The sequence below is a fragment of the Cupriavidus sp. 09_S30 genome (genome assembly GCF_056930435.1).
In genome coordinates this window covers 3,004,157-3,061,294 of sequence record NZ_JBXOWI010000002.1, presented here as the reverse complement: position 1 = coordinate 3,061,294, position 57,138 = coordinate 3,004,157, and the positions used below count along the sequence as shown (strand labels likewise).

Here is a 57,138-nt window from a genome sequence, read left to right as displayed (position 1 = left end):
ATCTCGCCACCGCATGGCTTCCAGTTTGGATTGCCGGTGGCGTTCCGGCTTGACCTGGATCAGCGAATCCTGCGATGTCCAGGGACGGCGAGGTCGCAGCGCCACAGCGCAGATGCATCGATGGGTGGCTCGCCGCGGCCTCGGGAGCGGCGGCGCGGCCACCTCGTGCACCGCGGCAGCATCTGCCGGCCCGGCGAACTTGATCCTGGCCAATCCGGGGCGTTGCAGGTCGACTAGGCTCAAGGCGTAGGGCGGGCCGCGTCGGCCCGCGCTACCCGACTGGGCGGGGGCTCCATCATCTGCCTTCCATCGAGGAGAGCCACATGCGCGCATCCACGTTGGCATTGAGCCTGTCTTGCGCCGCGGCCCTCTGGGGGGCCGCCGATGGTCCACTGCTTGCGCAGGAAGTGAGCGCCGCGCCGCCGGTCCAGCACCAGCATGGGATTGCGTATGTGTCGGGCGGCGTCGGCCGCGACGAAGCCGTCGCAATCCGGCGCATGGCGCCGCGGTTCAATGTGCGCATGCACTTTCTCGACAGCGCAGGCGGCGGCGCTCTCTCCGATGTCTCGGTGACGGTCTTCGACGCCCGGCGGCAGATCATCCTGCTGGCGCTGAGCGAGGGGCCTTTCCTGTACATAACGCTCGCGCCCGGCAGCTACCGCACCGTCATCCGGTATGGCACGGCACTCGAATGCCGCAGCATCCGCGTGCAGGCTGGCGGCCACCGGGTCCACCTGCTCGTGCGTTTCCCGGCGGAGTTCGAGGAGGGGGAATTGCTGGCCGGTCCACTGGAAGTCGGTGCGGTCTGCGGGCACGCGCCCGCATGCTGTGGCGGTACCCATCGATGAGGAGCACCCCATGTATCGAAAGATCCTTCTCGCGGTCGATGGCGGCCACGCCTCCCGCCTGGCCACCATCGAGGTGGCTGCGCTGGCCAAGGCCATGGACGCGGCGGTAGAGGTGGTCTATGTGGTCGATGACCGTGAACCGCTGTTCGAAGTCGCGTACCTCGACCGCAACGAACTTTTGCGCTGCATGGCCGAGCTCGGCCGGGGTGCCTTGCGCGCTGCCGGCGATGTGCTGGCGGCGGCCGGTGTCTCCTGCACCTTGGTCCTCGCCGACAAGTGCGTGAAGCCAGGGCGGATCGCGGAAACGATCGTGGCCAAGGCCGAGGGCTGGGACGCAGACCTGATCGCAATGGGTACGCACGGGCACCATGGCATGCAGCGGGTGCTGATGGGCAGCGTCGCCAGCAGCGTGCTGATGCAGTGGGATGGTCCCGTGCTGCTCACGCGCAGCGGCGTCGACGATTGAGATGGCGCCGTGGTGCGGCCGGCATCCCGAGCGCAAGCGCACACAACTTGCTGTGACGACGCTGTTGAATCCTTGCGGGGCGATGGCGCCGCGCTTCCCTCAGTGCACTTGCTGCGAACGCTCGGCAACGCGGCCGACTCCCTGCGTCCGCCATGCGACGGGCGGCACCCCGAACTGAGCGGAGAACCAGCGCGTGAATGCGCTCGGCGAGCCGTAGCCGAGCAGTTCGGATACGCGCAGCAGCGAATAGCGCGGATTCTCGACATAGCGCCTGGCCAGTTCGCGGCGCACTTCATTGAGGATGCCGGTGAAGCTCTCGCCGGCATCGTCGAGCTGGCGCTGCATGGTGCGCAAGCTCAGCCCCAGTCCCTGGGCCACCGCTTCACAGGTGGCACGGCCCATCGGCAGCATCAGGTAGATGGCACTGCGCACTTCGTGGCTGATCGAGCGCTCGCCGGCTACCGGCAAGGCATCGATGAAGCGCTGCGCATAGCGCGCCATGGCCGGGTCTGCGGCAGGATTGGGAGAGTCCAGGTCGGCCGCCAGGCAGACGATGCCGTTGAACTCGCTGTCGAACTCCAGCGGGCACGCGAAGATGCGCTTGTGAACACGCAGGTCTGGCGGCGCCGCGTGCGCGAAGTTGACGCTGAGCGGATGCCAGCGCGCGCCAAGCAGCGCGTGGCACATGCGGAAGACCACGCCGATGGCCAGTTCGGTCGCCTGGCGCGATGGCACATCCGAGACGAGTTCCTGCCGGATGATGACCACCTTGCCGGCGTCCTCGAGCAGCAGCGCGACCGAATCGTTGACCAGGTGGCGATAGCGGATGGTGGTGGCCAGCGCCGCACGCAGCGTGGGCTGCTGGCTGATCAGCAGGCTCATCACGCCGAAGTCGGACAACTGCCGCGACTCGGCCATGCGCAGACCGAAGGTAGGGCACCCGCTGGCCTGCGCCGCCGCTTCGAGCAGGGCGATCACCGCGCTGGCGGGTATGCGCTGGTCGGGATCCTGCAGCATGGTGCGGTTCAGTTTCACCTGGCGCAGCAGCGCCTGCGGGTTCATGCCGAGGTCGTGCCCGATCTCGAAGAAATTGGTCAGTGCTGCTGCACGTATCAGCGGTTCCACGCGGATCCTGTCTCCATTTTTCTTGTCTTGTTCCGGGTGCCGTTCTGTGCGGCGCCATTGCAGCGCGATCATAGACCGCCGTGGCATGAAATGCAAAGTGGGCGGAGCAGATTGCAAAGCGGCGGACCGCGGCAATGCCTACATTTACTGTATCGACGGCGCTGCCAGCGTCGGCAATAAACAAGGAGACAATTCATGGCAAAAGTAATCCGCATGTACGAGACCGGCGGACCGGAAGTGCTGCGCGTCGAGGAGGTTGAGGTCGGCGAGCCTGGCCCTGGGCAGGTGCGCATCCGCCACGTGGCGGTCGGCCTGAACTACGCCGACACCTATTTCCGCAACGGCACCTATCCGGTGCCGCTCCCCTGCGGCATGGGCGTGGAAGCGGCAGGGGTCGTGCAGGCGATTGGCCCGGACGTGAGCAACGTGGCCGTCGGCGATCGCGTGACGTACACGGGCTTCATCAATACGCTGGGCGCCTACAGCACCGAGCGCCTGGTGCCCGCCGCGCCGCTGATCCGCCTGCCGGAAGCGATCAGTTTCGAGACGGCTGCCGCCATGACCATGCGTGGCCTGACCTCGGCATATCTGATGCGTCGCATCCATGCCTTCAAGGCCGGCGACGCCGTTCTGCTGCATGCCGCCGCCGGTGGTGTGGGGCTGATCGTTTCGCAGTGGGCCAAGCTGCTTGGCCTCACCGTGATCGGTACCGTCTCGACCGAGGCCAAGGCGGAAGTGGCGCGCGCCCACGGCTGCGATCATGTGATCAACTACAGCCATGAAGACGTGGCCAAGCGCGTGCGCGAACTGACCGAAGGCGTTGGCGTGTCGGTGGTGTTCGACAGCGTCGGCAAGAGCACCTTCATGTCGTCGTTGGACTCGCTCAAGCGCCGCGGTACCATGGTCTGCGTGGGCACGGCATCGGGCCCGATCCCGCCGTTCGATCCCGTACTGCTGGCCATGAAGGGCTCGCTGTTCCTGACCCGCCCCGCGCTGGCCGACTACATTGCCGACCCGGCCGAGAAGGCGGAACTGGCGGGCGAGATCTTCGATCATGTCGGCGCGGGCCGGATCCGCATCGAGATCAACCAGCACTACGCGCTGGAAGACGCTGTGCAGGCCCATCGGGACCTGGAATCGCGCAAGACGACGGGCTCTTCGATCTTCGTCATCTGAAGAGGAGACAGGCCATGCAAGTCCGACAACTTAACTGCGCCCTGGGCGCCGAACTGATCGGCGTCAACCTCGCAGACGCGGTCCACGACAACAATCTGTTTGCCGAAATCCGCGCACTGCTGCTGCAGCACCGCGTGCTGTTCCTGCGTGACCAGACGTTCAGCCGTGCTGAACACGTGGCCTTCGCCCGCCGCTTCGGCGAGCTGGAGGACCATCCCGTCGCCGGCAGCGATCCTGAGAACCCCGGCCTGGTGCGCATCTACAAGTCCCCCGACCAGCCCAACGACCGTTACGAGAACGCCTGGCACTCCGACGCCACCTGGCGCGAAGCGCCGCAGTTCGGCGCCGTGCTGCGCTGCGTGGAGTGCCCGCCCGTCGGCGGCGACACCATGTGGGCGAACATGGTGCTGGCCTACGAGAAGCTGCCCGAGTACATCAAGGCGCAGATCGCAGATCTGCGCGCACGCCACAGCATCGAGGCCAGCTTCGGCGCGGCGATGCCGATCGAGAAGCGCCTGGCGCTCAAGGCCCGGTATCCCGACGCGGAACATCCGGTGGTGCGCACGCACCCGGAAACCGGGGAGAAGATCCTGTACGTGAACGGCTTTACGACGCACTTCACGAACTATCATACGGCCGAGCGCGTGCGCTTCGGCCAGGACGCCAACCCGGGCGCCGCTGACCTGCTGCGCTATCTGATCAGCCAGGCCTATATCCCCGAGTACCAGGTGCGCTGGCAGTGGCAGCCCAACAGCGTGGCGATCTGGGACAACAGTGCCACCCAGCACTACGCGGTGATGGACTATGCGCCGTGCCATCGCAAGATGGAGCGCGCGGGCATCATCGGCACCAAGCCTTTCTGACGGGAGCGATTGCGCATGCAGCCGAACCTCATCCAGCCCACCCCCTCCGCCTACGCCTATCCGCTGCTGGTCAAGCAGCTGCTGGTCAATGCACTGAGTCTCTATGGAGACCAGACGATCAGCTACCGCGACCAGATGCGCTATACCTTCCGCGACTTCCGGCAGCGGATCGGGCGCCTCGCCTCGGCACTGAAGGCGCAGGGCGTACGCCCGGGCGACACCGTGGCCGTGATGGACTGGGACAGCCATCGCTACCTGGAGTGCTACTTCGGTGTCCCGATGATGGGCGCGACCCTGTTCACGGTCAACGTGCGCCTGTCGCCCCAGCAGATCCTTTACACGCTGAATGACTCCGGCGCACAGACCGTGCTGGTCCATCCGGATTTCCTTCCGGTGCTGGAGCAGATCCGCCACGAGCTGCGCGGCGAGCACCGCTTCGTGCTGCTCGCCGACGGGCAGGCGGCGCCCCAGACGTCGCTGCCGCTGGCAGGCGAGTACGAGGCACTGCTGGGCAAGGCGTCGCCCGACTTCGAGTTCCCCGACTTCGACGAGAACACCAAGGCGGCGACCTTCTACACCACGGGTACGACCGGGGACCCCAAGGGCGTCTGCTACAGCCACCGCGACATTGTGCTGCACGCGCTTGCTTCGGCCACCAGCCTGTGCTCGCCGCGAGAAGGCCAGCGCCTGCATCGCGAGGATGTGTACATGCCCATCACGCCGATGTTCCACGTGCTGGCCTGGGGCATCCCGTATATCGCCGTCATGCTGGGGCTGCGCACCGTGCTGCCCGGCCGCTATGCGCCGGACATGCTGCTCAAGCTGCGCAAAACGGAGCGGGTCAGTTTCTCGCATTGCGTGCCGACCATCCTGCAGATGATGCTGGATGCCTCGCAGGACGGCAGCGTCGATCTCTCCGGGTGGAAGATCATCATCGGCGGCTCGGCCCTGCCCCCCGCCCTGTGCGAGGCCGCGCTGGCGCGTGGCATCGATGTGTTCGCCGGTTATGGCATGTCGGAGACCGGGCCGATCGTATCGCTCGCGCAGCTGCCGCCCGGCTACACGGCGCCTGACCGCGCGGAAGAAGTGCGCCTGCGCTGCTCCACCGGACGGCCGGTGACGATGGTGGACTACCGCCTCGTGGACGAGGACATGCGGGACGTGCCGCGCGACGGCAGCAGCCGTGGCGAGATCGTGCTGCGCGCGCCGTTCCTGACGCGCGCCTACTTCGGCAAGCCGGAGGCGTCGGAAACCCTGTGGTCCGGTGGCTACCTGCACACGCAGGACATCGCCGTGATGGGGCAGGACGGCTTCGTGCGCATCGTGGACCGGCTCAAGGACGTGATCAAGACCGGCGGCGAATGGGTGTCTTCGATCGAGGTCGAACACCTCGTCTCGCAGGTTCCTGGTGTCAAGGAGTGCGCGGTGATTGGCGTGCCCGATGCCAAGTGGGGCGAGCGCCCGATGGCGTTCGTCGTGCGCGTGCCCGGCACGCAGGTCGATGCCAGCCAGATCCGCGAGCGCTTGCTGGCGCATGTGGAGTCCCAGCGCATCAGCAAGTACGCGGTGCCGGAAGTCGACCGGATCCTCTTCGTGGACGAGATCCCGAAGACGAGCGTGGGCAAGATCAACAAGAAGAAGCTGCGCGAAGACGCGGCCTGAGGCACAAAGGGAATTGCGGCGCCAGTCCTGCGGGACTGGCGCCGTTTTTTTTGTGGTTCAACGAGGGATTCCGGGGAAGGCGGCGCGGATTTTCTGCTGCTGGTTTGCCAGGCACCTTCGCGGACTGGGTGCGGCATCGCACGCCGACGCATTGTGTTCGGCCAGCTAGCTGGCCGAACACCCGTCACCCGATGCGAAGTGAGGCGTGGCGTCTTTACCCTGCCGTATGCGGCGCCTCGCGGGCTGGCGAAAAGAGCGGAAAAGAGGGCCCCCTGTCTGAGGATCGCCTTAAGGCGATCCGAGTTGGGGCCCGGCCGCTCTTTTCGCCAGCCCGCGAGGGGGTGTTAAGCCGCATCCGGCGCGCCTTCTTTGCCTACTTTCTTGGCAAGACAAGAAAGTAGGTCGGCTCCCCGCAGGGGAGTCGAAACAGGCTTTTGGCTTGAACAACTCCGTACGCTAGCGAAAGTACGCAGCTCATGCCACCGTCCGCCAAAAGAAAAAGGCGCCCGCAGGCGCCCCGCCGGGCGGCGGGCTCTCTAATTCCCTGCGGACGGTACTCAGGTTCAGGGCTGGATGTGGAAGGCCTTGACGATGCCGGCATTGCGCTCGAAATCGGCGCGCACGGACTGGCCCAGCTGCGACATGGACTGCGCGGGAATGGGCTCGTAGCCCAGCGATTCCATGCGCTCGCGCACCCGCGGCGTGGCGGCCGCCTTGTAGCTCGCGGCCTCGATCTTGCGGGCCAGGTCTTCCGGCAGCCTGGCGGAGGCGATCACGCCCACCCAGTTGCTGAAGTCCACTTCCGGATATCCCAGCTCGGCAAACGTCGGCACCTGCGGCAACAGCGGCGAACGCGCGGGCGACGCCACCGCGTAGGCCTGCAGCTTGCCGGCGCGGATCAACGGCAGCGAGGTCACCATGCCGTCGTACATCAGGGCGATCTGCCCGCCCATGACCTGGGCCAGCGCGGGGCTCGATCCCGCGAAGGGAACGTGCGGCAGGTCCAGTCCTGCCTTCTGGTTCATGATCATGCCCGCGTAGTGCGAGGCGGTGCCGGCGCTGTAGGAAGCGAAGCCAAGCTTGCCGGGGTTCGCCTTCACATAGGCGATCAGGCTCTTGAAGTCCTTGGCGGGCAAGGTCGGCGCGCCGACCAGTAGCAGGCGCGACCTGGCCACGGCGGCGATCGGCCGTACGTCCTTGAGCGGGTCGAATGGGGTCTTGAGTACGTGCGGCACCTCGGTCAGCACGTTGCTGGCGGTGATCGCGATGGTCTGCCCGTCGGGCGGTGCCGCCAGCATGGCGCTGATGGCAATGCTGCCGCCCGCGCCGGGCTTGTTGTCCACCACCACCGGCTGGCCGAGGTCAGCGGTCAACTGGTCAGCCAGCAGGCGGGCGATGACGTCCATGGTGCCGCCGGCCGGCGCCGGCACCAGCACCCTGACGGGCTTGCTGGTCCACGCCATGGCGGCGGGCATGGCCAGCGTCAGTGTGACGGCGGCGGCGATGGCCGCGCTGCGGACCGGCTTGCGAGTGTGGCGGTGTGGCATCTTTGTCTCCGTTGTTTGCATTCTTTTCGTTGTGTGTTATCAGCGGGAAGAAACCAGGGGGAACGGCGCATGCGTCCCCGCCGCCCTGGCATGCAGCGGGGCGAGATGCAGCGTGGCCGCCAGTGGCCACGGACGTCCGGCGGCCGATTAAATGGGGGTGTGCCTGCGCGCCTCAGGCGCAGGACAGCGCGACGCTCTGGCCGGTGGTAGCCGCCAGCGCGCGCCGCATGGCGCCAAGCAGCGCGTCAGCCGGGCGTGCGCCGGATACGTTGTGCGTGCCGTTGAAGACAAAATGCGGCACACCCAGCCCAGGGCGATGGGGGGGCGCGTATGGGTCGTCCAGGGGCGGCAGCCAGTCGAGGTCTGCGCTCACCGGTGTTCCGGCCGGACCCGGCGTGCGGATGCCGCAGGCCTCTGCGGCCTGGCGCAGCACGGCGGGATCGCCGATGTTCTGCCCCTGCATGAAGTAGCGCGAGAACAGGTCATCGATCAATGCCGAAGCGGCCGCTTGGCCGTGCGTCAGCGCCGCGAATCGGACCAGGCGGTGCGCCAGCACCGTGTTGGGCATCACCTCGATGCGCTCCAGTGCCAGCGTGACGCCCGCTTCGCGCGCGGCATCGCGCACCTGGGCTTGCCGCGCCGCCACTGCTTCCGGGCTGCCGAGGCGGGCCAGGTAGAACGCGCGGAAGGACAGGCCCTCAACCGGCAGGGTCGGCATCAGAGGGTACGAATGCCATGCAACGGTGACAGGCACGTTCGGCTGTTCCAGCGCCCAGCGGGCCAGCGCGGTTTCGAGGTGGCGCTTGCCGATCAGGCACCAGGGGCAGATCAGGTCGAAGTAGGCGTCGACCGACAGGGAGGAAGAAATGGTCATGGCGGCGTCACGCGAAAGCGTGCCGTGCTTGTGGTGGCGTGTGTACAGGACGGCTAGGAGCCGAGTAGAGGGCCTGGATCAGCCCATCCGGGCAGGCGCGCGCCGCGCCGGGCGCCGGGCCTCGATCGAAGTCATGACCTGTGCGCGCTCCGCTTGGCTCATCCGGTCCCAGCGGCCAATCTCCAGCGTGGTCCTGCCGCATCCCTGGCAGTACTTGTTGGCCTGGTCCATGCGGCAGATATTGATGCAGGGATTGCCGATGGGCTCGGCGGGGGAGCAGGCGGCGGGACCGCCAGCTGAAACGGCGGCAGATGGGGCAGCGGCACCGGCAACGGCAACTGGATCGGCAACAGGATCGGAAATGGAATCGGTCTGGCTCATGGGGTCCATCCTGCGCGAGTGGCGCAGCGTCGGTCGTCCGGACGGCCCGGCCGGTTCCGTGGGGGAACGCGGCCGGGGGAGGCTGAGGTTCAGCCGTGGGTCAGGCGGCGCGCAGCGGCAGGTTTTTCTGGCCAGCCTTGCGGTTGGGCGCCATGCCGTTGGCCGCGAGCGTTTCCTCGGCGCTGTCGTACCAGGTGTCAATGCGATAGATCTCGCGGGCTTCCTTGCCCGAGGCGATCTCGCGGCCCAGTTCGCGCGCCACGCGCACGCACTGCTCGATCTGCTGCACCGAGGTCATGCGGTTGCCGTGCTGGTCGATGATGGTGTCCTCGATGCCGCAGCGCGGATGCAGGCCCATGGACATCGCCATCATGTTGAACGGCAGCACGTTCTTCAGCAGCGACTCGGCGGTGACGGTGCAGCCGTCCGGGGCGCGGTGCACGAAGTTGAAGAAGTTGAACGGGTTGGGGCCGTCGAAGCCGCCGCCGATGCCGATCCAGGTCAGGTTCAGCGGACCCTTGTACAGGCCCTTGCGTACCAGGCGATCGAGCGTTTCGAGCGCGTGGATGCCGGTGAGCTGGAAGTGCGGCTGGATGCGGGACGCCTGCAGGCGGCGCAGGTGCTCTTCGAGCCAGGCCGGGCCGGCGGGCACGGTCATCTCGCTGTAGGCGGCCTGGTAGGCCGGATTCTCGAGCGACGTACCCTTCAGGTATTCGGGGTACAGCAGCTCCATGATGTTCATCTGCGTGGTGTTGATGGCCACGGTCACCTGGTCGGGCTTCGGCGTCAGGTCGGCCAGCATGTGGCGCGTATCGTCCGACAGCCACTTGGCGGCCTCGCCCTCGTCTTCCGGCGCGAAGGAGATCGAGCCGCCGACCTGGATGATCATGTCGGGCACCGCGGCGCGCACGCCGGCGATCAGCTCATTGAACTTGGACAGGCGCTTGGAGCCCTTGCCGTCCAGTTCGCGCACATGCAGGTGCAGCACCGTGGCGCCGGCGTTGTAGCAGTCCACAGCCTTCTGCACCTGTTCTTCCATGGTCACCGGAATGTCTTCCGGGAAATCCTGCGGCATCCACTCCGGCCCGTACGGGGCGACGGTGATAACGACCTTGTCCTGGTTCTCGGGATGGAGGGAATCGTCGAGGAATTGCATGGCTGTGCTCCTGAGTAATGTTGGCTGCCGTAGCGCCATCGGCGCTGCGGCTCCTTGTATTGGGGTAACCGCGTTTCGGTTTCACAAGTATCGTTGAACGGCCAGCGGAAATTTGACGTTTCGGGACGATCAATTTACATTCAGGGACACTCAGGGAAAACACGATGTCCTACTATCTGCGCAGCGCCAGCCTCACCAATTACGTTGAAGTTGCGCGTGCCTTGGGCCTGGATCCGTACCAGCAATTGCGTGCGGCGAAGATCAGCCGCAACGTGCTGCTGGACCCGGACATACGGATTCCGGCAGCGCTGGTCGGCCGTCTGCTGGACGCCTCGGCCGCGGCGGCAAAGGCGGACGATTTCGGCCTGCGGATGGCCGAGTTGCGCCAGTTCTCGAACCTTGGCCCGCTTGCCTTCGTGGTGCAGGAGCAGCCCACGCTGCTGCGGGCGCTGGAGTCGATGGTCCGCCACATGGACCTGCAGAACGAGTCGCTGACGATGAGAGTCGAGCAGGCCGAAGACGTGGTCATGATCCGCTTGCAGGTGCTGAGCGACCAGCCCGGCGTGCTGCGCCAGGCCACCGATCTCGCGGTTGGTGTCATGTATCGCATCCTGAGCCTGTTCCTGGGGTCGGCCTGGCGGCCGCGCAGCATCAGCTTCACCCATGCGGCGCCTGCCAGCACCGCCACCTTCCTGCGTGTGTTCGGCATGCCGGCGCTGTTCAACCAGGAATTCGACGGCATCGTGTGCAAGCTCTCGGACCTCGAGGCGCCCCTGCCCTCGTACGATCCGGTCATGGCGCAGCAGGTCAAGCGCTACCTCGGCACGCTGCTGGCGCAGTCGAATACCACCATGCACGACAAGGTGCGCAAGCTGGTCTACGTGCTGCTGCCCTCCGGACTTTGTTCCGTCGAGCGCGTGGCGCAGCACCTCGGCGTCGACCGGCGCACGGTGCACCGTCGCCTCGCTCAGGAAGACATCACCTACTCGGGAATTGTCAACGAGGCCCGCACCGGCCTGGTGGCGCATTACATCGAGAACCGGGAGCGGCCGCTCTCCGAAGTAGCGACCTTGCTGGGCTTCGCCTCCCTGAGCGCTTTTTCGCGCTGGTTCGGCAGCGAGTTCGGCTGCAGCGTTTCCAAGTGGCGCACGCGTGTAGCCCCGGCGCCGGGTGAGGAGCCGGGTGAAGAACGATAGCCGGCGCAAATGCGGCGCAAGCCGCGCGGCGCGTGAACGTAAAAATCGGTAAAAAGCGGCCGCGGCGGGAGGTCCCGCGGCGGCCGCAAAGCGAGCATCTTCTCGCCGGGACGCGGGCCGCGCGCCGGACCGTCGCCCGGCGCGCAGCCCGCCCGCTTCGTCAGAACTTGTGGCGCAGGCCCACGGCAACACCCACCATCGAGCTCTGCCCATTGGCGAGCGCGTAGCTGTTGCCCAGCGACAGGCTGTTGGCAAAGGTCGTGGCGAGCGATTCGAGCATCAGGCCGGAGTTCTTGGCATAGGCGGTCGTCAGATAGACATCGGTCCGCTTCGAGAAGGCATAGTTGGCGACAAAGCCGATCTGCCAGGGGTTGGGCAGCTGCGTGTTGCCGAACAGGTTCTTCAAGTCGTCATAGGCGTACTCGAGCGTGAGTCCGATCGCGGGCGTCACCTGGTAGTTGGCGCCGATCCAGTAGAAGTCGTCGCGCTGGATCAGACCGCCGGTGGCGTTCTTGGTCTGGCCCCAGCGGTAGCCGCCCATGATCTTGGCCACGCCGTACGTATAGCTCGCGGCGACGACGGCCTTCTTGGCGGTGCCGCTGCCCGTGCCGATGGTCGGGTTCCACTGGTCGTAGCCGATGGTGGCGCCGATCGGGCCTGCCCCGTAGACGACGGCAGTACCGTAGGCGGTGTCGCGCCGGAACGCGCCCGGGACCTCGCCGTTGCCGCCGATCGGGATCGACACGCCGGCGGTCGCGGGCAGGGCAAGGCCTACGCCGAACGACCAGTGGGCCAGGGCCGTGAACGGGCCGAACTGCCCGGTGTACTTCGCGGTGTTGTCTTCGCGGAAGTTCGCGCCGGTCTGCAGCACGATGGGTTCGTACTGGGTGGCATAGGCCGTGGGCGAGAAGTTGGCGAGGGCCTCGAACATCGAGGTGTACTGGCGGCCGAACGTGACCTGGCCATAGGTTGCGGACTGCAAGCCGACGTAAGCCTGGCGGCCGAACAGGCGCCCGCTTTGCTGCGAGGTGCCGGTGTCCAGGTTGAAGCCGCTTTCCAGCACGAACACGCCCTTCAGTCCGTTGCCGAGGTCTTCGTTGCCGCGCAAGCCCCAGCGCGAGCCGGACAGGCCGCCCGAGTTCATGCGCCAGGCGGTGTTGGGCGGTCCCGGGTTGAACCCGTTGGAACCCACGGGCACGGCGCCCACGTGGTTGACATACTCCAGGTTGATGTCAGCCACGCCGTACAGCGTGACGCTCGACTGCGCCATGGCTATCGCCGGGCTGAGCAGCAGGGATGATGCTAGGGCGGCTCGCTTCAGGTTCATCTTTTCTCCTCCTTCTTCTTCGGTGGGGATCCTGCGCCGGACGCGCCCGGCGTCAGTTCCCATAGTTTGCCGTGTGCTTGGTTTTGTCTAGCGGTGCATTTCCGTGTGGTATTCCTGAGACAAATGCTCAGTTATTCCTGAGACAACAGCTCAGTCAGCAGTTCGGTGGCGCGCGGCCAGGGCCCGAAGCCCGCCGCGGGATTGAGGTGCCCCACTTCGCCCAGGTCGACGAGGCGGCTGCCCCATGCGGCGGCCATGTCACTTGCGCGCTCGTAGGTGGCCAGCGGGTCGTTGCGGCTGGCCGCGACCATGCTCGGGAAGGGCAGCGGCGCGAGCGGAATGGGCAGCCAGCCGTTTGCTTCGATGGCGGCCTTTTGCGGATATGGCGGCGGCATCGCTTGGTCGAAATCCGGCGGCGTGACCAGCAGGGCGGCGCGGATCGGGCGACTGTGCCGGGCAGCCCATTGCACAGTGATCATCACGCCGGCGCTGTGGGCCACCAGCACCACCGGACCGGTGATGTCCGCGAGCGCCGCGTCCAGCGCGGCGACTCGCGCCTCGCAGCTCAGCTTGTCGTGTTCGAGCGGCGCTACTGACCTCGCGTTCGGCAGCTGCGCCTCCAGCAAGGTCTGCCAATGCTCGGGCACGTGGTCACGCAGACCGGGTACCAGCAGGATCGTCGTATCGGGATCGATCGTCATGGATGGATGCTTCTCCGTTGTGGTTAGGGTCAGTCCTGTCGGGCGGCGCATGCCTTGCGCCGGCCTTCCAGGCGAGTCAGGTCGGCGGTGTAGTACTTGCGTCCCAGCGCGAAGACCAGGGCGGCGCCAAGCCCCGCCAGAGAAATCAGCTGCAGCGTAGCCATCAGGCCGATGTGGTCGGACAGGAGGCCGGTGACAAAGGGGCCGGGCGCCAGGCCGAGCAGGTTGTTGGCGAGCGTGAGCGTGGCAAAGGCAGTGCCGTGAATGCGCGGCTCCGTCAGGTTGGCCACCATGGCGCTGGCGGGACCTGCCGTGCCGCCGACCAGCAGCATGCCGGCGCCGATCAGCACGAGCTGGGTCACGCCGGGCGGCAGGCGGAAGGCCGTGGCCAGCAGGATGCAGCAGAGCGTGCTGTAGGCGATGGAAACCAGCCATTTGCGCGCCGGCGCGCGCCGGGCCAGCCAGTCGGTCAGTGCGCCGCAGACGATCATGCCGGCACCGCCCGCCAGCACGAAGCCGGCCGCCGTCAGGCCGGCGCGATCCGTGGCCATGCCGTAGTAGCGGGACAGGAAGCTGGGCATCCAGGCGAGCAGGGCGCTCATCACCAGCAGTTGCAGCGCGCTGCCGACATAGGCGCACAGGATCGAAGGTGCCGAGAACAGCGCCGACAGCAGCGGCCGGAAGGCCAGGTGCTGGCGCGGGGTGTCGCCGATGTCATCCTCGCCGAGGGCGCGGCGTTGCGCCTGGACGCGCGATTCGGTGATGCAGAGGCGGAAGATGCCGACCAGCACCAGGCCGAACAGTGCCATGCCTGCGAATGCCCAGCGCCAGCCGAAGTGGGAAGACAGCACGCCGCCGAGCGCCATGCCCAGCACCGAGCCGAATGCCCCGCCGGCAATAAACGCTGCGCTCAGGCTCGCTCGCAGGTGGCGCGGGAACACCGACAGCACCAGGGCGATGCCCACGCTGCCATAGGCCGCCTCGCCCACGCCCACGCACAGCCGCGCAATGAACATCTCGCCATAGCTGTTGGCCATCGCACAGCCGAGCGTGGCGATGCTCCAGAGCGCCGCCATCAAGCACAGGCTGCGCACCCGGCCCCAGCGGTCACACAGGATGGACAAGGGAAAGGTCAGGACGCCCACCATCAGCGCAACCACGCCGCCGAGCGCGCCGAGCTGCGTATCGCTGAGGGCCCATTCGGCCTTCAACAGCGGGAAGACAACGTTGAGCACCTGCCGGGACATATAGTCCGATAGCAGCAGGCCGAAGCTCAGCGCGAAGACCAGCCACGGATACCAGCGTGAGCGTGTGGTCCTGACGGGACTGGCCACCATAGGGGCGTGGGTCGAATGTTGTCCAAGCATGAATGCACCTGATCGAAGACTTTGACCTGTCTCCCGGTGGCAAGACCGGGAGAGCCGGCGCTTTTGTGCAGGCGATACTTGCCGATGCACGTTTGCGATTGCACGCAGTATCTAAGATCGGGTGAAGCCGGTTTGACTATCGGGGACAAGTTTTTTGCATAACGCGACACTCCGGGAAAACGTGGAGAGGCATGTTTTGCGCCCGCGCCAAGGGAAAAGCACTGGCATCCGCTTGCGCAAGTCGCTCGCGACACATGCGCCGGCGAACGGCTGAAGTGGGCGGGATTCCACCTCCCTCACCAGCGAAATCCGCGCCGAACCAGGCGTGGCGGTGCAATGCCTTGGGGATCTCCGCCGCCCCATGTCGCACGTCGCGGCGCTGCCCGGCTTGTTGAAGCTTAGTGCACTTCCCGTGCCGGTTCGCCACGCGCTTCGCCTGCCGCCGCGCCGCCGCGGTGAAGCGGAAAGGGATAGCGGCCGGCGCGTCTCCCACTTCACACTGGTCCGTGCCCCTAGGGTAAACTCCTGGTCGTGAAAACGATGCCGTGGCGGGTCGTGCCGCGCTGCGCGCGCAGGCGACCGTCCGCCGTTCTCCTGGCGCGAACGATGCTGGCGCGCGGCAGCGGCCGGCTTCGCGCACGAACACACGCCATCGCTACCTTGTCTCGCCTACAGGACCACAGGACTACAGGAGTTCCCATGCACGTGCGACGCGTACTGACGACGGCGGCAGTCTGCCTCTTGCCGCTGACGCTGGCCCAGCCAGCCTTTGCCTACTTCGATAACTTCATCAACCACACGGTGGTCGGCTCGATGAACCAGGCCGAGTCCGCCTCGTTCTCCAAGGCTGTGCGCCAGGTGCTGGTCGACGGTGAGGACGGTACTCCGCTGCCCTGGACCGCTGCCGCCCGCAAGGGCCGCGAGGCCATCGAGGGCAGCATCACGCCGCTGACCAGCAAGACCGACCAGGGCCAGTCATGCCGGCAGCTCAAGGCCGAGCTGACGCGCGGCAGCAGTCACGACGAGTGGGTCGGCTGGTTCTGCAAGCAGGCGGATGGCCGCTGGAAATCGCGCAAGGTGAGCGCGGACTGACGCGTACACTGTCTTAGCGCGGGCACGCGGGCCGGGTGTGATAGCGCTCGGCGCCGGACAGGGCTTCTCGCCGCCTCGCTGCCCGGCTTTCTGCACGCGCTGCCGGCAACTTCGCCTTGCGCGTGCGCGGCCTGATGACCGTGTCTCTGCTCCGGCTTCAATCGCTGTTCCGACTGTAAGGCCGCATCCATGAAGACCGCCATCGCCATCCGCCACATCCATTTCGAAGACCTCGGCACGCTGGAACCCATGCTGCGTGCGCGTGGCTATGCGGTGCGGTATCTCGATGCCGCGACCGACGACCTGAGCGCGCTGGACGCTGGCGCGCCCGACCTGCTGGTCGTGCTGGGCGGCCCCATCGGCGCCTTCGACGAGCATCGCTACCCCTTCCTGGCCGGAGAACTGGCCGTGGTCCGCCAGCGCCTGGCAAGCGGGCGCCCCATTCTCGGCATCTGCCTCGGCGCGCAGCTGATTGCCCGCGCACTGGGAGCGGCGGTGACGCCGCTCGGCGTCAAGGAGATCGGCTTCGCGCCGCTCGACCTGACGACGGCGGGCCGGGCCTCGGCGCTGGCGGGCCTGCACGACACCCCCGTGCTGCACTGGCACGGCGACCAGTTCGCCATGCCGGACGGCGCGCAGCGCCTGGCAGGCACCGGCGTCTGCGCCAACCAGGCGTTCAGCGCCGGTGCGGGGGTACTGGGTTTGCAGTTCCACCTGGAGGCGGACACGCGCTCGATCGAGCGCTGGCTGCTTGGCCATGCCTGTGAACTGGAACAGGCCGGCATCGACCCGTGCGGGCTGCGCGCCCAGGCGCAGCAATACCAGGCGAGGCTGGCGGCGGCCTCCGAGCGTGTCTTCGCCGCCTGGCTCGACGGCATCGCCGCGCCGGGCGAGGGCAAGCCGTCCTGACGCCCCGCGCAGGCGGATGAACCCAGGCCCATGTCTCTGATACGCCATTCCCGCTGGCGCAATAATTGGGTGCGGTACTGTGCGCCTCCGTACGTGCCCTACCCTCCGGATTTGACCAAGCGCAACTTATGAGCGCCGATGCGGAGCAGAATGGTATGCATCAGGGGGCGTTCCAGGGGACCGAGATGAGCGCATTGACACAAAGCGAGCTCGAGCACTTTGCGAGCCTGCTGGATCTTGCCGAGCAGCGGGCGCGCACGCAGCTTGCGACCACCGTCGCCGCGCCGCCGTCGCGCGAGCCGAGCGATCAGGTCGACCAGGCCGACCGCGACGCCGACGTGCGCATGGGCGAGGCCGTGGAAAGGCATGCGCGCATGGAACTGGCCGACATCGCCGCGGCGCGCAGGCGTATCGCGGAGCAGTCTTATGGCATCTGTGTGGACTGCGGCGAGGATATTCCGCAGCCTCGCCTGCTCGCCTATCCGGCGGCCAAGCGCTGCATGTCCTGCCAGCGTCTGCACGACGCTCGGCGGGTGTCGCCTGGGGGCAGGCGCTGACGGGGCCGGGAGCGGTGCAGGCGCCTGTGCCGAAGCGGTCCTGCGGCACTGCGGTTGTGACGGGGTAGGGAGCGGGAATTCCGACGATCATGGCGGCGCACGCCAAGCCAGGCCTGGGCTTTGCGCGGCATGCGGCGGGCGCCGCGACCGCCGTGCGCACATCGGCTAGCGGATCGCATCCTGCCCTTCGGCCGCAGTCCGCAGCGACCGAAGAGCAGGCATTGCCAGGCTCAGAAGCTGATGCGCATGCCGCCGTTGACGCCGACATCGTTCTTGCCGTGGCGGACCTCGCCGTTCAGGCCCAGGTAGGCATAGGCCTGCTTGCCGAGCCGCAGCGTGCCGGTGAAGTTGACCTGCCCGAACACGCGTCCCACCTGCGGCGACACGATGCTCATGCCGATGCCGGTCAGGCTGGCCTGCACGGTCGGCTGCACCAGATTGCCGTTGTCGCGCCCGATGCCGGCGCTGACCTGGTAGGTCAGCGTGTCGGACAGCGGGTTGCGGTTGGCCGAGCGGGCCGACAGGCCGAGCGTGACACGGTTGCCGGTGGCGGCATACTGGTCGAGGCTCAGCGCCGCCGGCGAGGCGGAACCTTCGTCGACCGCGCCGCGCGCGCTCTTTTGCCACAGGAAGCGGGCGAACGGCTCGAGCGTTGCCGTGCCCACTGCCAGCGGCGTGCGCAGGCCGACGCCCACCTGGGTGCTGTGGCCGCTCGCGTCGGTCTTCAGCGCCCCGGCGGACAGGCCGGTCGGGTCGCCGCGCTGGGTGGTCCAGTTGTTGGAGCCGAAGCCTGCGATGCCGTCCATCACCACCGGGCCCAGCGTGGTCTGCCCATAGGCAAAGCCCATGTATTCCGCGATCGAACCCGAACCGGCGGCCGCGCCGACATTGGTATTGCTGTAGGAGAAGCCCAGGCCCATCCACGTCGACTCGCCGCGCAGCATGTCCGCGCCGAGCACGAACTGGCTGCGGTTGGTGGTGAACTGCGAGGCGCTGCCATCGCTGTCCCAGCGGCCGTGGTCGGCGCCGATGTCCACCCACAGCGCTTGCCTGCGCGGCAGCTCGCCAGTGGCGCCCGGTGCCGCGATAGCACTCGCGTCCCCCAACTGGCGGATCACCGTGTTGGTCAGGCGCAAGCCGGCCTGCGGTGCGGCCGCAGCCATGGCACCGTGGACTTCGCCCGCCAACGACTGCACGAAGCCGGGCAGCGATGCCGCGTTCTGGCTGGCAGCCACATAGAGCAGCTTGTCCTGTACAGCGGTCGCGCCGCCGGCCTGGTCGGTTGCCAGGATGCGGTCGAGCACGCCTGCGGCGGTGCGGGTGTTCTGGTTGCCGCTGGCAAGCCACTGCGTGTACGACGTGGGCAGGACCTTCAGGTCGATGCTGTTGCTGCCAAAGACGTTGTAGAACACCGAGAAGCGCGTGCCGTTGGCCATGCCGTCGGGTTGGGCCAGCGCGGCGAAGCGCCCGGAGATGCCACCGTCGGCCGTGACGATGCGGTAGGTGTCGCCCAGCGCCGGCGTGAACGCCGCGCTGCCGTAGCCCGCCTCGGTGGGCGTGAAGAGGTTGGCCAGTCGTGGCGTCAGCGTGGTGTTGCCGGCGATGTTGAACTGCGCGCCGTTGGTCACGTGCAGGTAGGAGTAGTAGCCGGGTGTGCCGATCGGCGTGCTGGCACCTGCCTGCAAGGTACCGGAGATGTCCTCGCGGTAGGTACTGCCGGACAGCATGTTGACGTTGGACGTGACGGTCAGGTAGCCGGGCGAGTTGCCGGGCGACAAGGTGCCCTGCACATTGAGCGTACCGTTGATCGTGCCCGCGCCGCCGAGCACGGCGCCGGACGTCACCAAGATATCGCCGTTGATCGTGCCATTGGCAAGCAGCGTGCCTTGCTGCACGCAGGTGCCCTTGGACAGCGTGGCATTGCCGGTCATGTTCAGCGTGCCCTGGCCGTTCTTGACGAAGCATCCGCTGCCTGCCGACGCCGTGCCGATGGTGCCCGACATCGTTGTCGTGGTACCGGCCGCGGTGTCGACGCTGGTGCCGCCGCCAAGCGCGATGGTCTGTCCGGTCAGGATGTTGACCGTGGTGTTGATGGTGCCGCCATTGACGATCACCTGGCCCCAGCCCAGGCCCCACGCATTGGTCACCTCGACCAGGCCGCCGTTGATGGTCATGCCGCCGGTCCATCCCGTGTTCGGCGTGTGCGCCGGGCCGGCGTTGTCACCGGCCAGGATCAGCGTGCCGGAGCCGGCCTTGGTCAGCATGCCGCTGCCGGAAATGCTGCCGCCCAGCGTCAGCGTGGTGCTGCCATTGGTGTTGAAGGTACCGCCGCCGCTGCCTAGCAGCACATTGCGGCTGGTGGCGAAGCTGGCCGTGTTCTGCAACGTGCCGCCGTTCAGGGTCAGCCCTCCGGTGCCCAGGTTGGCGTCCGCCGACACCTTGATCACCGCGCCGCTGCTGGCCAGCGTGCCGCCGGAATAGGTGTTGTTGCCCGCCAGCGTCTGCGTGCCACCGGTGACGGCCAGCGCACCCGTGCCGGCGATGGTGCCGGCGAAGGTGCCGTTGGCGTTGGCCAGGGTCAGGGTGTTGGCGTTCAGGTTCACCAGGCCGGAGTTGCCGCCCGAGAGTTGCGCCAGCGTCTGGTTGGCGCCGAGGGCCAGGGTGCCATTGCTGGTCACCGCGCTGGCACTGCCCAGGCCGCCGCTGGCATCGTTCAGCGTAGCGCCGCTTGCAACGGCGACGGTGCCGCTCTGCAGCGAGCCGGTCAGGTTCAGCGTGGCGCCGTTGCCGACGGTGGTGGCACCGGTGTAGGTATTGGCGCCCGACAGCGTCTCGGCGCCGCCGTTGACGGTGAGGCCGCCCGCGCCAGCGATGGAGCCGGCGAAAGTGCCGTTGGCGTTGGTCAGCGTCAGGGTGTTGGCGTTCAGGTTCACCAGGCCGGAGCTGCCGCCCGAGAGTTGCGCCAGCGTCTGGTTGGCGCCCAGGGCCAGGGTGCCATTGCTGGTCACCGCGCTGGCGCTGCTCAGGCCGCCGCTGGCATCGTTCAGCGTAGCGCCGCTGGCGACGGCGACGCTGCCGCTCTGCAGCGAGCCGGTCAGGTTCAGCGTGGCGCCGTTGCCGACGGTGGTGGCACCGGCATAGGTATTGGCGCCCGACAAGGTCTCGGTGCCGCCGTTGACGGTGAGGCCGCCCGCGCCGGCGATGACACCGCTGAAGGTGTCGCCCGCATTGGTCAGCGTCAGGTCCTTGCCTCCGAGGGTGACGTTGCCGTTGCCGGCGAGCGACTGGATCGAGGCGCCACTGGTGGTGCCCGCAATGTCGAAGGTACCGAGGGCGATCAGTTTCTGCGAAGCGGCGATGCTGCCGTTGCCGGCCAGGGCGAGCGTGGCACCGGTATCGATGCCCGTGAGGCCGGTGTACGTATTGCTGCCGCTCAGCGTCTCGGTACCGCCGTAGACGGCGACGTTACCGGCGCCGCTGATGGCGCCGGCAAAGGTGTCGCCGGCATTGGTCAGCGACAGGGTCTGGCTGCCGAGCGTGACGCTGCCCGTGCCCGCCAGCGACTGCACCCGTGCGTTGTTGCCCGAGGCGGAAATGTCGAAGATGCCGTTATCCGTCACCTTGCTGGACGCGGCAATGCTGCCGTTGCCGGTCAGAGCCAGCGTGGCGCCATTGTCGACTGTGGTCGCACCGGCGTACGTGTTAGCGCCCGACAGGGTCTCGGTACCACCGTTGACGTTGACGCCGCCGGCACCGGCAATGCCGCCGGCGAAGGTGTCATTGGCGTTGGTCAGCGTCAGGTCCTTGGTACCCAGCGCGACATTGCCACTGCCGGCGAGCGACTGGATCGAGGCGCCATTGGTGGTGCCGGCGACGTCGAAGGTACCGTTGTCGGTCACCTTGCTGGAGGCGGCGATGCTGCCGCTGCCGGTCAGCGCCAGCGTGGCGCCATTGCCGACGGTGGTGGCGCCGGTGTATGTGTTAGCGCCCGACAGGGTCTCGGTCCCGCCGTTGACGGTGACGCCACCTGCGCCGGCGATGGTGCCGGCGAAGGTGTCATTGGCGTTGGTCAGCGTCAGGTCCTTGCCGCCCAGCGTGACACTGCCGTTGCCGGCCAGCGACTGGATCGATGCGCCATTGGTGGTGCCCGAAATGTCGAGAGTGCCGTTGTCGGTCACCTTGCTGGAGGCGGCGATGCTGCCGTTGCCGGTCAGAGCCAGCGTGGCGCCATTGCCGACGGTGGTCGCACCGCTGTACGTGTTGGTACCCGACAGGGTCTCGGTACCGCTGTTGACGTTGACACCGCCCGCGCCGGCGATGACACCGGCGAAGGTGTCATTGGCATTGCTCAGCGTCAGGTCCTTGGTACCCAGTGCGACATTGCCACTGCCAGCGAGCGACTGGATCGATGCGCCATTGGTGGTGCCCGAAATGTCGAGAGTGCCGTTGTCGGTCACCTTGCTGGAAGCGGCGATGCTGCCGTTGCCGGTCAGCGCCAGCGTGCCCTCGTTGCCGACGGTGGTGGCGCCGGTGTAGGTGTTGTTGCCACTCAGCGTCTCGGTGCCGCTGTTGACGTTGACACCGCCCGCGCCGGCGATGACACCGGCGAAGGTGTCATTGGCGTTGGTCAGCGTCAGGTCTTTGCCGCCAAGGGCGACATTGCCATTGCCAGCCAGCGACTGGATCGAGGCGCCGGCGTTGGTGCCGGAGATATCGAGGGTGCCATTGTCGGTGACCTTGCTGGAGGCGGCGATGCTGCCGTTGCCAGTCAGCGCCAGCGTGCCCTCGCTGCCGACGGTGGTGGCACCGGTGTAGGTGTTGTTGCCGCTCAGCGTCTCGGTGCCGCCATTGATGGCCACGCCGCCCGCACCGGCAATGACACCGCTGAAGGTGTCGCCCGCATTGGTCAGCGTCAGGTCTTTGCCGCCCAGCGTGACATTGCCATTGCCAGCGAGCGACTGGATCGACGCCCCGGCGTTGGTGCCAGAGATATCGAAGGTACCGTTGTCGGTGACCTTGCTGGAGGCGGCGATGCTGCCACTGCCAGCCAGCGCCAGCGTGCCCTCACTGCCGATGGTGGTCGCGCCGGTATAGGTGTTGACACCCGACAGCGTCTCGGTGCCGCCGTTGATGGTGACGCGGCCGGCACCGGCAATGACGCCGGCGAAGGTGTCATCGGCATTGCTCAGCGTCAGGTCTTTGCCGCCTAGGGCGACATTGCCATTGCCAGCCAGCGACTGGATCGAGGCCCCGGCGTTGGTGCCAGAGATATCGAAGGTGCCGTTGTCGGTCACCTTGCTGGAGGCGGCGATGCTGCCACTGCCAGCCAGCGCCAGCGTGCCCTCACTGCCAATGGTGGTCGCACCGGTGTAGGTATTGTTGCCGCTCAGCGTCTCAGTGCCGCCATTGACGTTGACGTTACCTGCGCCGGCGATGACACCGCTGAAGGTGTCGTTGGCGTTGGTCAGCGTCAGGTCTTTGCCGCCCAGCGTGACATTGCCATTGCCAGCCAGCGACTGGATCGAGGCCCCGGCGTTGGTGCCAGAGATATCGAAGGTGCCGTTGTCGGTCACCTTGCTGGAGGCGGCGATGCTGCCACTGCCAGCCAGCGCCAGCGTGCCCTCACTGCCGATGGTGGTCGCACCGGTGTAGGTATTGTTGCCGCTCAGCGTCTCGGTGCCGCCGTTGACGTTGACACCGCCCGAACCGGCAATGACACCGGCGAAGGTGTCACCCGCATTGGTCAGCGTCAGGTCCTTGCTGCCCAGCGTGACATTGCCGTTGCCGGCCAGCGACTGGATCGAGGCGCCAGTGTTGGTGCCGGAGATATCGAAGGTGCCGTTGTCGGTGACCTTGCTGGAGGCGGCGATGCTGCCGTTGCCGCTCAGCGCCAGAGTACCCTCACTGCCAATGGTGGTCGCACCGGTATAGGTGTTGACACCCGACAGCGTCTCGGTGCCGCCGTTGACGTTGACACCGCCCGAACCGGCGATGACACCGGCGAAGGTGTCATTGGCATTGGTCAGCGTCAGGTCCTTGCTGCCCAGCGTGACATTGCCGTTGCCGGCCAGCGACTGGATCGAGGCGCCAGTGTTGGTGCCGGAGATATCGAAGGTGCCGTTGTCGGTCACTTTGCCGGAACTAGCGACGCTGCCGTTGCCGGTCAGTGCCAGCGTGGCGCCGTTGTCGACGGTGGTGGCGCCCGTGTAAGTGTTGGTGCCGCTCAGGGAAAGCGTGCCGCCGGAGCCCGAGTTGGCGATGGTCATCGCGCCCGGCGTGGAGGCGGCGGCATCGGTGATCGGCGTCGAGATCGTCGCGCTGCCGCCGGCAAGATCGATGGTGCCGTTATTGCCGGTGATCGAGAAGTTGTAATTGCCGCCGAGGGGCGTTCCGTCCAGCACGAGGGTGCCGCCGTCGAACACAGGCTGCAGCGTCGCCGGGTTGGAGGCCAGGCCGCTGGCGTTCATGCCAGGCGCATTGATGTTGGTGGCCGTGGTGCCGCCGCCTTCGGAGGGCTGGCCGATCGGTCCCGGCGCGGTCGTCCCCACGTCGGTCACGAAGATATTGGTCAACTGCTGGAAGCCCGGGTCGTCCTGGTAGCCGAACGTCAGCGTGTTGAGGGCGGATGCCTGGATATAGAAGAAGTAGTTGGTGAACGACATCGCGGGGCCATTGTTCATGTTGAACAGATAGCTCCCGTTGAACGACACCTGGAAGATGTTGGGGGTCGCTCCATCGCTCTGGAACGCGTAGCTGATCTTCAGGTAGTCGCCCGCCGTGGCCGCGAAGGTCTGGGACAGGTAGCCCAGGGAACCCACCGGGCCGATGTTCGCATAGCAGGCGTAGGCCGTCGATCCGCCGCAGGAAACACTCGTGTATCCCGTGTTGCCGGAGATCGCCCATCCATTGAAGTTGCCGGTCGAGAAGTCGCCGTTGGTGATCAGGTTGGCATCGGCGAAGGCCAGGGCCGGGGCTAGCAACAGGCCCAGCGCCGCTGCCGCCGAGGCCTTCAGGGCGACGGTGCCTCCCGGCCGTTGCCGCTGGCCGCTCGTGCCGCGGATCGAGACGTCTCCACCCGCGCTCTTTCCCTCCGAGCGCGCGCATTCCGACACCGCAACACGCATCTTGAGCGCCTTATTCCAAATAAGGCGATAAATCTTGTTCATGCTAACCCCGAATTGATTATTTTTTTAAAGATGACGCCGGGATCTTCCCGTTTAATCCCTAATTAATTTTTTTAAAAGCGATACCCGCGATCTTCCCGTCAATGGAATATCGTTTTGCAAATCAAGAGATATAGGTTGGGTTGCCCTCTCGCGCTTCTTGTCCGCCGCCGGCCAAACGAATGGCGCGACAGATCGGGGAGGGCTTCGCTTCCCGTCGTTCGAGTCGGCTTCTTGGTTCTTATGTGGATATCGCTTTTGCCCACCCATGGGCGCCAGCAGCTTCCAGACCTGGAATTCCCCTTATTCCGGCTGTGCGAATAACCGGCCTGAACGGCGGTGTCAGCCGCATCACCGACTCGATTTCCCGCTTAAATGTGCGCGACAGTCATCTTTTTGTCGGCAATGGATAAATATGAAATGCGTAGCATTTTTATCACATTGAAAAAGGCGGGGAATTCTGTTTGGCCCCCTCGCATGAGGGGATGCGGGCATGGGCCAAAAAATGGGGGGCAAGCGGGGCGACTGGTGGCCGTTCGGGGGCCACCAGTCCGGGATGGGGGGGCTTCACCCGGATCGCGGGCAGGGTGGCGGGGTCACCACCGCGCCGCGAGAGGGGGCCGCCTGGGTTGGGATGGCTGCGGTCCTGCGGTCCCTGTTACGGCTCACCGACCGAGTACGGCGGCAGCTGGTAGCTCCAGGTCTCGCTGAGCGTCTTGCCGCCCGAAACCAAGGCCTCGCGGATCTCCACCGCCTTCTGCGGGTCCTTGATCTTGATGCGCAGATTCGTGCGCCAGCCCTTGATGATCGGATTGGGTTGCAAGGACTTTTCCAGGATCTCCGCGTTGTCGCTCACGCTGAGCTGCACGTCCACCGGTGCGCCGGCCGGCAGGTTGGCCAGCACCGGGCCTTCGAAGTCGACGATCAGGCCGATGCTGCCGTCCAGGTGGCGGATCAGGTTGGGCTGCACGATTTCGCCCGCGCTGCGCAGCGTCTGCTTGACCCAAGCCAGGTTGCGGTCGAACAGGGCGCGCTCGTCCATGGTCCAGTGCATGGTGTAGTCGGCCCGCAGCGGCTGGCCCTTGGGCGGTAGCTGGTCGGGCGTCCAGAAGGCGACGATATTGTCGTTGGTCTCGTCCGGCGTGGGGATCTCGACCAGTTCCACCTTGCCCTTGCCCCAGTCGCCCTGCGGCTCGATCCAGGCGCTCGGGCGCAGGTCGTAGCGGTCCTTCAGGTCTTCAAAGGAGGAGAACGCGCGTCCGCGCTGCAGCAGGCCGAAGCCGCGCGGATTGGTCACCTGGAAGGTGCTGATCGCAAGCTTGCGCGGGTTGTTCAGCGGCCGCCACAACCATTCGCCGTTGCCGGTGTGGATGGCCAGGCCGTTGGAGTCGTGCAGCGCCGGGCGGAAGTTGTACGGGTCACGCTGCTGGTTGGGCCCGAACAGGAACATACTGGTCAGCGGTGCCACGCCGAGCTTGGTCACCGGGCCGCGCATCAGGATGCGCGCCTGCACCTTCAGAAGCGTGTCCTCGCCGGGGTAGAGGTCGAAGCGATAGGCGCCGGTGGCGTGCGGGGAGTCGAGCAGCGCGTAGAAGACGAGGTGCTTGTCCTGCGGCGCGGGACGCACGATCCAGAACTCGCGGAAGGCCGGGAATTCTTCGGCCACGGGCAGCCCGGTATTGATGGCCAGGCCGCGGCTGGACAGCCCGAAGACCTGGTTCTTGCCCACCACGCGGAAGTAGCTCGCACCCAGCACGCTCATGATCTCGTCGTGCTTGTCGCTGCGGTTGATCGGGTAGAGCACGCGGAAGCCCGCATAGCCGAGCTTGTCGGTGGCGGACTTGTCCAGCTTGAGGTCGCCGAAGTCGAAGCGCGCCGGGTCATAGCGGATCTCGTTGACGGCGCCGCCCACGATCTCGTTGATGCGCACCGGGCTGCTGAACTGCATGCCCTGGTGGTAGAAGCCCAGCCGGAAGGGCGTGCCCTGATCCTTCCACTCCAGGTTGTCGCGGCGGGGCTGGATCTTGATGTAGTCGGCGAACTGCATCTGGCTGAAGGCGGGTGGCAGATTGCTGATCGGGGCCACATAGGGCTTGTCGGCCAGCGCCTTGGCGCGGGCCAGCACATCATCCAGCGAGAAGGCGCGGGCCTGGGCGCTGCCCACTATGGCCAGGGCGAACATGAGTGCCGGCAGGGCGGCGCGTATCCTGGGACGCAGTGTTGTGGTGAAGGCGGCAAGCAGCACAATTCTCTCCAGTAAAGCAGATTGAAAACAGCGGCCGCGGCGCGCGCGGCGGCAAGCCACTAGTGTAATGGCGGTAAACTGCGGGCAAAGTGCAGAAAGTAACGCATGCCGCTGCGCACCCTGCCGGGTGTGCGGTGGCAGCCGGCAGACAGGGCGTGCGCGAGGGCGGGCGGATCACTTGTCGCCGTCACCTGAGAATACGATCTGATGAGACTGCTTTGTTCGCTGGCCTTGTCTGCCAGCCTGTTTTGCGCGCCGGCGCTTGCCGGCACGGTGCCGGCGCCCGTCGGCGACAAGGATGCCTTCATCGCCGACCTGCTGGGCCGGATGACGCTGGACGAGAAGATCGGACAACTGCGCCTGATCAGCATCGGCGCGGACATGCCCCAGCCCCAGTTGCTCAAGGAGATCGCCGCGGGCCGCGTGGGCGGCACCTTCAATTCGGTCACGCGCGCCGACAACCGGCCGCTGCAGGACGCGGCGGCCAGGCACAGCCGCCTGCGCATTCCCATCTTCTTCGCCTACGACGTGGTGCACGGCCACCGCACGGCCTTCCCGATCAGCCTCGGGCTGGCCTCCAGCTGGGACATGGGCGTGGTGGAGCAGAGCGCGCGCACCTCCGCCATCGAGGCCAGCGCCGACGGCCTCGACATGACGTTTGCGCCGATGGTCGACATCTCGCGCGATCCGCGCTGGGGGCGCACATCCGAAGGCTTCGGCGAAGACCCCTATCTCGTCTCGCAGTGCGCGCGGGCCAGCGTTCAGGGCTTCCAGGGCGCCTCGACGGCCAATGCCGACAGCGTGATGGCGGTGGTCAAGCACTTCGCGCTGTACGGAGCGGTGGAAGGCGGGCGTGACTACAACACGGTCGACATGAGCCCGATACGCATGTACCAGGACTACCTGCCGCCGTATCGGGCCGGCGTCGATGCCGGCGCGGGCGGCGTCATGGTCGCGCTGAACTCGATCAACGGCGTGCCGGCCACTTCGAACAAATGGCTGCTGCAGGACCTGCTGCGCAAGGAGTGGGGCTTCAAGGGCATCACCGTGAGCGACCACGGCGCCATCGAAGAACTGCTGCGCCACGGCGTGGCCAGCGATGGCCGCGAGGCCGCGAAGCTGGCCATCGAGGCCGGCGTCGACATGAGCATGCATGATTCCCTCTACCTGCAGCATCTGCCCGGGCTGGTGAAATCGGGCGAGGTGCCGCTGCGCGACATCGACGCTGCCGTGCGCCAGGTGCTGGGAGCCAAGTACGACATGGGCCTGTTCCAGGATCCGTACCGGCGCATCGGCGCGGCCAAGGACGATCCGCCCGATGTGGATGCCGAGGGCCGCCTGCATCGCGCGCAGGCGCGCGATGCCGCGCGCCGCTCGCTGGTGCTGCTGGAGAACCGTGCCAACACCTTGCCACTGAAGAAGGCCGGCACCATCGCGATCATCGGCCCGCTGGCCGACGCGCCCATCGATATGATGGGCAGCTGGTCGGCGGCGGCCAAGGCGCGGCAATCGGTCTCGCTGCTGCAGGGCGTGCGCGACGTGATCGGCGACCAGGGCAAGGTGGTCCACGCGCGCGGCGCCAACGTGACCGACGATACCGCCGTGGTCGACTACCTGAATTCCATCAACTGGGACAAGCCGGAAGTCGTGCAGGACAAGCGTTCGCCGCAGCAGATGATCGACGAGGCGGTCCAGGTGGCGCGTGGCGCCGATGTCATCGTCGCAGCGGTGGGCGAGTCGCGCGGCATGTCGCACGAGGCCTCCAGCCGCGTCAGGCTGTCAGTGCCGGGAAGCCAGGCGGCGCTGCTCAAGGCGCTCAAGGCGACCGGCAAGCCGCTGGTGGTGGTGCTGATGAACGGTCGCCCGCTCACGCTGAACTGGGAGAAGGAGAACGCGGACGCCTTGCTGGAAACCTGGTATGCGGGCACTGAAGGCGGGCACGCCATTGCCGATGTGCTGTTCGGCGACTACAACCCGTCAGGCAAGCTGCCCGTCTCCTTCCCGCGCTCGATCGGGCAGATTCCGACCTATTACAACCACCTGCGCCTGGGCCGTCCGTTCACGCCGGGCAAGCCGGCGAACTATACCTCGCAGTATTTCGAGGAGCCGTCCGGCCCGCTATATCCATTCGGCTATGGACTGAGCTATACGGCATTCAGCGTGTCGGACATCACCCTGTCGAGCCCCGTGATGGCGCGCGGCAGCAGCATCGATGCCAGCGTGACGGTGAAGAACACCGGGCAGCGCGACGGCGAGGCCGTGGTCCAGCTTTACCTGCATGATGTGGCCGCCTCGGCGGTACGGCCGGTCAAGGAACTGAAGGACTTCCGCAAGATTCTGCTCAAGGCGGGCGAGTCACGCACGGTGCATTTCACCATCGACGAGGACAAGCTGAAGTTCTTCAATACCCGGCTTGAATATGTGGCGGAGCCGGGTGACTTCACGGTGCAGATCGGGCTGGATTCGCAAGCGGTGCGCGAGCGGAGTTTCACGCTCCGCTAGCGGGGCCAATCAGGAAGGACGGTGCCGCCTGGCGCACGCGTCCACCGGCGCGGCGGGGAAGTGCCGGAGAAAATGCCGACCATTGCGCAATGGTCGGCATTTTCCCGTAGGGCGTGGATTTCACCATGGACCACCGTCAATTGCACCGTCCCGGTGCATGAGTCGGGGCCGCGTCCCGCTTGCGCGCTATTTCGTCGCGCCTTTCGATTTATTCTTCCGCGATCAGGAAACGCTCGCGGTTCTTGCCGATCCACGCCGGCGCACGGCCGCGTCCGGACCAGGTCTGGCCGGTCTTCGGATTGCGATATTTCGCGACTGACGGTGACTTGCTGCCGCGCGGGCGGCCGCGGCGCGGCCCCAGGTCGTCGATGGTCAGGCCATATTGCGCCATCAGTCCCTGAATCTCAGCGATCACAGCGCTGACCTCGGTCTTGCGCGCCTCCTCGATGGCAGCGTCCAATGCATCTCGCTGCGCTACCAATTCCTTGTAAGTTGCCATATCCGTCCTTTCACATTTTTATGTTATGACCTGCGCCGCCGGATTGCATCGAGGACGGCACCTCCCGAGCCGTGAATACACTCGATCGGGCGGGCGGACCGGTATGCCCGGCCGTCCATTATGTTCGCCTGAACCGACAGCGCTGCTTAACCCTGGCAATGCCGAATTGACGAAATCGGCATCATTCCCAATCAACGCCGGATATGGAAAATGAGTTGACCGATTTTCGACCGGATCGTGCCAATTGCGACGGAATATCCGCGTGGCATATTCTTGTCAGGTCATGGATCGCCCAATGTGCCCGGCCGCCGGGAACACGCGTACCCTGCCATTCCCGGCGCGGATAACCGGTCTGGGCGGTGCGTGCCGCGGCGGCCCTTGGTTAGCGAGGCATGGCGGGTAGCGATGCGCTCGCCGCGAAGGCCGGCGGGCGCCGCGCCAGGCTGGCCTGTTCGAAGGCATAGGCCATGGCAATCAGCTCCGGTTCGCTCCACGCCGTGCCGGCGAAGGAGAGGCCGCATGGCAGCCCGCCCACGAGGCCGGCGGGCACGGTGATATGCGGATAGCCTGCCACTGCCGCGGCGCTTGAGAAGCCATTGCCGAAGAAGTCGCCACGGATGAAGTCGGTCAGCCAGGCCGGGCTGCCGCTGGGCGCGACCAGCGCATCGAGGCGGTGCTCCCGCAAGGCCTTGTCGATGCCCTCCTCGCGCGCGAGCCGGCGGCAGTTCGCCAAGGCATCGAGGTAGACCCCACTGTCGAGGCTCCCTGCATCCAACGCGCGTTTCAGCGAGTCCTGGCCGAAATACGGCATGACGCGCTCGCGGTGCCGTTCGTTGAAGGCCACGATGTCGGCGAGGGACCGATGGGGCGAGTCCGGGGCGAATTCGCCGAGGTAGGCGGCCAGGCCGGCCTTGAGTTCGTGCCGCAGCACGACGGACTCGTGGGAGCCAAGACTGGCCTCGCCCGGCAGCTCGGGCAGGTCCACGAGCGTGGCGCCCTGTTCCTGCAGCACGGTCAGCGCGTGCGCGATGCGCGTGGAAACAAGGTCATTGCGGCCGCCGAAGTGGTTGCGCAGCACGCCCAGGCGCTTGCCCCGCAGGCCGTCACGGTGCAGGCAGCGGGTGTAGTCCTGCGCGTGCACAGCGGCATCGCGCGTCGCCGGGTCGCGCGGGTCGCAAGCCGCCAGCACGCTGAGCAGCGCGGCCGCGTCTGCCACGGTGCGCGCCATCGGACCAGCTGTGTCCAGCGAATGCGAGACCGGTATCACGCCGTCGCGGCTGACCAGCCCGACGGTGGGTTTGATGCCCACGATGCCATTGACCGAGCTCGGCGAAATGATGGAGCCATCGGTTTCCGTGCCGACGGCCACGACGGCGAGGCTGGCGGCCACCGCCACGGCAGACCCCGAGCTGGAGCCGCTGGCGCTGCGGTCCAAGGCGTAGGGGTTGCGCGTCAGGCCGCCGCGCGAGCTCCAGCCGGAAATGGCGCGCGGCGAGCGGCAGTTCGCCCATTCGGACAGATTGGTCTTGCCGAGGATCACGGCGCCTGCGTCGCGCAGGCGGCGCACCAGGAAGGCGTCGCGCGGGGCGCGCGCGCCGAGCAGGGCCAGCGACCCCGCTGTCGTCTCCATCCGGTCCGCGCTGGCGATATTGTCCTTGAGCAGCACCGGGATGCCGTGCAGCGGCCCGCGCGTCAGTCCCGCGCGCCGCTCCGCGTCGCAGGCCCTTGCGATGTCCAGGGCGTCCGGATTGGTTTCGATCACCGCGTTCAGGCAGGGGCCGCGCCGGTCAATGGCGTCGATGCGTTCGAGGCTGGCCACGACGACGGCCTCGCTGGTGAGGTGCCCTGCCTGCATCGCTTGCTGCAGGCCGGCGATGTCGGCCTCGATGATGGGGGCGGGCTGGGGTGCGGCCATGACGGGGTCTCCGGTGTGGGCGGCGGTGTCTGTCGAGCACTATCTGGAGGGGGAGGGCGGGGACGGCCCCGCAGGGCGAAGTCTCTCACAGTCGCGCCGGTTCGCTCCCCTCTCTCGCCTGTGGGAAAGGGGCCGGGGGTGAGGGCGGGCGCTGGCAAGCGGCAATGTGCTGAATCACACCCCATCGGCTTCGTCTTGGCTTGGCGTGCTGGACCACACCGACGGCTTCGTTGCTTGTGGCGCCTTGCTAGACCACCCCTCACCCCGGCCCTCTCCCCATGAGGGGAGAGGGGATCAAGACGCTATGCTTGGCCAGCGGTGTTGGCGCATTCTCTCGGCTTCGTCTTGCCCTGGCGTGCTGGATCACACCGAGGGCTTCGATTGTGCGTGGCGCCTTGCTAGGCCGCCACGGCCACCGCCGCCGCTGCATCGCGCGTTTCGATCGCGTGCCGCAGCGCCAGCGCAATGCCCCGGGCCGCCATCCCCACGTCCGCCAGCGCGGGGAAGCTGGGCGCGATACGCAGGTGGCTGTCGTGCGGGTCGCGTCCATAGGGGAAGGCGGCCCCTGCCGGCGTCAGCGCCAGGCCGGCCTCGGCCGCCAGCGCGACGGTGCGCGCCGCCAGCCCCGGCGGTGTGTAGAGGCTGATGAAGTAGCCGCCGGCCGGAGCGTTCCAGCTCACCCCTGGCACGCCGTGCAACAACTCGTCAAAGGCGGCCAGCACCGCGTCGAACTTGGGCCGCAGCAGTGCGCGGTGGGCCGCCATCAGCCGCTCCACGCCCGCGCGGTCGCGCAGCAGCCGCACGTGGCGCAACTGGTTGAGCTTGTCCGGACCGATGGTGCGCACCGCATTGCACTGCTGCCACCAGGCCAGGTTGCGCGGCGAGGCGGCGAAGAAGGCGATGCCGCCGCCCGCCATGGTGACCTTCGATAGCGAGGCGAACACCAGGGCCCGGTCCGGATGTCCTGCCGCCGCGCAGGCCGCGAGCACGTCCGGCGTGGCGTGAGCGGATTCCGTCAGATGGTGGACGCGGTAGGCATCGTCCCACAGCAGGCGGAAATCCGGCGCGGCGGCCGGCATCGACGCCAGCCGGCGCACCACCTCGGCGGAGTAGATGGCGCCGCTCGGGTTGCTGTACAGCGGCATGCACCAGATTCCCTTGATGCTGGGAATGTCGCGCACCATCTCTTCCACCGCATCCATGTGGGGGCCGTCGGCACGCATCGGCACCGGGATCATGCGGATGCCGAGCGCCTCGCAGATGGCGAAGTGGCGGTCGTAGCCCGGCACCGGGCACAGCACGGCGGCCTCGCCGCGCACCCAAGGCGTGCCGCCCGCCACGCCGTGCAGCATGGCGAAGGCGAGCGCGTCATGCATCAGTTCCAGGCTGGAGTTGCCGGCTGCCGCCACCTGCGCCGGCGGCACGTCCAGCAAGGCGGCCCCCAGTTCCCGTGCTTCGGGCAGGCCCAGCGGCTGGCCGTAGTTGCGGCAGTCGATGCCGTCGCGCGACAGGTAGCCGGCCGCGGCGGCATCGTCGAGCAGGGCGCGCGACAGGTCGAGCTGTTCCGGCGCGGGCTTGCCGCGGGACATGTCAAGCCGCATGCCGAGTTGCTTGAATTGTTGATAGGTCTGCGGCATGGCGCGCATCGGCCTCTCCTTGTGCGTGAACGGGGCGGGTATCGGGATCGATCGGGATCGCAGCCAGTATGCGGAGGCCGTTGCATTCAGGCAAACGCGTTATATTGATCGTTTCTATCAGGTTTCCTGATGGCAGATCCCGGATGGCAAGGAGCAGGGGTGCCGCGATGAAGTCTCTCGATCTCGATGTGCTGGCGATGGTGGTGGCGGTGGCCGATGCGGGCAGCTTCGTGCGCGGCGCCGCGCTCGTGCACCGTTCGCAGTCGGCGCTGAGCATGCAGGTCCGCGCGCTGGAGGATGCGCTCGGCAAGACGCTGTTCGTGCGCGGCCCGCGCCATGTCACGCCCACGCCGGACGGGATGGTGCTGATCGCCTACGCGCGCCGCATGCTGGCGCTGCGTGACGAGGCCTGGGCGGCGATGGTCCACCCCGAGGTGAAGGGCCGCGTGACGATCGGCGTGCCGGACGACTACGCCTCGTCGCTGCTGCCCGCGGTGCTGCGCAAGTTCTCGGCCAGCTATCCCAAGGTGGAGATCCAGGTGATCGGCCTGCCCAGCCACGCGCTGGCGCCGCTGCTCAAGGACAACAAGCTGGACCTGGCCTGCGTCACGCGCATGAAGGGCCTGAGCGGCGAGTTCATCCGGCTCGAACCCATGGTCTGGGCCGGGCCGGCGGCCGGCGGCAGGGAAGTGTGGAAGGAGCGGCCGCTGCCGATCGCGGTGTTCGGCGTCGGCAGCACGGCGCGGGCCAATGCCATCCGCGCGCTGGAGCGTGCCGGCATCGGCTTCCGCACCTCTTACGAGAGTCCCAGCCTGATGGGCTTGTTCAGCATGGTCGAGGCGGGCCTGGCGGTGGCACCGGCAGCGCGTTGCGCGGTGCCGCCGCAGTTGCAGCAGCTCGGCCGCGCCCACGGGCTGCCGGCCCTGCCTGAACTGGAGATCGTGCTGGCGCGCAGCGTGGGCTCCAACCGGCCACCCTGCGATTTCCTTGCGGAGCAGATCCTGGCCGAGCTGCGCCTGTAGCGGCGCGCCGCCGGACGCAGGGCATCGGGTCGGCGGCGCGCATGGTGTTGCGCGCCGTTCAGGCGGCCAGCCGGAACGCGCCCACCGCCTGGTGCAGCGCGTGCGCCTGCTCTTCCAGCGACGCCGCGGCGGAGGCGGCCTGCTCCACCAGCGCGGCGTTCTGCTGCGCCATCTGGTCCATCTGCGTCACGGCCTGGTTGACCTGCTCGATGCCGCCGCTCTGTTCCTCGGTGGCGGCGCGCATCTCGCCCATCAGGTCGGTCACGCGCTTGACCGCCTCGACGATCTCCTCCATCGCGCGTCCGGCGTTTTCCACCAGCGCGGCGCCGTCTTCCACCCGTTGCGCGGAGTCGCCGATCAGGGCCTTGATCTCCTTGGCCGCCGTGGCGCTGCGCTGCGCGAGGCTGCGCACCTCGCCCGCCACCACGGCGAAGCCGCGGCCCTGCTCGCCGGCGCGTGCGGCTTCCACCGCCGCGTTCAGCGCCAGGATGTTGGTCTGGAAGGCGATGCCTTCGATCACGCCGATGATGTCGACTACCTTGCCCGAGGCCTCCTTGATCTCGCCCATGGTGCTGACCACCTGGGTGACGATGCCGCCGCCGCGCACGGCGATCTCGGAGGCGCCTTCGGCCAGGCGGCTGGCCTGGCGTGCGTTCTCGGCGCTCTGGCGCACCGTTCCGGTCAGCTCTTCCATGCTGGCGGCGGTCTGCTGCAGCGACGCCGCCTGCTGCTCGCTGCGGCAGGACAGGTCGGCGTTGCCCGCTGCGATCTGCTTGGCAGCGCCCGCGATGGCGTCGGCCGAGCCGCGGATGGCGCCGATCGCCCCGGTCAGGCGCTGCTGCATCTGCTGCATGGCGAAGAGCACGCTGCGCTGGTCGCCGGGCAGGGTGTCCACCGGCGTGGCGAGGTCGCCGCCGGCGATGCGCGTGGCGATCCGCGAGGTCTGGGCCGGCTCGCCGCCGAGCTGGCCCTGCAGGCTCTTGACGATGCGCAGCACGACCAGCGTCATCAGGAGGCCCACGCCCAGCAGTGTGCCGAGCGATTTCAGCACGCTCTGGCGGAAGGCGGCATCGATGTCGTCCAGATAGACGCCGGCGATGAAGTTCCAGTCCCAGGGGCGGAAGTTGGCCACATAGCTGAGCTTGGGCTGCGCCGCTTCTGCGCCGGGCTTGGGCCACTGATACTCGACGAAGCCCTTGCCTGCGCCCCGGCCGATGGCGGCGATTTCGCGGAACAGGTAGGTCCCCTTGGGGTCCTTCATCCCTTCCATGTTCTTGCCGTTCATCTCCGGCTTGAATGGATGCATCATGACCACGGCATCGGAATGCATCAGCGTGAAATAGCCGTCGCTGCCATAGCGCAGGGCGCGCACCTGCTCCAGCGCACGCTGCTTGGCTTCCTCCATCGTGATCTTGCCGGCGCGCGCCTGTGCCTCCAGTTCGGCCACTGCCGAGACGGCCGTATCCGTCACGTGGACCAGGTCCAGGCGCCGCTCATCCAGGCGCAGCCCGCGCATCTGCCAGGCATCCAACAGCGTCAGGCCGAGCAGGCAGAGCCAGGTCAGCACCAGCGGCAACAGCAGTTTCTTTCTTAGGCTGAGGCCATCCAACATTGCTCGTCTCCTGTCTTTCTTATGTTTTTGATGAATATGTCCGGACATTTCCGAGATAACGGCGGGGCTATCGCCAGACTTGACGCTGCAGGACTAGGTGCATTCCTCGATGGCGGGCAATGCCGATGTCGTGCCGCTTGCCGCCGCGCCGCTGCACTGTGATGCCGCCGTCGTCGTCGTCGGCGGCGGCGGCGTCTTGCGCCTGTAAGCCGCTGTAATACCTGTGCGGCTTGCTTAGCATTGCCTTTTTAAATGAGAACTATTATCCTTTCCGCCTATTGCCCGAGTGGCGGCGATGCGGGCGGCAAGGCCCGCGCCGCGGCGGGCCGACAGTTCTGACAAGGGCACCGCACGCCGGAGCATCGCCGCGCTAGGGCTCGCTAAGGCCCGCCAAGGCCGCTTCGGCGATGGCGGAAACGGCGCCACGATCCGACGGAATTTCATGACCGAATCCCAGCCGGTCGCGGCTTCGCAGCGCCGTGCGTTCTGGCTCAAGCACCTGCACCAGTGGCACTGGATCAGCTCGGCGATCTGCCTGATCGGCATGATGCTGTTTGCCGTCACCGGTTTCACGCTCAACCACGCCGGCCAGATCGAAGCGCGCCCACAGGTGGAAACGCGCGAGGCCACGGCTCCTGCGCCGGTGCTGGCCGCGCTGAAGACCGCCACGCCGGAGCGAGGGCAGGGCAGCGGCGATCCCAAGGGGCCCGTACCGCCCGCGCTGGCGGCGTGGTTGTCGGACTCGCTCGGCATCGATGCCGCGGGGCGCGAGGCCGAGTGGCAGGGGGGCGAAGTCGGCGAAGTCTACGTGGCGCTGCCGCGCCCCGGCGGCGACGCCTGGGTCAGCGTGGCGCTGGACGGCGGCGCGACACAGTACGAGAAGACCTCGCGTGGCTGGGTCTCCTACCTGAACGACCTGCACAAGGGCCGCAACGCCGGCCGTGCATGGAGCCTGTTCCTGGACGTATTCGCCTTCGCCTGCCTGGTGTTCTGCATCACGGGTCTCTTCTTGCTCAAGCTGCATGCCGGGGGCCGCGTCGCCACCTGGCCCCTGGTCGGGCTGGGCCTGGTGGTGCCGCTCGTGCTGGCCATCCTATTCATTCACTGACGAGGTCTTGCATATGCGTCGATTGTTCACCGTCACCCTGAGCGGCCTGGCCGCGGTGCCGCTGGCAGGCCCCGCCCTGGCGGCGGAAATGAACGTCAAGGTCGAGATTCCGCGCCTGAACGTGGCGGAGTACCACAAGCCCTACGTGGCGATGTGGCTGGAGCGTGCCGACCAGAGCCCCGCCGCCACGCTGGCGGTCTGGTATGACGTCAAGCACAAGGACGGCGAAGGCAGCAAGTGGCTCAAGGACATGCGCCAGTGGTGGCGCAAGGCGGGGCGCGACATGAAGATGCCGGCCGACGGCATTTCGGGCGCCACCCGCGCGCCGGGTGAGCATGCGCTCACCTTCGCGGATGGCAAGGCGCCGATGGGCACCCTGCCTGCCGGCGACTATCAACTCGTGGTCGAGGCGGCGCGTGAGGTCGGCGGCCGCGAACTGCTGCGCGTGCCCTTCAGCTGGCCGCCCAAGGCGCCGCAGTCGGCCAAGGCCAAGGGCGAGCACGAGCTCGGCACCGTCGCACTGGAACTGAAACCCTGAACCGGGCAGGCATCCCGCCGCAACCCCTAGGAGCACGATGATGAAGATCTCCGCACGCATCCATCCGTCCCGTCCGGCCTTGCCGGTGACATCGGCGCGCAAGGGCATGGCCACGCGCCTGGCCGTGCTGGCCCTCGCCGCGCTCGCGCCCCTGGCCGCCCACGCCCACCGCCAGTGGCTGCTGCCCTCGGCCACCGTGCTGTCCGGCAACGAGCCCTGGGTGACCGTGGACGCCGCGGTCTCCAACGACCTGTTCTATTTCGAACACGTGCCGATGCGCCTGGACCACCTGGTGGTGACAGCGCCCGACGGCGGTGCCGCCAAGGCTGAGAACGCCGCCACCGGCCGCTATCGCAGCACCTTCGACCTGCGCCTGGCCAAGCCCGGCACCTACCGCGTGGCGGTGGTCAACAGCGGCCTGTTCGCCAGCTACAAGGTGGATGGCCAGGCCAAGCGCTGGCGCGGCTCGGCCGAGGCCTTCGCCAAGGAAGTGCCCGCCAACGCGCAGGACCTGCAGGTGACCCAGGCCGAGGGCAGAGTCGAAACCTTCGTGACCGCCGGCAAGCCCAGCAGCGATGCGCTCAAGCCCACCGGCCGCGGCCTCGAGCTGGCGCCCATCACCCATCCGAACGACCTGGTCGCCGGCGAGGCCGCCAGCTTCCGCCTGCTGCTCGACGGCAAGCCCGCCGCCAACGTGAAGGTCGAGGTGGTGCCTGGCGGCATCCGCTACCGCGACCAGCTGCGCGAGATCGCCGCCACCACCGACGCCGATGGCAAGTTCAGCGTCAAGTGGCCGGCCGCCGGCATGTACTGGATGGAAGCCGACGTGCGCGACGACAAGGTCACCATTGCGCCGGCCAAGGCGCGCCGCGCGAGCTACGCGGTGACGGTCGAGGTGCTGCCGCAGTAAGCCATGCAGCGGGAGTGCGCCGGCGCTGCCGCCCTGATCCGATGAACCGCGTCCTCGTTCCCCTCTCGCTGGCCGGCTCCGCGCCGCCGCCCACGCCCGTTCCCGGCTCGCTCTTGCAGCGCTGGCAGGGTGAGACCATGGGCACCACCTGGTCGGTGACGGCCGCAGTGCCGCCGCCGCCGGCCGGCACCGATCCCGCCTTGCTAGCCGCCGGCGCGGGCGCGCTGCAGAAGGCTATCGAGGCCGTGCTCGACGGCGTGATCGCGCAGATGAGCAACTGGGCCGAGGATTCCGACATCGGCCGCTTCAACCGCGCCGCGGCCGGCACCTGGCAGGCACTGCCAGCGGACGCCGCCGCGGTGCTGCAATGCGCGCTGCAGGTAGCGCGCGACAGCGGTGGCGCCTACGACCCGAGCGCCGGTCCGCTGGTGGACCTGTGGGGTTTCGGCCCCGCGCCGCGACGCAGCGCGCCGCCTGCGGTCCCCGAGGTGGAACGGGCGCGCGCGCGCTGCGGCTGGCAGCGCCTGGCCTTCGATGCCGAGTCGCGCCGCATGTACCAGCCCGGCGGCGTCTCGCTCGACCTGTGCGCGATCGCCAAGGGCTTCGCGGTCGACGCGGTGTCGCGCAAGCTGGCCGAGCTCGGCCTGCCTCACCACCTGGTGGAGATCGGCGGAGAGCTGCGCGGCGCCGGCATCAAGCCCGACGGCATGCCCTGGTGGGTGGAGCTGGAATCGCCCGCGGCGGAGGTCGATGTCGATGCCGCCGGCCAGGCCACCCTGGTCGCCCTGTGCGGCCTGTCGGTGGCCACCTCGGGCGACTACCGCCGCTATTTCGACAGCGGCGGCCGTCGCTATGCCCATACGCTCGACCCGCGCACCGGTTATCCGGCCAGTCACGCGCTGGCCTCTGTCACGGTGCTGCATGCCGAGTGCATGCAGGCTGATGCCCTGTCGACCGCGCTGACCGTGCTCGGGCCCGAGGCGGGCATGGCCTTCGCCCGGCGGCAGGCGCTGGCGGCGCGCTTTCTGCTGCGCACGCCGGACGGCTTCGAAGAGCGTCTCTCCCCGGCCTTTGCGGCCATGTTGTCATGAAGCCGAATCCGCCTTCGCCGCCTTCGCCACTGGCCCTGACCGCCACCGCGGCCGGCGCGGCCGGCCTCGCACTGGCCTGTCTGGGCGAGGCGCGCGCTGTGGTTGCCGGCGGCGTGGTGCTGGCCTATGCCGGCTTCTGCGGCTGGATTGCAGCCCGGCATCGCGCCCGCTCCCAGGCACGCGCCACCGCGCGCGGCGCGCTGGATGAAGCCGCCGACAGCGAGGCGCACACGCTGGTGGCCTATGCCAGCCAGGCAGGGTTTGCGGAACAGCTCGCCGAGCAGACCGCAGAGGCGCTGCGCGGCGCCGGCCAGCCGGTGCGGCTGCTGTCCTTCGCCGAACTCGACGGTGCCGCGCTGGCGGCCTGCCGCGAGGCGCTCTTCGTGGTCAGCACCACCGGTGAAGGCGACGCGCCCGACAGCGCGTCGGGCTTCACGCGCCGCTTTCTCTCGGGCACCGGCGACGCCGCGCTGGCCCGACTGCGCTACGGCATCCTTGCGCTCGGCGACCGCAGCTACGCGCGCTTCTGCGGCTTCGGCCACACGCTGGCCGCCTGGCTGCACAAGCAGCAGGCCCAGCCGCTGTTCGACATGGTCGAGGTCGACAACGGCGATGCCGGCGCGCTGCGCCACTGGCAGAACCACCTGTCGGCGCTGGGCGGCGGCGCGGAGATCGCCGACTGGGAGCGCCCGCGCTACGGCCGCTGGCGCCTGGCCGAACGGCGCCACCTCAATCCCGGCAGCCCGGGCGATCCCGTCTTCCATCTGGCCCTCGTGCCCGAAGACCCGGCGACGCTGTCGTGGCAGGCCGGCGACATCGCCGAGATCGGACCCTGCCACCGCGGCGCCGACGTGCTGGACCTGCTCGCGCGTCTGAGCCTCGACGGCGCCACCGCCGTGCGCTGCGATGGCGAGGACACGACGCTGGCCGAGGCGCTGGCCACGCGCCTGCCGCTGCCGGCTGCGGCGTTCGATGCCATGCGCGGCCTGTCGCCGCAGCGGCTGGTGGACACGCTGCCAGCGCTGCCGCACCGCGAGTACTCCATCGCCTCACTGCCGTCCGACGGGCGGCTCGAACTGCTGGTGCGCCAGGCCCGGCATCCGGATGGCCGACTCGGCCTGGCCTCCGGCTGGCTCACCGAACACGCGCCGCCGGACGCGCGCATCGCGTTGCGCGTGCGCGCCAACCGCGCCTTCCATTCGCCCGAGGCAGGCACACCGCTGGTGCTGATCGGCAACGGCACCGGGCTGGCCGGGCTGCGCTCCCACCTGAAGGCCCGCGCGGCTGCCGGCCGCCAGCGCAACTGGCTGCTGTTCGGCGAACGCACGGCGGCACACGACAGCCTGTATGCGGACGAGCTGACGGCGTGGCAGGCAGACGGTACGCTCGAGCGCCTGGACCTTGTCTTCTCGCGCGACGGCGGCCCGCAGCGCTATGTGCAGGACGCCCTGCGCGCTCACGCCGCGCTGCTGCGCGAATGGGTGGAGGCGGGCGCCGCCATCTATGTCTGCGGCAGCCTGCAGGGTATGGCTGCCGGTGTGCAGGCGGCGTTGGCGGAGATACTGGGGGACTACACGCTGACGCAACTGGCGGAAAGCGGCAGGTATCGGCGCGACGTGTATTGACGGCCGCGCAGGTGGGCGCTGGCGAATGGCGACGTGCTGGATAACACCGTTGGCTTTGTCTTGGCGCTGGTGTGCTGGAAACACCGGCGGCTTCGCTTGGATGTGGCGCCTTGCTAGACCACCCCTCACCCCAACCCTCTCCCCATGAGGGGAGAGGGGGTCAAGGCACTATGCTTGGCCAGCGGTGTTGGTGCATTCTGTCGGCTTCGGCTGGTGCTCTGCGTCTCGCGCCGCGCTGGTTTGCTCCCCTCTCCCGCTTGCGGGAGAGGGGCTGGGGGTGAGGGCCAGCGCTTGCGAGCGGCGACGCGCTGGACAATACCGACGGCTTTGTTTTGGCGCTGGTGTGCTGGACAACACCAGCGGCTTCGCTTGGATGTGGCGCCTTGCTAAACCACCCCTCTCCCCAACCCTCTCCCCATGAGAGGAGAGGGAGCCAAGACACTGTGCTTGGCCATTAGTGTTGGCGCATCCTGTCAGTTTCGGTTGGCGCGATGGCTATCGCGCCACGCCGGTTTGCTCCCCTCTCCCGCTTGCGGGAGAGGGGTCGGGGGAGAGGGCAGGCACTCGCCACAACGAAGGCGCGCGTGCTGCGCGAGCGTCTACCCATTGCGGCGCACGCGGCCGTGCCGGCCATCACCCCGCCACTTCCACCAGCGCATCGACGATCACAGCGCCCTGCGCGTCCACCATCACCGGATTGACATCGATCGCGCGGATCGCGCCGCCGCCGCGCGCCATCATCTCGCCGACGCCTGCCGCCACGCGACACAGGGCCGCCACGTCGGCCGCCGCTTCGCCGCGCACGCCGGCCAGCAGCGGGGCGATGCGCAGCCCGGCGATGGCACGCGCCACGTCGGCCTCGCGGCAAGGGGCGAGCAGGACGGCGGTGTCCTGCAGCGCCTCGACATACTTGCCGCCCGCGCCCACCACCAGCACCGGACCGAACACCGGATCCCAGTGCGCGCCGACCATGCATTCGTGCGCGCCGCCCGCCATGCGCGCCACCAGCACGCCTTCAGCGTTGGCGCCGAGGCGTGCGAGGGCGGCGGTCTGTGCGCGGAAGGCGCGCGCCACGGATTCGGCGTCGTCCAGGCGCAGCGCCACCAGGCCGTGTTCGCTCTTGTGCGGCACGTCAGGCGAGCAGGCCTTGACGGCCACCGGGCCGCCCAGCGCGCGCCAGGCGGCGACGGCTTCGTCCTCGCTGCGGCAGAGCCGGTGCGCCACCACCGGCAGGCCGGCCTCGGCCAGCCGGGCCAGGCTGGCGGCCTCGCTCAGGGTGCGGCCGGCCGCTGCACCCAATTGGCCCGTCGCAGCCGCCGTAGTTGCCTCAGCCACCGCAGCCAGCAGTGGCGGCGCGGCCTCCAGCTCGCGCAGCCGTCGCTGGTGGCCCACGAGCTGCGCCAGCGCCGCCAGCGCTTCGCGTCCGCTCGCATAGACCGGCACGCTCTCGGCACGGAAGGCCTCAGCCACCGGCGCCTGCCAGGCCGCCACCGCGATGGGCTTGCCGGCGCTGGCGGCAAAGGCCGCGGCATCGCGCGCGAAGCGCGGCACGTCGTAGCCCATGCCGGCCACCGGGATGTCGAGCAGCAGCAGGTCGGTGGCGGGGTCGGCCGCGGCCAGCGGCAGCACCTCGCCGAACAGGCCGCTGTTGGTCAGCAGCGCCGCGGTGACGTCGATCGGGTTGGCGGTGGCGGCGAAGCCGGGCAGCCGTTCCGCCAGCGCGGCCTGGGTCGATGCGGCCAGCGGCGCCATCTGCAGGCCGAGGGGCTGCGCCGCGTCGGCGGCGATCACGCAGCTCGCGCCGGAGTTGCTCACCACCACCAGGCCGTTGCCGGCCGCCTGCCAGCCGCGCAGGTAGAGCGGGGCGCAGCGTGCCAGCGCATGCGCATCATCGACGCGCCAGATGCCGTGGCGATCCAGGAAGGCCGATACCGCCCGGTCCTCGCTCGCGATGGCACCTGTATGCGAGGCCGCGGCGCGCTGGCCGGCCGGGGAGCGGCCGGACTTGACCGCCACCACCGGCACCCCGCGCTGGCGTGCGACGGCGGCCGCCTTGGCCAGCACGGCAGGATCGGTCAGGCTTTCCAGGTACAGCAGGATCAGCCGCACCTCGGGATCGTGCGCCACCGCCAGCGCCATCTCGCTGACGGTGACATCCGCCTGGTTGCCGGTGGCATGCATATGGCGCACGCCGATGCCCTGCGCGCGCAGCAGGCCATAGACCATGGCCGCCATGCCGCCGCTCTGGCCGATCACGGCAACCGGCCCGTCCTGCGGCGGGACCTCGATGAACATGGTGGAGAAACTGGCGATGGCGCCGCTGCCGAAATTGGCCAGCCCCTGGCTGTTCGGGCCCACCAGGCGCATGCCGGCGGCGCGCGCCGCGTCCACCATTTCCTGCTGCTGGCGGCGCCCTTCCTCGCCGGCCTCGCCGAAGCCGGAGGCGATCACGATGGCCGCCTGCACGCCCAGCCGCGCGCACTCGCGCACCGCCTCCACGGCGGCGCCGCCGCTGACCACGATGATGGCCAGCTCGGGCGCCTCGGGCAGCGCATCGAGCGAGGGATAGGACCGCAGGCCCTGGATGGTGGCGCGCTGCGGGTTAACCGGATAGAGCGTGCCGGCGTAGCCATGCTCGCGCATGTAGTGGATGGGACGGCCACCGATCTTGTGGATGTTGTCGGAGGCGCCGATCACCGCGATCGAGCGCGGCGTCAGCAGGGCTTGCAGGGAGGAGGACATCGAAGCAGGTTTCATGGCGTGACGGGATGGGGATAGTGCGGCGGATAGTGCGGCGGCGCCGGCATCAATCAATGGTGGCGCCCGAACTCTTGACCACCTTGCCCCACTTGGCGATTTCCTCGCCAAGGAAACGGGCGGTATCGGCAGGGGCGGTCCATTCGGCGGCGAAACCCTGGGCGGCGAAGCGTGCGCGCACCTCGGGCTGCGCCAGCACGGTCTTGAGTGCCTGGCTGAGCGTGTCGATCACCTCGGGCGGCGTGCCGGCCGGCGCCAGCAGCGCGTTCCAGGCGCTGGCCTCGTATCCGGGCAGGCCGGCCTGTGCGATGGTGGGCAACTGCGGCGCGGCCGGCGAGCGGCTGGCGCCGGTGATGGCCAGCGCCTTGAGCCTGCCGTCGCGCACGAAGGGCATCGCCGACAGCATGGTGTCGAACATCACAGTGGCCTGCCCGCTCATCACGTCGGTCAGCGCCGGCGCACTGCCCTTGTAGGGCACGTGGGTCATGCGGATGCCGGCCATGCTGTCGAACAGTTCGGCCGCCAGGTGGGTCGACTGGCCGTTGCCCGAGCTGGCGAAGCTGAGTTGGCCGGGCCGTGTGCGCGCCAGCGCGATCAGCTCGGCCACGCTGTTGGCCGGCGTGGCCGGCGCGGTCACCAGCACCAGCGGGCCGCGCGTCAGCAGTGATACCGGTGCGAAATCGCTCTGTGTCTGGTAGCCGGGCTTGCGGAACAGCGTCATGTTGATGGCGTGCGCGGTGGTGGCCACCAGCAGCGTGTAGCCGTCGGGCGCGGCACGCGCCACCGCTTCGGCGCCGAGATTGCCGCCGGCGCCGGGCCGGTTCTCCACCACCAGCGGCTGGCCTAGCCGCTCGGACAGCTTCATGCCCACCAGCCGGGCCACGATGTCGGTGGGGCCGCCGGGCGGATAGGGCACCACCAGCCGCAGCGGCCGGGCGGGCCAGGAGCGGGACTGGGCCAGCGCGCCCGGCGCGGCCAGCATGGCCAGCGTCGGGACCAGCGTTGAGGCTAGCGTGCCCGCCAGCAGGGCGAGCGCGGCCCGCCGACTCTTGAAGTTCGGTTTCATCGCATATCTCCATGGCATGGTGTGCGCCGGCGGTGCCGGCGCCGGTGCGGGCGGCATGGCCCGCGCGGCGGCGTCGCGGGCATCGCACCGCGCCGCCGCCCGATGCGGGGCGCCTACTCGCGCTGGAAGCGCAGCAGGGTCTGTTCGCCGTGGCGCAGGAAACCTGCGCGCACGCGCTCGCCGATGACGACGCCCGGCGCAGCGTGGCCCATCACGCGCGGGCCTTCGTCCAGCGTGGCCAGCACCAGGGTGTAGGGCGCCAGCGCGCGGAAGGCCTCGGTGGGGGCGCGCGCCACCTCGGTCACGGCGTACACCGTGGCGCGGCCGCTGGCCGCCTTCCAGCCGAGGCGCGTGCTGCCGCAGGCGCGGCAGGCGTGGCGCTGCAACGGTTGCCAGGCGCCGCAGTCCGCACAGGCCTGGTAGCGCAGCTCGCCGGCCTCCAGGCCGGCGGTGTAGGGATGGCCGGCGGCCTGTTCAGTCGATTGCGTCATGTCCTTGCCTCTGCTGTGCGGAGCGGCGTTGCTTGCCGTGGTGCCATGCCTTGCCAGGCTTGCGCTGCGGACGTGCCTCTCATGCGGCCTCCAGCACCAGGCTGACGTGGGCCGACAGCACGCCGCCATCGGCATGGAAGAGGGCGCGATGGCGCGGCGCGATCTGGCGCTCGCCAGCGCGGCCGGCGAGCTGGCGCCCGGCCTCGGCCAGGTGCATCAGGCCGCCCGCCACGCCGGAGTGCCCGAAGGCGAGCAGGCCGCCGTGCGTATTGAGCGGCAGCGCGCCGTCGCGGCCGAAGTCGCCGGCGCGCAGCCGTGCCGCCGCGCCGCCGCGCGCCGCCAGCCCGATCTCTTCCAGCAGCAGGGCCAGCGTGATGGTGAAGGAGTCATAGATGGCCAGGTAGTCGACCTGGTCCACGCGGCAGCCGGCCTCGGCCAGCGCGCGGCCGGCCGCATCCGCCGCGCCGGTGTCGAGCACGCTCTCGATGGCGCACAGGTGCTGGTGGCGGTGGGCCTGGCCGGCGCCGCTGATGCGCACCGGCCGGCCGGCGCCCGGCTCGGCCGACACCACCACCGCCACCGCGCCGTCCGAGATCGGGCAGCAGTCGGACAGTCGCAGCGGCGTGGCGATGGCGCGCGCCGCGCGCGCCTCGGCCAGCGTCAGCGGCTCGCGCAGGTGGGCGTCCGGGTGGCTGGCCGCATGCGTGCGCATCAGCACCGCGAACTCGGCCAGATCGTCCGCGCACAGCCCGGTCTCGGCCAGGTAGCGCGAGGCCAGCAGCGCATAGTAGGCGGGCACCGAGGCACCGTTGGGCACCTCCATCTCGGGCTCGCCCACCTGCGCCAGCGTCTGGATGGACTGGTCGCGGCTCTGGCCGGTCAGGCGGTTCTCGCCGGCCACCACCAGCACATTGCGGCAGCGGCCGGCGCGCACCAGCTCGCGTGCCAGCATGGCCATGGTGCCGCCGGTGGCGCCGCCGGCGGCCATGCCGTGGGCATAGGCCGGCGTCAGCGCCGCGTACTCGCAGAAGCGGTCGGCCAGCATCAGGTGCGGCAGCGTGGTGGCGTAGCCGCACAGCACGCCGTCGATGTCGCGCCGGGCCAGGCCGGCGTCGGCCAGCGCGGCGTCGGCGGCCTGGGCCATCAGCGTCAGCGGGCTGCTGCCCTCGATGCGGCCGAAGCGGGTGTTGCCGCTGCCGCGCAGGTAGGCGGTGGTCATCGTGGACATGTCGTTGCGGTTCAGTGTTTCAGCAGCGGGCATTTCGACTTGGCCGGCGGGATGAAGGCCTGGTCGCCCGGGATGGTCGCCAGCACCTTGTAGTAGTCCCACGGGTACTTTGACTCGGCCGGCGACTTCACCTCGAACAGGTACATATCGTGGATCATGCGTCCGTCCTCACGGATGCGGCCGTTCGGCGCGAAGAAGTCATGGATGGGCATGGCCTCCATCTGCTTCATCACCGGGGCGGTCTCGTCGGTGCCCGCCGCCTGCACCGCCTGCAGGTAGTGCATCACCGAGGAGTAGACGCCGGCCTGGCTCATATTGGGCATCTGCTTGACCTTCTCGAAATAGCGGCGCGACCACTTGCGCGTGGCGTCGTTCATGTCCCAGTAGAAGCCTTCGGTCAGCAGCAGCCCTTGGGCCGTCTTCAGGCCGATGGCGTGGATGTCGTTGATGTAGAGCAGCAGCCCGGCCATGCGCTGCTTGCCGTCGCGCGTCAGGCCGAACTCATTGGCGGCCTTGATGGCGTTGACCGCGTCGCCGCCGGCGTTGGCCAGGCCCACCACCTGCGCCTTGCTCGCCTGCGCCTGCAGCAGGTAGGAGGCGAAGTCGCTGGCGCCGATGGGGTGGCGCGCCGCGCCCAGCACCTTGCCGCCGGCCTCGTTGATCACCGCCGTGGCGGAGTCCTGCAGCGTGTGGCCGAAGGCGTAGTCGGCGGTCAGGAAGAACCAGGTCTTGCCGCCGCGCTGCACCACCGCGCGCGCGGTGGAATTGGCCAGCGCGTAGGTGTCATAGGCGTAGTGCACCGAGACCGGCGTGCACAGGTCGTTGGTGATGCGCTCGGTGCCCGGGCCGGAGAACACCACGATGCGGTCCTTCTGCTTGGCCACCTCCAGCACCGCCAGCGCGGGGGCGGAGGCGGCCACGTCGAGGATGGCGTCCACCTTGCCGGTGTCGTACCATTCGCGCGCCTTGCTGGCGGCGATGTCGGCCTTGTTCTGGTGGTCGGCCACCACCAGTTCGATCTTCTTGCCCAGCACCTTGCCGCCGAAGTCGTCGATGGCCATTTGCGCGGCGGTGGCGCTGCCGCGGCCGGTGACGTCGGCATAGAGGCCGCTCATGTCGAGGATCAGGCCGATCTTGACGATGTCGTCGGAGATGCGGGGCGCGGCGGCCGGCTTGGCGGGCGCCTGCGCGGCTGCAGGAAAGGGCAGCACCGCTGCTGCCGCTGCCAGGCTCAGTGCGGCGAGCGCGAAGCGCGCCGCGCGAGCGGCGTGTGTGGGTTCGGGTTTGGCGGGCCGGGTTTGCATGGTGTCTCCTCCTTGCTCAGGCTGGATGTCGCGGTTTTTGTTTTGTTTACCGCGTTGTGGTGTGGTGGTGCGATTGTCGTCGTGGCTGCAAGCGCCGGCCCTCTCCCCCGGCCCCTCTCCCGCAGGCGGGAGAGGGGAGACCACAGGCGCGATGGCGGGACCATGCTCGAATGCCTGCGCGGTCGCGATGGTTGGCTCCCCCCTCCCATTCATGGGAGAGGGGTTGGGGGTGAGGGCAGGCGCCCGCAGGGGCGATCGCGGCCCGCATGCTTTGCGGCTACACCGTCGCCACCGGCGTCGCCGGCGACCCCACCGCGCCTGGCAGCCGCAGCGGCGGCGCCGTCAGCAGGAAGCGCGAGCGTCCGTTGGCGCGCAGCCATTGCGCCAGGTCGTGCAGGTACCACAGCTCGCCCAGCGGCAGGCCCAGCTTGAACAGGCAGTGGTGATGCAGCGGCAGCAGCGGATGGTGGTCCTCGCCGGCGGGGGCAGGCCGCGCGGGATAGCGTTCCACCGCATAGTTGTCGGCGATCAGCGCGGCGATGCCGGAGTCGGTGATCCAGCCGAGCAGCTTGTCGTCGCGGCCATCGAGCGCGCTGCAGCTATGGTGCAGCACGGTCTCGTCGGGCTCGCGCTGCATCGACAGCACCACCTCGGCGAAGCCGGTGCGCAGCAGCAGCATGTCGCCGCTTTCCACTTCCACGCCGTCGGCCTCCAGCACCCGCATCAGGTCGTCGTAGCCCACGGTGCGGAATTCGCGCCCGTAGTGGTGGGCCAGGTCGACCAGCACGCCGCGGCCCTGCATGCCCTTGACGGCGAAGTTCTCGATGCCCAGCGCGCGCGCCTCGCTGTGCTCGTGGCCGCAGCCGTGGGCGGCGAAGTGGTCGTCCTCGGCGTAGTCGACCGGGCCGACGATATGCTCATTGGCGCGGTAGCCGTTGTAGTAGACGCGTTCGGCGCGGCCGTCGCCGTCGGCGTCGAACAGCGCGCCCACGTGGGCGAGCGAGTCCCACTGCGTGGAGTACTGCAGCGACAGCAGCACCTGGTCGTCGCTGATCACGTCGGTGGCGGCGGGGTCCACCTTGGCCAGCGGGAAGTTGACGTAGGGTGCGTCGTCACGGAAGGTGGGGCGCAGCACGGGCGGGTTGCGCCGCGGGTTGAGCTTGTTGCCGCCGGGATAGTCGAGCGGCAGCGACAGGCAGAAGCTCAATCCGGCGCGTACCTCGCGCGCGCCCTTGAGCACCTGTTCGGGGCCGATCAGGTTGACGCGGCCGAGTTGGTCGTCGGCACCGAAGTCGCCCCAGTTGGATCCGGGCGGACGTTGTTTCCAGCGCATGCTCGTTATCTCCGTTGTGTTTCGTGAATCTCAATCATCTGCCGCGATGCGCCGTGCACCGGGCCGGGATGGCTAGCCGCCCGATGCGGGCGGGGCAGCGAGGCCGGCGGCGGACTTGGCGGCGGGCTTGGCGGCGGGCACGGCGCGCCGGCGCGGCCGCGGCGCGCCGACGGCCGCCCAGTTCGCGCACACGGCGTCCGCCTCGCGGCGCAGCGCGCGCGCCAGCGCCGCTTCGCGCTCGGTGATGCGTTCATTGAGCGCAGCGATGCTGATGGCGGCAAGCGGATAACCGTCCGCGTCGGGCAGCGCGACGGCGATGCCGCCCATGCGCTCCACCACCACGTCGAGCAGGACGGCATAGCCGCGCGCACGCGTGGCTTCTACCTCGCGTTGCAGCAGCGCGGTGCTGAGGCGGGGGTAGCGCTTGAGCGCCGGGGCCGCGCATTGCAGCACCGCCTCCACCTCGGCGTCGGGCAGCGCGGCCAGCAGGGCCAGGCTGCCGGCGCCCACGCCCAGCGGCCGGCGGCTGCCGATATCCAGGTAGTTGGCGCGGATGGGGAAGGTGCCCGGTCGCAGTTCGATGCAGATCGATTCCCAGCCGCTGGGCACCGACAGGATGGTGGTGTCTTCGAATTGCTGGGCAAGCCGGATCAGCGCGGGACGCGCCAGGGCGCGCGGGTCGATGCGGTGCAGGGTGGCCGCGCGCAGTGCCAGCCACTCGGGGCCCGGGCTGAAGGCCTTGGTGTCGGGATCGCGCTGGGCCAGTCCTTCGGCCACCAGTGTCTCCAGCAGGCGCAGCGCCGAGGCCTTGTCCACGCCGGCTGCCGTGGCCAGGTCGGTGAGCCGCGTATTGCTGCCGTCGGACAGGGCGCGCAGCAGCCGGCAGGCTTTCTGCAGGGAGGAACTCGTGGCCGACACTCTGGGTGCTCCTGCGTTCGGGTTTCGGCAAATGAAACGGATGTGAGCGTTATAGGCGCCCTGGTGAGGCCCGTCATTCTGCGCCGCAGCAAAGTTTTGCCGACTGAAACCGCGCGGTGCCGCCCGGCGTCCGTCCCGCGCGCGCCTTGCCTTACCATGCGGGCCGTCCGAGCGCATCCGGTATGCTTGCATGCTGCCGTTCCACCCGGCCTCCCGCTCCGTACCGGATTCCCCTTCCCATGAACCGACCGTCCCGGCGCCGCATCCTTGCCGACCGCCTCCTGCGCGCCGCCTTGCCGGCGCTGGTGGCCGCTGCCGCCCTGCCAGTCCTGCCCGCCCAGGCAACGCCGTCCGCGGCCGCGCCGGCAGCGCCAGCAGCGCCGTCCACATCGGCGGCACCGGCCGCAAGCGAGCGCTTCACCCTGCATGGCCTGGAAAAGCCGGCCAGCGTGCTGATCGACCGCTGGGGCGTGCCGCATATCTACGCCAACACGCTGTACGACGCCTTCTATGTGCAAGGCTTCGTCGCCGCGCGCGATCGTCTGTGGCAGATCGACCTGTGGCGCAAGCGCGGGCTGGGCCAGATGGCCAGGGATTTCGGCCCGGCCTATGTGGAGGGTGACCGCATGGCGCGCGCGGTGCTGTTCCGCGGCGATATGTACCGCGAATGGCTGGCCTATGGTTCGGACGCCAAGCGCGTGGCCGAAGCCTTCGTCGCCGGCATCAATGCCTATGTGGCGCAGACGGAGAGCCGGCCCGAGCTGCTGCCGCCGGAGTTCCGCGTGCTCGGCTACAAGCCCGCGCGCTGGCGTGCCGAGGATATCGTGCGCATCCGCCACCACGGCCTGACGACGAACTTCACCGGCGAGATTGACCGCGCCCAGCTCTACTGCCATGCGCGCCCGATCGCCGTGCGGGCCGACTGGCTGCGCCGCGAGCTCGACCCGCAGATCGAGCCCAGGCTGCCCGAGGGCCTGGACCCCTGCACGGTGCCCGCGGCCGAGCTGCGCCGTGCCTATGACCTGGCCACGGCGCCGCCGCGCTTCCCCAAGGAGTGGTGGACCAGCACCGCTGCCGCGCTGCCCGTCGAGCAGCGCTATGCCACCGTCGAGGCGGCAAGCGACATGGGACGCAGCCTGGGTTCCAACAACTGGGTCATCGCCGGCAGCCGCACCGCCACGGGCCGGCCCATCCTCGCCAACGACCCGCACCGGGCGCACGGCGCGCCCAGCCTGCGCTACATCAGCCACCTGAACGCACCGGGACTGTCCGTGATCGGCGCGGGCGAGCCCTTCCTGCCCGGCATCGCCATCGGCCACAACGACAATATCGCCTTCGGCCTGACGCGCTTCTACATCGACCAGGAAGACCTCTACGGCTACGAGACCAATCCGGCCAACCCGCACGAATACCGCTACAAAGGGCACTGGGAGCCCATGGAAACGGTGACCGAGGAAATCGCCGTGCGCGGCGAGCCCGCGCCGCGCAAGGTCACCATCGACTTCACCCGCCACGGCCCGGTGCTCTACGCCGATGCCAGGAATGGGCGCGCCTGGGCCCTGCGGGCGGCCTGGCTGGACCTGGGCATGGCGCCCTACTTCGGCTCGATGGACTATATGCGTGCCCAGAACTGGGACCAGTTCCGCGCCGCCATGAACCGCTGGGGCGCTCCGGGCGAGAACCAGGTCTACGCCGACCGCGGCGGCAATATCGGCTGGCTGCCCGCCGGCCTGACCCCGATCCGCCCCAACTGGGACGGCCTGATGCCGGTGCCCGGCGATGGCCGCTACGAGTGGGCCGGCTATCGCGACATGGACCAGATGCCCTGGGCCCTCAACCCGGCCGCCGGCTACGTGGTCACCGCGAACGAGAACACGATCCCGCCCGGCCACCCGGCGGCCAGGATGGGCGTGGGCTACGAGTGGAGTGACACGGCGCGCGCACGGCGCCTGAAGAGCCTGGTGGCGGCCAACCCGCGTTCCACCGTCGAAGATTCAATGGCCTGGCAGAACGACACTGTCTCGCTGCCGGCGCAACGCGCGGTGAGCCTGCTCAAGGACCTTGGCAGCGCCGACCCGCAAGTGCGGCGCGGCCTCGAGCTGCTGCGCGGCTGGGACGGCAACGAGCGCGCCGACAGCGCCGCCGCGGCCTTGTTCGAAGTGTGGTTTAGCAAGTATCTGCGCCCGGCCGTGGTGCGGGCCGCGCTGCCGGCCGATGCCGCGCGCCTGGTGGGCAGCGGCGATCCTTCGCGCGTGCTGGCGGTGCTGGAACGGCCCGAGCCGTGGATGCCCGTCGAGCGCCGCAACGACGTCATGCTGGGCTCGCTCAAGAGCGCGATGGGCGAGCTGGAGCGCAAGCTCGGCGCCGATCCGGCCGGCTGGCAATGGGGCAAGCTGCATGCCGCCGTCTTCCATCATCCGCTGGATGCCGTGCTCGATGGCGCCGCCCGGCAGAAGTACGATGTGAATGCCGGCCCCATCGGCGGCTCGTCCTTCACGCCGATGAACGCCAGCTACCGCGGCAGCGATTACCAGCTCAGCGCCGGCGCCTCCTTCCGCATGGTGCTGGACATCGGCAACTGGGACGCCTCGCGCGCGATCAACGCGCCGGGACAATCGGGCAACCCGGCCAGCCAGCATTACCGGGACCTGGCGCCGCTGTGGCTGCGCGGTGAGTATTTCCCGTTGGTCTATTCGCGCAAGGCGGTGGAGAAGGACAGCCGCGAACGGCTGGAGCTGGTGCCGCAGTAGGGGTGGCGCAATAAAGGTACCGCAGTAAGCCGCCGCGCAGCACCCGAAGGCGGTGCCCGCGCCACGTCAGGCGCGGCGCGGTGCGCGGTTTCGCGCGGGGCCGCCCCGCTCAGGCCGCCTGGGCTTCGGCCATCAGTTCGTCTGCGCCGTCCTGCGTGCGCCGGCGCTCCTTGCGGCAGGCCTTGCAGGTCAGCTCGATGCCATGGGTGCGGCGCACGTCGCGCGGGAAGAACTCGGCGTCGGCCGGCCAGTACTCGTTGCAGTGGTTGCAGCGCTGCAGCCAGCCGATCTCCGACATCATGCGCGCGTCGGGCAAGGTGTCGGGCCGTGCTTCGGGCTGCGCGTCCTGGGCGGTTTCCGGCAGCAGCCTGGGCGCTGCCCCCGGCGCGACGCGACGGGCGGGCTTGCGCGGCGTGCCCCGCGCTATTGCGTCAGCAGGGTCGAGTAGCCCATCACCAGCCAGCCGGCTGCGATGCAGGTCCCGAGCCAGGCTGCCAGCACGATGGCGATGGTCGACCACTTCATCAGCGCGCGGGCCGGCCATGGTCGCGGTGCCGCTGCGGCTGGGCAGCGGAGAAGAGGGTTGCATTCGCGTGGCCGGCTGGCCACGGCGACGGGAAGGTTGGGCGGACATGTCGCATGCTGCGGCTCCTTCGGACTGACGGCGCGTGGCCGCCGAAGATTGCAACTTAGCAGGGCAATGCCTCCGACGTTTATGCGTCTTGTAAGCAAATATTTGAAGGCGTAAACAATTGTCCGGCACAAGCGCCGCCCCGGCCGAGCCCGGGCGTGGCCTTCCCTCCGGTGCCGGCCTATGCCCGCCCGCCGTCGCGCCGCCACCAGGGCGGCGCGGCGGGGTATAGCCGTCTACGGCACGATCCGTTCACTTCGCTGGCGTGTGTCGCTTTAGACACACTGTCGCATCTTACGAGAGTGTTACATGTCCAGGGAGGCGAGCCCTGCACCCATCGCCGTCGTACGCGTCACCCCGGCGCCTGCCGCCGTCCGCCGGTCAGCCCGCCGCCTGGGCCGCCAGCCAGGTGCTTACGCGGCGGGGAAGCCCGTCTTCTGCGGCCACAGATTGTTGAAGGCCAGCAGCGAGGTCGAGGCGTAGAGCCCGGCGCGGGTGAAGGGTTCCGCCGCCAGCCAGGCGCGCGCGGCCTCGCGGTCGGGGAAGTCCATCACCAGCAGGCTGCCCACCATCCCGCTGCCGTCGTCGGACAGCAGCGGCCCGGCGAAGGCGATGCGGTCCGCGGCGGCGGCCAGGTAGGCCTTGTGCTCGGGGCGCACGCTGGTACGCAGGTCGGCGGCGGCGGGTTTGTCGAGCAGGTGGAAGACAAAGAGCATGGGAACTCCTGGAACGGAACGAAGATGGAAAGGAAAGGGGAAGGGCGCTCAGCGCTGACCGAAGCTCGCGTTGAAAAACAGCTCCTTCAGTTCGCGTGGCTGGGAGCGCCAGTATTGCTTGGGCGCCGACACCTGTGCCCCCAGCTTCGCGGCGGCATGCCAGGGCCAGCGCGGGTCATACAGCATCGCGCGCGCCAGCGAAACGGCGTCGGCCTCGTCGTTGGCGATGATAGCTTCGGCTTGCTCCGGCTCGGTGATCAAGCCCACGGCCAGTGTGGGCAGGCCCACCTCGGCCTTGACTCTCTGGGCATAGGGCACCTGGTAGCCCGGGCCGAGCTTGATGGCCTGCTGCGGGGACACGCCGCCGGTGGTCACGTGGATCGCGGCGCAGCCGCGTGCCTTGAGCGCCTTGGACAGGGCCACCGTGCCGTCGATGTCCCAGCCGCCGGGCACCCAGTCGGTGGCGGAAATGCGCGCCCACACGGGCTTGTCGGCCGGAAAGGCAGCGCGCACGGCATCGAACACCTCGATGGGAAAGCGCATGCGGTTCTCCAGGCTGCCGCCGTAGGCGTCTTCGCGGTGGTTGGCCAGCGGCGACAGGAACTGGTGCAGCAGGTAGCCATGCGCGGCGTGCAACTCGATGCCATCCAGGCCCAGCGCCGCGGCGCGGCGCGCGGCGGCGGCGAAGTCCTCGCGGATCTGCGCCATCTCGTCCAGCGTCAGCGCATGCGGCGGGTCTTCGTCCTGCGCGTGCGGCACCGCCGATGGCGCCACCGTCTTCCAGCCCAGCGGCTCGTTGGGCCGGATCTGGCTGCCGCCTTCCCAGGGCGCGCGGCTGGATGCCTTGCGGCCGGCATGGGCCAGCTGGATCGACACCGCGATGGGCGAGTGCGTGCGTATGGCGTGCAGGACGCGCTGCAGCGCCGCGGCATTCTCTTCGTTGTACAAGCCGAGGTCATAGGGCGTGATGCGACCCTCGGGCGACACCGCCGACGCTTCCAGGATCAGCATGCCGGCGCCGGACAGCGCCAGCTGGCCCAGGTGGATCATGTGCCAGTCGGTGGCATTGCCGTCCTCGGCCGAGTACTGGCACATCGGCGCAATGACGATGCGATTGGCGAGTTGCAGTGTGCCGATCGACAGCGGGGAGAAGAGTCGACTCATAGGGGCGCTCCAGCGGGTTGGCGCCGGGCCGGCGGCCGCGGCGGGCATGGGAGGCGAGTCTACTCCGGCGGGGCGGAGCCTGCTGGCAGCGGCGCAGGCGCGGGAGCTGCCGTCGATGCGCGTGTCACGCGATTACGCGATGCCACGCGGCCCCGCAGGCGGGGCCGCGTGGTGCGGCAAGCAGCTCAGCAAGGGCCTCAGGCGTGCCACTCCTGCACCGGGTTGCAGGCAAGATAGCGCGCCGGCTCGGTGATGCCCAGCCGCTCGCGTGCCGCCTCGAACGGTTCGTGCAGCAGCGCTTCATAGTCCTCGGCCAGCAGCCACTTGGCCCTGCGGCCGAGGCGGTAGCCTTCCCACACCGCGCGTGCGAAGGCCAGGCTGCCGGTGAGGCGCAGGCTCTTGAGCGCCGCCGCCACGGCGATGAAGGCCCAGCCCAGGCCACGCGTCTGCGCGTAGCTGAAGGCCACCAGCGCCGCCTCGCCCAGGCTTTCGTCAGCCCGGTAGCCGGTCAGCACGTGCCAGATGTCATGGACATCGCGCGTGCGCCGGCCGAGCCAGGTGTACGCGTCCTCGACCAGCGGCTCGCTGTTCAGGTTGGACACCTCGGCCAGCCCTTCGGCGCTGTAGCCGGTCTTCTCCAGGAAGGCGCGGTAGGCCGCGCCGACCGTGCCCGGCGCGAAGCTGGCGATGAAGGCCGGATCGGACAAGCGCTCCGCCAGTTCGGTGCGGCGGTATGCCAGCCGCCGTCCCTCCGGCGTGCTCAGCAGGCGCGCGAAGTTCTTCGGCATGGCAGGCCCGTTCAGCGCGCGCATGATCAGGAACACCTGCGTCGTGTCGTTTCCGTTCGCCAGCAGCTTGCGGACGGCGCTGAGTGCGGTGGAAAAATCACGCTTGTACGGATCGGGGGCAATCGCGGTGGCCATGAGCAGGTTCCTTATGGCGGGTTGTCTGCGGGGCGGTCGATGCCGGCGGCCAGGCCGTCCGGCATCCGTATGCCCAAGCACGGAGCATTGATCTTTACAGGGAAGTGCAAACTACAATGTCGCATTCCTGACATAAGACTTCGATTGATCCGATGTCACGGCTTTCGACCCCCGAAGCACGCTTGGCGGCCCTGAACTCCAGCGCCTGGTTCGCCGGCCTCGACCCCCGCTTGCAGGAGTGGATCGCGCAGACCGCCCGGCCGCGCGCGCTGTCCGCCGGCCAGCGCCTGTTCGGGCGCGGCGACATGCCGGACAGCCTCTTCTTCGTGGTCGACGGCGCGATCCGCATGGCCAGCACAGGCGCGGACGGCAGGCAGGCGCTGCTGGCCATCGCCGAATCGCCGCAGTGGTTCGGCGAGGTCGCCCTGTTCGATCCGCAACCACATGTCCACGATGCCTGGATCGAAAGCGATGCGCTGCTGCTGCAGATCCGCCACCAGGACCTGCAGGCCCTGCTGGCAGAGCAGCCGGCGCATTGGCAGGCTTTCGGCCTGCTGATCGCCCAGAAGCTGCGGCTGGCCTTCGAAGCCATCGAGGGCACGGTGTTGCTGCCCGCGCCGCTGCGGCTGGCGCGCCGCCTGCTGGCCATCGCCGGCGGCTACGGCGAGCGCAACGACCGCAGCAAGCGTGTGATCCGCGTGCAGCAGGACCAGCTCGGCGCCATGCTCTCGATCTCGCGCCAG

Annotated in this window: 43 protein-coding genes (1 of these 43 running past the window's edge); 18 read left to right on the top strand and 25 right to left on the bottom strand. The window is 68.6% G+C overall.

The genetic code is table 11. The features are described 5' to 3' along the window. Positions 1-323: 323 nt before the first annotated feature. Together AC1Z3O_RS33865 and AC1Z3O_RS33860 are read left to right on the top strand one after the other, a co-directional pair. On the top strand, positions 324-848 hold the full coding sequence (locus tag AC1Z3O_RS33865; RefSeq protein ID WP_483521512.1) for a hypothetical protein: 525 nt from the start codon (positions 324-326) through the stop codon (positions 846-848). A 10-nt stretch (positions 849-858) separates the two neighbouring features. Then, a complete protein-coding gene (locus tag AC1Z3O_RS33860) occupies positions 859-1,314 on the top strand; it encodes a universal stress protein (protein WP_483521510.1) in 456 nt (151 codons plus the stop codon). A 99-nt stretch (positions 1,315-1,413) separates the two neighbouring features. Here AC1Z3O_RS33860 and AC1Z3O_RS33855 read toward each other — a convergent pair whose 3' ends face one another. Further along, positions 1,414-2,439: an AraC family transcriptional regulator gene (locus tag AC1Z3O_RS33855; protein ID WP_483521508.1), complete on the bottom strand. Its 1,026-nt coding sequence runs from the start codon at positions 2,437-2,439 to the stop codon at positions 1,414-1,416. 195 nt (positions 2,440-2,634) lie between these two features. On the opposite strand from AC1Z3O_RS33855, the gene AC1Z3O_RS33850 reads away from it, so the two are divergent. The 3 genes from AC1Z3O_RS33850 to AC1Z3O_RS33840 are packed head-to-tail and all read left to right on the top strand — an operon-like array spanning position 2,635 to position 6,140. Beyond that, a complete protein-coding gene (locus AC1Z3O_RS33850) occupies positions 2,635-3,615 on the top strand; it encodes a quinone oxidoreductase family protein (protein WP_483521506.1) in 981 nt (326 codons plus the stop codon). Between the two features lie 14 nt (positions 3,616-3,629). Beyond that, the gene (locus AC1Z3O_RS33845; RefSeq protein ID WP_483521504.1) at positions 3,630-4,478 is read left to right on the top strand and encodes a TauD/TfdA dioxygenase family protein; all 849 of its coding nucleotides are present in this window, start codon (positions 3,630-3,632) and stop codon (positions 4,476-4,478) included. Between the two features lie 15 nt (positions 4,479-4,493). Next, on the top strand, positions 4,494-6,140 hold the full coding sequence (locus AC1Z3O_RS33840; RefSeq protein WP_483521502.1) for a fatty acid--CoA ligase: 1,647 nt from the start codon (positions 4,494-4,496) through the stop codon (positions 6,138-6,140). Between the two features lie 563 nt (positions 6,141-6,703). Here AC1Z3O_RS33840 and AC1Z3O_RS33835 read toward each other — a convergent pair. The 4 genes from AC1Z3O_RS33835 to AC1Z3O_RS33820 form a co-directional block, all read right to left on the bottom strand. Next, positions 6,704-7,687 (bottom strand): Bug family tripartite tricarboxylate transporter substrate binding protein, encoded by a 984-nt coding sequence (locus AC1Z3O_RS33835; RefSeq protein ID WP_483521500.1) that lies wholly within the window; start codon positions 7,685-7,687, stop codon positions 6,704-6,706. Positions 7,688-7,859: 172 nt separating this feature from the next. Beyond that, positions 7,860-8,561 (bottom strand): DsbA family oxidoreductase, encoded by a 702-nt coding sequence (locus AC1Z3O_RS33830; protein WP_483521498.1) that lies wholly within the window; start codon positions 8,559-8,561, stop codon positions 7,860-7,862. 78 nt (positions 8,562-8,639) lie between these two features. Continuing rightward, positions 8,640-8,792 (bottom strand): DUF1289 domain-containing protein, encoded by a 153-nt coding sequence (locus AC1Z3O_RS33825; RefSeq protein WP_483522135.1) that lies wholly within the window; start codon positions 8,790-8,792, stop codon positions 8,640-8,642. Between the two features lie 250 nt (positions 8,793-9,042). Then, positions 9,043-10,098, bottom strand: coding sequence for a beta-keto acid cleavage family enzyme (locus AC1Z3O_RS33820; RefSeq protein ID WP_483517175.1), 1,056 nt, complete (start codon positions 10,096-10,098; stop codon positions 9,043-9,045). A gap of 164 nt (positions 10,099-10,262) precedes the next feature. On the opposite strand from AC1Z3O_RS33820, the gene AC1Z3O_RS33815 reads away from it, so the two are divergent. Further along, positions 10,263-11,294 carry an AraC family transcriptional regulator gene (locus tag AC1Z3O_RS33815; protein ID WP_483521496.1) on the top strand — a complete coding sequence of 344 codons (1,032 nt, stop codon included), beginning with the start codon at positions 10,263-10,265 and terminating at the stop codon, positions 11,292-11,294. A 160-nt stretch (positions 11,295-11,454) separates the two neighbouring features. On the opposite strand, the gene AC1Z3O_RS33810 is transcribed toward AC1Z3O_RS33815, so the two are convergent. The 3 genes from AC1Z3O_RS33810 to AC1Z3O_RS33800 all read right to left on the bottom strand — a co-directional run bounded on the left by AC1Z3O_RS33810 (position 11,455) and on the right by AC1Z3O_RS33800 (position 14,689). Beyond that, positions 11,455-12,621 (bottom strand): porin, encoded by a 1,167-nt coding sequence (locus tag AC1Z3O_RS33810; RefSeq protein WP_483521495.1) that lies wholly within the window; start codon positions 12,619-12,621, stop codon positions 11,455-11,457. A gap of 131 nt (positions 12,622-12,752) precedes the next feature. After that, a complete protein-coding gene (locus tag AC1Z3O_RS33805) occupies positions 12,753-13,322 on the bottom strand; it encodes an RBBP9/YdeN family alpha/beta hydrolase (RefSeq protein WP_483521493.1) in 570 nt (189 codons plus the stop codon). A gap of 29 nt (positions 13,323-13,351) precedes the next feature. Further along, the gene (locus tag AC1Z3O_RS33800) at positions 13,352-14,689 is read right to left on the bottom strand and encodes an MFS transporter (RefSeq protein WP_483521491.1); all 1,338 of its coding nucleotides are present in this window, start codon (positions 14,687-14,689) and stop codon (positions 13,352-13,354) included. Positions 14,690-15,388: 699 nt separating this feature from the next. Between AC1Z3O_RS33800 and AC1Z3O_RS33795 the strand changes: the two genes are divergently transcribed. From AC1Z3O_RS33795 to AC1Z3O_RS33785, 3 genes are all read left to right on the top strand, one after another. Further along, positions 15,389-15,781 carry an RT0821/Lpp0805 family surface protein gene (locus AC1Z3O_RS33795; RefSeq protein WP_483521489.1) on the top strand — a complete coding sequence of 131 codons (393 nt, stop codon included), beginning with the start codon at positions 15,389-15,391 and terminating at the stop codon, positions 15,779-15,781. Positions 15,782-15,970: 189 nt separating this feature from the next. Then, entirely contained in the window at positions 15,971-16,690 is a 720-nt protein-coding gene (locus tag AC1Z3O_RS33790) for a glutamine amidotransferase (RefSeq protein WP_483521488.1), read from the top strand. Positions 16,691-16,818: 128 nt separating this feature from the next. Further along, entirely contained in the window at positions 16,819-17,247 is a 429-nt protein-coding gene (locus AC1Z3O_RS33785) for a TraR/DksA family transcriptional regulator (protein ID WP_483521486.1), read from the top strand. A gap of 230 nt (positions 17,248-17,477) precedes the next feature. Here AC1Z3O_RS33785 and AC1Z3O_RS33780 read toward each other — a convergent pair whose 3' ends face one another. Then, entirely contained in the window at positions 17,478-24,413 is a 6,936-nt protein-coding gene (locus AC1Z3O_RS33780; RefSeq protein WP_483521484.1) for an autotransporter-associated beta strand repeat-containing protein, read from the bottom strand. A 655-nt stretch (positions 24,414-25,068) separates the two neighbouring features. Beyond that, positions 25,069-26,592 carry a glucan biosynthesis protein G gene (locus tag AC1Z3O_RS33775; RefSeq protein ID WP_483522133.1) on the bottom strand — a complete coding sequence of 508 codons (1,524 nt, stop codon included), beginning with the start codon at positions 26,590-26,592 and terminating at the stop codon, positions 25,069-25,071. Between the two features lie 270 nt (positions 26,593-26,862). On the opposite strand from AC1Z3O_RS33775, the gene bglX reads away from it, so the two are divergent. Beyond that, entirely contained in the window at positions 26,863-29,157 is a 2,295-nt protein-coding gene (gene bglX / locus AC1Z3O_RS33770; RefSeq protein WP_483521482.1) for a beta-glucosidase BglX, read from the top strand. A 208-nt stretch (positions 29,158-29,365) separates the two neighbouring features. Here bglX and AC1Z3O_RS33765 read toward each other — a convergent pair whose 3' ends face one another. From AC1Z3O_RS33765 to AC1Z3O_RS33755, 3 genes are all read right to left on the bottom strand, one after another. Next, positions 29,366-29,656, bottom strand: coding sequence for an H-NS histone family protein (locus tag AC1Z3O_RS33765; protein WP_483521481.1), 291 nt, complete (start codon positions 29,654-29,656; stop codon positions 29,366-29,368). Between the two features lie 382 nt (positions 29,657-30,038). Continuing rightward, complete coding sequence (locus tag AC1Z3O_RS33760; RefSeq protein ID WP_483521479.1) at positions 30,039-31,571, bottom strand: amidase; 1,533 nt, start codon at positions 31,569-31,571, stop codon at positions 30,039-30,041. A 398-nt stretch (positions 31,572-31,969) separates the two neighbouring features. Continuing rightward, positions 31,970-33,208: an aspartate aminotransferase type Ic gene (locus AC1Z3O_RS33755; RefSeq protein ID WP_483522132.1), complete on the bottom strand. Its 1,239-nt coding sequence runs from the start codon at positions 33,206-33,208 to the stop codon at positions 31,970-31,972. A 167-nt stretch (positions 33,209-33,375) separates the two neighbouring features. Here AC1Z3O_RS33755 and AC1Z3O_RS33750 point away from each other — a divergent pair, with 167 nt between their 5' ends. Then, positions 33,376-34,230: a LysR substrate-binding domain-containing protein gene (locus tag AC1Z3O_RS33750; protein WP_483521478.1), complete on the top strand. Its 855-nt coding sequence runs from the start codon at positions 33,376-33,378 to the stop codon at positions 34,228-34,230. Between the two features lie 58 nt (positions 34,231-34,288). Here AC1Z3O_RS33750 and AC1Z3O_RS33745 read toward each other — a convergent pair whose 3' ends face one another. Beyond that, positions 34,289-35,842, bottom strand: a complete 1,554-nt coding sequence (locus AC1Z3O_RS33745) for a methyl-accepting chemotaxis protein (RefSeq protein ID WP_483521477.1) — start codon at positions 35,840-35,842, stop codon at positions 34,289-34,291. A 442-nt stretch (positions 35,843-36,284) separates the two neighbouring features. Here AC1Z3O_RS33745 and AC1Z3O_RS33740 point away from each other — a divergent pair, with 442 nt between their 5' ends. From AC1Z3O_RS33740 to AC1Z3O_RS33720, 5 genes are all read left to right on the top strand, one after another. Continuing rightward, positions 36,285-36,950: a PepSY-associated TM helix domain-containing protein gene (locus tag AC1Z3O_RS33740; protein WP_483521475.1), complete on the top strand. Its 666-nt coding sequence runs from the start codon at positions 36,285-36,287 to the stop codon at positions 36,948-36,950. A 13-nt stretch (positions 36,951-36,963) separates the two neighbouring features. Beyond that, positions 36,964-37,488 (top strand): DUF2271 domain-containing protein, encoded by a 525-nt coding sequence (locus tag AC1Z3O_RS33735; protein ID WP_483521474.1) that lies wholly within the window; start codon positions 36,964-36,966, stop codon positions 37,486-37,488. Positions 37,489-37,594: 106 nt separating this feature from the next. Then, positions 37,595-38,398: a DUF4198 domain-containing protein gene (locus tag AC1Z3O_RS33730; protein WP_483522131.1), complete on the top strand. Its 804-nt coding sequence runs from the start codon at positions 37,595-37,597 to the stop codon at positions 38,396-38,398. 41 nt (positions 38,399-38,439) lie between these two features. Then, positions 38,440-39,489, top strand: a complete 1,050-nt coding sequence (locus tag AC1Z3O_RS33725) for an FAD:protein FMN transferase (protein ID WP_483521472.1) — start codon at positions 38,440-38,442, stop codon at positions 39,487-39,489. Further along, positions 39,486-41,114 (top strand): flavodoxin domain-containing protein, encoded by a 1,629-nt coding sequence (locus tag AC1Z3O_RS33720; protein ID WP_483521471.1) that lies wholly within the window; start codon positions 39,486-39,488, stop codon positions 41,112-41,114. Before AC1Z3O_RS33725 ends, AC1Z3O_RS33720 begins: the two co-directional genes overlap by 4 nt. A gap of 633 nt (positions 41,115-41,747) precedes the next feature. Here AC1Z3O_RS33720 and AC1Z3O_RS33715 read toward each other — a convergent pair. The 7 genes from AC1Z3O_RS33715 to AC1Z3O_RS33685 all read right to left on the bottom strand — a co-directional run bounded on the left by AC1Z3O_RS33715 (position 41,748) and on the right by AC1Z3O_RS33685 (position 50,211). Further along, positions 41,748-43,856, bottom strand: coding sequence for an acetate--CoA ligase family protein (locus AC1Z3O_RS33715; RefSeq protein WP_483521469.1), 2,109 nt, complete (start codon positions 43,854-43,856; stop codon positions 41,748-41,750). Between the two features lie 64 nt (positions 43,857-43,920). Then, complete coding sequence (locus AC1Z3O_RS33710; protein ID WP_483521467.1) at positions 43,921-44,937, bottom strand: tripartite tricarboxylate transporter substrate binding protein; 1,017 nt, start codon at positions 44,935-44,937, stop codon at positions 43,921-43,923. A 113-nt stretch (positions 44,938-45,050) separates the two neighbouring features. Next, the gene (locus AC1Z3O_RS33705) at positions 45,051-45,428 is read right to left on the bottom strand and encodes a Zn-ribbon domain-containing OB-fold protein (protein ID WP_483521465.1); all 378 of its coding nucleotides are present in this window, start codon (positions 45,426-45,428) and stop codon (positions 45,051-45,053) included. Positions 45,429-45,507: 79 nt separating this feature from the next. After that, positions 45,508-46,656: a thiolase family protein gene (locus AC1Z3O_RS33700; RefSeq protein WP_483521464.1), complete on the bottom strand. Its 1,149-nt coding sequence runs from the start codon at positions 46,654-46,656 to the stop codon at positions 45,508-45,510. Positions 46,657-46,667: 11 nt separating this feature from the next. Beyond that, a complete protein-coding gene (locus tag AC1Z3O_RS33695) occupies positions 46,668-47,960 on the bottom strand; it encodes an ABC transporter substrate-binding protein (RefSeq protein ID WP_483521462.1) in 1,293 nt (430 codons plus the stop codon). A gap of 277 nt (positions 47,961-48,237) precedes the next feature. Beyond that, positions 48,238-49,293 carry a cyclase family protein gene (locus AC1Z3O_RS33690; RefSeq protein ID WP_483521460.1) on the bottom strand — a complete coding sequence of 352 codons (1,056 nt, stop codon included), beginning with the start codon at positions 49,291-49,293 and terminating at the stop codon, positions 48,238-48,240. Between the two features lie 72 nt (positions 49,294-49,365). Beyond that, complete coding sequence (locus AC1Z3O_RS33685; protein WP_483521458.1) at positions 49,366-50,211, bottom strand: IclR family transcriptional regulator; 846 nt, start codon at positions 50,209-50,211, stop codon at positions 49,366-49,368. A 239-nt stretch (positions 50,212-50,450) separates the two neighbouring features. On the opposite strand from AC1Z3O_RS33685, the gene AC1Z3O_RS33680 reads away from it, so the two are divergent. Next, positions 50,451-52,961, top strand: coding sequence for a penicillin acylase family protein (locus tag AC1Z3O_RS33680; protein ID WP_483521456.1), 2,511 nt, complete (start codon positions 50,451-50,453; stop codon positions 52,959-52,961). Between the two features lie 109 nt (positions 52,962-53,070). On the opposite strand, the gene AC1Z3O_RS33675 is transcribed toward AC1Z3O_RS33680, so the two are convergent. The 4 genes from AC1Z3O_RS33675 to AC1Z3O_RS33660 all read right to left on the bottom strand — a co-directional run bounded on the left by AC1Z3O_RS33675 (position 53,071) and on the right by AC1Z3O_RS33660 (position 56,395). Further along, positions 53,071-53,550 (bottom strand): hypothetical protein, encoded by a 480-nt coding sequence (locus AC1Z3O_RS33675; RefSeq protein WP_483521454.1) that lies wholly within the window; start codon positions 53,548-53,550, stop codon positions 53,071-53,073. Between the two features lie 455 nt (positions 53,551-54,005). After that, the gene (locus AC1Z3O_RS33670; protein ID WP_483521452.1) at positions 54,006-54,308 is read right to left on the bottom strand and encodes a YciI family protein; all 303 of its coding nucleotides are present in this window, start codon (positions 54,306-54,308) and stop codon (positions 54,006-54,008) included. A 48-nt stretch (positions 54,309-54,356) separates the two neighbouring features. Beyond that, entirely contained in the window at positions 54,357-55,472 is a 1,116-nt protein-coding gene (locus tag AC1Z3O_RS33665) for an NADH:flavin oxidoreductase/NADH oxidase (RefSeq protein ID WP_483521450.1), read from the bottom strand. Between the two features lie 197 nt (positions 55,473-55,669). Then, entirely contained in the window at positions 55,670-56,395 is a 726-nt protein-coding gene (locus tag AC1Z3O_RS33660) for a Coq4 family protein (protein ID WP_483521448.1), read from the bottom strand. Between the two features lie 152 nt (positions 56,396-56,547). On the opposite strand from AC1Z3O_RS33660, the gene AC1Z3O_RS33655 reads away from it, so the two are divergent. Continuing rightward, positions 56,548-57,138: the 5' portion of a Crp/Fnr family transcriptional regulator gene (locus AC1Z3O_RS33655; protein WP_483521447.1), read on the top strand. 114 nt of this gene lie beyond the right edge of the window; 591 of the gene's 705 nt are visible here — the first part of the coding sequence; its start codon is at positions 56,548-56,550; the stop codon falls past the right edge of the window.

What these genes read in the sequence shown, in the direction of transcription:
- AC1Z3O_RS33680 (WP_483521456.1), top strand. Translation starts at nt 50,451, where the DNA reads ATGAACCGACCGTCCCGGCGCCGCATCCTTGCCGACCGCCTCCTGCGC.
- bglX (WP_483521482.1), top strand. Translation starts at nt 26,863, where the DNA reads ATGAGACTGCTTTGTTCGCTGGCCTTGTCTGCCAGCCTGTTTTGCGCG.
- AC1Z3O_RS33810 (WP_483521495.1), bottom strand. Translation starts at nt 12,621, where the DNA reads ATGAACCTGAAGCGAGCCGCCCTAGCATCATCCCTGCTGCTCAGCCCG.
- AC1Z3O_RS33850 (WP_483521506.1), top strand. Translation starts at nt 2,635, where the DNA reads ATGGCAAAAGTAATCCGCATGTACGAGACCGGCGGACCGGAAGTGCTG.
- AC1Z3O_RS33735 (WP_483521474.1), top strand. Translation starts at nt 36,964, where the DNA reads ATGCGTCGATTGTTCACCGTCACCCTGAGCGGCCTGGCCGCGGTGCCG.
- AC1Z3O_RS33750 (WP_483521478.1), top strand. Translation starts at nt 33,376, where the DNA reads ATGAAGTCTCTCGATCTCGATGTGCTGGCGATGGTGGTGGCGGTGGCC.
- AC1Z3O_RS33745 (WP_483521477.1), bottom strand. Translation starts at nt 35,842, where the DNA reads ATGTTGGATGGCCTCAGCCTAAGAAAGAAACTGCTGTTGCCGCTGGTG.
- AC1Z3O_RS33670 (WP_483521452.1), bottom strand. Translation starts at nt 54,308, where the DNA reads ATGCTCTTTGTCTTCCACCTGCTCGACAAACCCGCCGCCGCCGACCTG.
- AC1Z3O_RS33690 (WP_483521460.1), bottom strand. Translation starts at nt 49,293, where the DNA reads ATGCGCTGGAAACAACGTCCGCCCGGATCCAACTGGGGCGACTTCGGT.
- AC1Z3O_RS33715 (WP_483521469.1), bottom strand. Translation starts at nt 43,856, where the DNA reads ATGTCCTCCTCCCTGCAAGCCCTGCTGACGCCGCGCTCGATCGCGGTG.
- AC1Z3O_RS33730 (WP_483522131.1), top strand. Translation starts at nt 37,595, where the DNA reads ATGGCCACGCGCCTGGCCGTGCTGGCCCTCGCCGCGCTCGCGCCCCTG.
- AC1Z3O_RS33755 (WP_483522132.1), bottom strand. Translation starts at nt 33,208, where the DNA reads ATGCCGCAGACCTATCAACAATTCAAGCAACTCGGCATGCGGCTTGAC.
- AC1Z3O_RS33725 (WP_483521472.1), top strand. Translation starts at nt 38,440, where the DNA reads ATGAACCGCGTCCTCGTTCCCCTCTCGCTGGCCGGCTCCGCGCCGCCG.
- AC1Z3O_RS33800 (WP_483521491.1), bottom strand. Translation starts at nt 14,689, where the DNA reads ATGCTTGGACAACATTCGACCCACGCCCCTATGGTGGCCAGTCCCGTC.
- AC1Z3O_RS33720 (WP_483521471.1), top strand. Translation starts at nt 39,486, where the DNA reads ATGAAGCCGAATCCGCCTTCGCCGCCTTCGCCACTGGCCCTGACCGCC.
- AC1Z3O_RS33705 (WP_483521465.1), bottom strand. Translation starts at nt 45,428, where the DNA reads ATGACGCAATCGACTGAACAGGCCGCCGGCCATCCCTACACCGCCGGC.
- AC1Z3O_RS33785 (WP_483521486.1), top strand. Translation starts at nt 16,819, where the DNA reads ATGAGCGCCGATGCGGAGCAGAATGGTATGCATCAGGGGGCGTTCCAG.
- AC1Z3O_RS33795 (WP_483521489.1), top strand. Translation starts at nt 15,389, where the DNA reads ATGCACGTGCGACGCGTACTGACGACGGCGGCAGTCTGCCTCTTGCCG.
- AC1Z3O_RS33835 (WP_483521500.1), bottom strand. Translation starts at nt 7,687, where the DNA reads ATGCCACACCGCCACACTCGCAAGCCGGTCCGCAGCGCGGCCATCGCC.
- AC1Z3O_RS33840 (WP_483521502.1), top strand. Translation starts at nt 4,494, where the DNA reads ATGCAGCCGAACCTCATCCAGCCCACCCCCTCCGCCTACGCCTATCCG.
- AC1Z3O_RS33825 (WP_483522135.1), bottom strand. Translation starts at nt 8,792, where the DNA reads ATGGACCAGGCCAACAAGTACTGCCAGGGATGCGGCAGGACCACGCTG.
- AC1Z3O_RS33675 (WP_483521454.1), bottom strand. Translation starts at nt 53,550, where the DNA reads ATGCAACCCTCTTCTCCGCTGCCCAGCCGCAGCGGCACCGCGACCATG.
- AC1Z3O_RS33845 (WP_483521504.1), top strand. Translation starts at nt 3,630, where the DNA reads ATGCAAGTCCGACAACTTAACTGCGCCCTGGGCGCCGAACTGATCGGC.
- AC1Z3O_RS33790 (WP_483521488.1), top strand. Translation starts at nt 15,971, where the DNA reads ATGAAGACCGCCATCGCCATCCGCCACATCCATTTCGAAGACCTCGGC.
- AC1Z3O_RS33780 (WP_483521484.1), bottom strand. Translation starts at nt 24,413, where the DNA reads ATGAACAAGATTTATCGCCTTATTTGGAATAAGGCGCTCAAGATGCGT.
- AC1Z3O_RS33765 (WP_483521481.1), bottom strand. Translation starts at nt 29,656, where the DNA reads ATGGCAACTTACAAGGAATTGGTAGCGCAGCGAGATGCATTGGACGCT.
- AC1Z3O_RS33660 (WP_483521448.1), bottom strand. Translation starts at nt 56,395, where the DNA reads ATGGCCACCGCGATTGCCCCCGATCCGTACAAGCGTGATTTTTCCACC.
- AC1Z3O_RS33865 (WP_483521512.1), top strand. Translation starts at nt 324, where the DNA reads ATGCGCGCATCCACGTTGGCATTGAGCCTGTCTTGCGCCGCGGCCCTC.
- AC1Z3O_RS33820 (WP_483517175.1), bottom strand. Translation starts at nt 10,098, where the DNA reads ATGCAATTCCTCGACGATTCCCTCCATCCCGAGAACCAGGACAAGGTC.
- AC1Z3O_RS33860 (WP_483521510.1), top strand. Translation starts at nt 859, where the DNA reads ATGTATCGAAAGATCCTTCTCGCGGTCGATGGCGGCCACGCCTCCCGC.
- AC1Z3O_RS33665 (WP_483521450.1), bottom strand. Translation starts at nt 55,472, where the DNA reads ATGAGTCGACTCTTCTCCCCGCTGTCGATCGGCACACTGCAACTCGCC.
- AC1Z3O_RS33805 (WP_483521493.1), bottom strand. Translation starts at nt 13,322, where the DNA reads ATGACGATCGATCCCGATACGACGATCCTGCTGGTACCCGGTCTGCGT.
- AC1Z3O_RS33710 (WP_483521467.1), bottom strand. Translation starts at nt 44,937, where the DNA reads ATGAAACCGAACTTCAAGAGTCGGCGGGCCGCGCTCGCCCTGCTGGCG.
- AC1Z3O_RS33740 (WP_483521475.1), top strand. Translation starts at nt 36,285, where the DNA reads ATGACCGAATCCCAGCCGGTCGCGGCTTCGCAGCGCCGTGCGTTCTGG.
- AC1Z3O_RS33695 (WP_483521462.1), bottom strand. Translation starts at nt 47,960, where the DNA reads ATGCAAACCCGGCCCGCCAAACCCGAACCCACACACGCCGCTCGCGCG.
- AC1Z3O_RS33830 (WP_483521498.1), bottom strand. Translation starts at nt 8,561, where the DNA reads ATGACCATTTCTTCCTCCCTGTCGGTCGACGCCTACTTCGACCTGATC.
- AC1Z3O_RS33700 (WP_483521464.1), bottom strand. Translation starts at nt 46,656, where the DNA reads ATGTCCACGATGACCACCGCCTACCTGCGCGGCAGCGGCAACACCCGC.
- AC1Z3O_RS33815 (WP_483521496.1), top strand. Translation starts at nt 10,263, where the DNA reads ATGTCCTACTATCTGCGCAGCGCCAGCCTCACCAATTACGTTGAAGTT.
- AC1Z3O_RS33775 (WP_483522133.1), bottom strand. Translation starts at nt 26,592, where the DNA reads ATGTTCGCCCTGGCCATAGTGGGCAGCGCCCAGGCCCGCGCCTTCTCG.
- AC1Z3O_RS33760 (WP_483521479.1), bottom strand. Translation starts at nt 31,571, where the DNA reads ATGGCCGCACCCCAGCCCGCCCCCATCATCGAGGCCGACATCGCCGGC.